Source organism: Rhodoplanes azumiensis, from assembly GCF_042682915.1.
Classification (GTDB): domain Bacteria; phylum Pseudomonadota; class Alphaproteobacteria; order Rhizobiales; family Xanthobacteraceae; genus Rhodoplanes; species Rhodoplanes azumiensis.
The window spans coordinates 55,867-110,742 of record NZ_JBHUIW010000010.1 but is presented as its reverse complement, the minus strand read 5'-3'; the positions used below and the strand labels follow the sequence as shown (position 1 = coordinate 110,742).

Genomic DNA, 54,876 nt, shown 5'->3' with positions numbered 1-54,876 from the left:
CCGACGATCTCGCCGGCCGTGAGGTTGCGCACCAGGCGCTGCGTGCCGGTGTGGCAGAACGCGCAGGTGAGCGTACAGCCGACCTGGCTGGAGACGCACAGCGTGCCGCGGTCGGTCTCCGGGATGTAGACGCACTCGACCTCGTGCGGCCGGCTCTCCGCACCGGCGGCGCCGTCGCCCGGCAGGCGCAAGAGCCACTTGCGGGTGCCGTCGGTCGACACCTGTTCGGCCACCACCTCGGGCCGCGCCAGGGTGAAATGCGTCGCCAGCCGCGTGCGCAGATCCTTCGACACGTTGGTCATCGCGTCGAAGTCGCGGGCGCCGTGAACGTAGATCCACTGCCAGAGCTGCTGGACCCGCATCTTGGCCTGCCCGGCCGGCACCCCGATGCCGACCAGCGCCTCGCGCAAGGCCGTCCGCGACATCCCGACCAGCGACGGCTTGGCCGGCGCCACATAGGTCTCCAGCGCGGTTTTCTCCAACGGTGCCAGAGAGATCGCGGCGGTGGCGGAGGACGGGGCGGGGGTCGGGTCGTGCGACAGGGTCATGGTCTCGTCGGGCGGTTCTTACGGGCGTCGCCCGGATTTTTCGGAGTTTCGTCCGGGGCGCGACGCCCCGGAACGCCCCGTTATGTAGGCGTTCGCGCGCGCGATGTCCAAACCGCAGCCTGCACGGCCCTCCTGCGGCGACGGGGCCGGGCCGTGGCACGGCCCCTCAGGTCGTCAGTGGGGCGGGCCGGCGAGCCCGTTCAGCGCCGCCATCGCGGCGTCCGGCAGATGCAGGGTCGCGGCCGCGAGGTTCTCGCGCAGATGGGCGAGCGACGCGGTGCCGGGGATCAGCAGGATGTTGGGCGCGCGGCGCAAGAGCCAGGCGAGCGCGACCTGCATGGGCGTCGCCGCGAGCTCCTTCGCGACGGTGTCGAGCGTCGACGACTGCAGCGGCGTGAAGCCGCCGAGCGGGAAGAACGGCACATAGGGGATCCCGTCGCGGGCGAGCGCGTCGATCAGGGCGTCGTCGGCGCGCTGCGCCACGTTGTACAGGTTCTGCACGCAGACGATCGGCACCATCTTTCGGGCGTCGGCGATCTGCTTGGCCGTGACGTTGCTCAGTCCGATGTGGCGGATAAGCCCTTTCTCCCGCAGCTCGGCCAGCACCGTGAGCGGCGCCTCCAGCGAGCCCTCGGCCGGACCGTGATCGAACATGGCGCGCAGATTGACCACCTCGAGCGTGTCGAGCCCGAGATTCGTCAGATTGTCGCGGACGGCCCGGGTCAGCTCGGCTGCCGAGAAGGCCGGGTTCCACGAGGCGTCGGCGCCGCGCCGCGCCCCGACCTTGGTGACGATGACGAGATCGTCCGGATAGGGATGCAGCGCCTCGCGGATCAGGATGTTGGTGACGTGCGGGCCGTAGAAGTCGGAGGTGTCGATGTGGGTCACGCCGCTCGCCACCGCCTCGCGCAGCACGGCGCGGGCCGTGTCGGGATCCTTGGCCGGGCCGAACACGCCGGGCCCGGCGAGCTGCATGGCGCCATAGCCGAGGCGGCCGACGGTGCGGTCGCCGAGCCGATAGGTGCCGGCGGGGGTGAGGTCAGCCATGGTCGATCTCCTATTTTCGGGCACGACACAGCTACGCCTCCCGGTGACGTGCGAAAACCGGGGTCAGTTCGGACAGGCCGTGCGGACTTTCGAACAGTCGGTCAGGCGATCGTCCGCCCTACCCGAAGCTCCGCGGGGCCGCCGAGACCACCTCGCCGCCGGCCGTGGTGACCTTGAGGACCGCGAGCCCGCGCTGGTTGGTGCCGTCCTGGCGGAACCGAAAAACGCCGTCGATGCCGGCGAAGCCGGACGGGTTGAGCAGCATCTCGTCGGTGATGCGGCCGCCCCCTTGCGACTTCAACAGCGCGGCGACCAGCGCCACGGCGTCGTAGGCGAGCGTCGCGGTGCGCACCGGATCCTGGCCGTAGCGGATGCGGTAACGGCCGGCGAAGCCGCGGAAGCCGGCCGAGTCGGGCGCCGCGAACCAGCCGCCGTCGAGCGCCGGATCCGCGAACACCCGCTGGTCGTCCCACAGGCCGGTGCCGAGGAGCTGCAGGCGCTTGGGGTCGACGCCGGCGCCCTGCAGGGCCTGCACGACGCGCGGCAGCGCCTCGCCCGAGTCGGCGAGAAACAGCGCGTCGGAGCGGCTGGCGACGTCCGCCACCTGGCGGGCCGGCCCCTGCGCCGCCTCGCCCGGCTTGTAGCGCTCGACCGCCGTGACCCGGCCGCCCTTGCGCGCCACCGCCTGCTTGAAGGCTGCTTCCACCACGCCACCATAGGGGTTGTCGGGCAGGAAGGCGGCCATCGATCGCTTGCCCTGCGAGACGGCGTACTCGACGATGCGGTCGACGTCGGACTCGGGCAAAAAGCTCAGCAGATAGACGCCGCGCGACGCGACATTGGCGTCGGTCGAGAAGGCGATCACCGGCACTTTTCCGCGCGCCACCTGCGCGGTCGCCCCGACCGCATGGGCGAACAGCGGCCCGAGGATCACGACCGCGCCCTCCTCCAGCGCCTGGCGGGCGGCTCCTTGCGCGCCCTGCGCCGTGCCGGCGTCGTCCTTCACGTCGAGCAGCACGTCGGGATTGTTGAACTCGGCGAGCGCCAGCTCGGCGGCGTTCTTCATCGACTGCGCGGCCGCCCCCGCATTGCCGCCGGCCGACAGCGGCAGGATCAGGGTGACACGGGCCTGGCCACCTCCCGTCGGCGCGCCCGGGCCGGCACCGGGCGGCGGCAGCGGCTCGGCCGAGACACCGGGGGTGGGCGAGGGCGCCGGCGGCGGCGCGTCGGGCGAGCGGCCGGCCCCGCCGCCGCCGAGATCGAGGCCGGCGCAGCCGGTGACGAGCGCCGTGCCGCCGAGCCCGAGCACCCGCACCACGCCGCGCCGTGTCGGAGCCTTCGAGACCGCCATCTGCCCAACTCCCCCGCGCCCGTCGCGGGCCAAACGGCCGGCGCGGGCGAGACCGCCCGGCGCGACGACGCCATGGCGGCAACAGCGCCACAGCGCAACCGCCGGGTCAATCCTCGTGCACGCAAAGGCGCTTGTCGTCCCCGGCCGGGACTTCCGGGGACGGCCGCGGAGCGATAGAACCACCGCATGAGCGCCGCGCGAGATCACGACCAGCAAGCCCGCGATCAGCAGGACGGCCTTCAGGACGGTGCGGGGCCGGATGGGCTGGAGCACCTCGATCCGGCGGACGCCGCCGCGGGCGAGCGCAGCGTCGTGCTGTTCGGCGCGCCGCGGCGGGCGCCGCCGCTCGCCGGCGGGCTGTTCGTCGTGGCGACGCCGATCGGCCATCTGGAGGACGTCTCGCTGCGCGCTTTGTTCACGCTCGCGGCCGCCGACCTGATCGCCTGCGAGGACACACGCGTGACTCGCAAGCTGCTCGCCCGCTACGGCATCGCCCGGCCGCTGACCGCCTATCACGAGCACAATGCCGCGCAGGCGCGGCCGAAGATCCTTGCCCGGCTCGCCGCCGGCGAGTCGGTGGCGCTGGTGTCGGACGCCGGCACGCCGCTGGTCTCCGATCCCGGCTTCCGGCTGGTGCGCGAGGCCCGCGAGGCGGGCTTTCCGGTCACCGCCGTGCCGGGGCCGTCCGCCGTGCTGACCGCGCTCGCCGTCGCCGGGCTGCCGACCGACCGGTTCTTCTTCGAAGGATTTTTGCCCGCGCGCGGCGGCCCGCGCCGCAGCCGGATCGCCGAGATCGCGGCCATCCCTGCGACCCTGGTGCTGTTCGAGACCGGGCCGCGGCTCGCCGAGGCGCTCGCCGATCTCGCCGCGGGGCTCGGGCCGCGCGAGGCGGCGGTGTGCCGCGAGCTGACCAAGCTGCACGAGGAGGTGCGGCGTGGCGACCTCGCCGGGCTCGCGAAATCCTATGCCGAGGGCGCCGAGACGCGCGGCGAGGTCGTGCTGGTGATCGGCGGGCCTGCCGCCGACGCGCCGGTCTCGGCCGAGGAGATCGACCGGAAGCTGGCCGCGGCGATGCGCACCGGCTCGCTCAAGGACGCCGTCGCGGCTGTCGCGGCGGCGACCGGCGAGCCGCGCCGCACCGTCTATCAACGCGCGCTGGCGCTCGGCCGGGAGACGTCCGATGAACCGTGACGACGACGATCCGCCGAAGCCGGCTGCTCCCGCCCCTGCTGCTCCCGACCCTGCTGCGCCGACGCGCAAGCCGGTCCGTGCGGTGCCCGAGAGCGTCCGCCCCGGCAGCGCGGCCGGCCGCACGTTGAAGCGCGCCGGTGAGATCGGCCCGGCGAGATCGCCGGTGCGCGCCGGGACGCCCGCGCCGCTGTCGCCGCGGGCGGCGACGATGCGGCCGGTCGCCGTGTTCAAGACCGGATCGTTCGACGAGCCGCCCGACGTCGCGAAGAAAGGCCCGGCACCGAAGCGTCAGGCGGCCCAGAAGCTCGGGCTGTCGGCGGAGAGCAAGGCGGCCGCGTTCCTGTGGGCCAAGGGCTACCGGATCATCGACCGGCGCTACAGGACGCCGGTCGGCGAGATCGACATCGTGGCGCAGTCCAAGGGCACCGTGGTGTTCGTCGAGGTGAAGGCGCGCGCCTCGCTCGACGCCGCCGCCGAGTCGGTGTCGGTGCGCCAGCGCGGCCGCATCGTCGACGCCGCGAAGCACTGGCTCGCCGCGCATCCGCAGGTCGGCGGCCTGCCGCTGCGCTTCGACGTGATCCTGATCGCGCCCGGCCACCGGCCGCAGCACCTCCAGGGCGCCTTCGACGCGAGCGAGTGACGGCGCGGTCGCCGGGCGGAGCGTCGTTCCGGATTCGGCGCTGTGCGCCGCCCCGGACCGACCGAGCGCGGCGACCGCGGTCGCGCCGGCCATCTGGCGCCGGCCATCTCGCGCTGGCCCCGCGGCGCGAACGCCCGTATCGTGACCGCTCGCCCTTCCCGACCGCAGGACGTGCGCGCGCGCAAGAATGGATTCGCTCGACACCGTCAGTCTCTCCATCCTGCTCGGCGCTGTTCTGGTCCTGGCCGGCATCCTGTCGAGCCTCGTCGCGCTGCGCTTCGGCGCGCCGCTGCTGCTCGTCTTCCTCCTGGTCGGCATGGCGGCCGGCGAATCCGGCCCCGGCGGCTTGCGCTTCGACGATGTCCGGCTCGCCTACACGGTCGGCTCGGTGGCGCTCGCGCTGATCCTGTTCGACGGCGGCCTGCGCACCCGCTTCTCGACGTTTCGCAGCGTGCTGGCGCCGTCCCTCACGCTCGCCTCGATCGGCGTGTTCCTGACCGCGGCGCTGACCGCGCCGGTCGTCGTCCAGGTGCTCGGGCTGACCTGGCTCGAGGCGCTGCTGGTCGGCGCCGTCGTCGCCTCGACGGACGCGGCCGCCGTGTTCTTCCTGCTGCACGGCCGCGGCCTTCGCCTGCGGCCGCGCGTCGCAGCGACGATCGAGATCGAGTCCGGCACCAACGATCCGCTGGCGATCTTCCTCACCGTGCTGCTGGTCGAGCTCCTGGTGATGGGCGATCGGCCATGGACGGCCGTGCTCGCGAGCCTGGTCGGCCAGGGGCTCGGCGGCGCCGCGTTCGGCCTTCTCGGCGGCCGCGTCACCGTGCTGGCGCTGAACCGGCTGGCGCTGCCGCAGGGCCTGCACGCGCCCTTCGTCACCACGGCGGCCCTCACCGTGTTCGGGCTCGCGCAATCCGTCCATGCCTCGGGCTTCCTCGCCGTCTATCTGGCCGGCCTGATCGTCGGCAACCGGCCGACCCGCGCCCACAACACCGTCATCGCCTTCCTGGACGCCGCCACCTGGCTCGCCCAGATCGCCATGTTCGTGCTGCTCGGACTGCTCGCCTGGCCGGAGCGGCTGATGTCGCACGGCCTGCAGGCGCTCGCCATCGCGGCCACGCTGATGTTCGTGGCCCGGCCCGTCGCCGTGTTCCTGTGCCTGGCGCCGTTCCGCTTCTCGTGGCGCGAGCGCGCCTTCATCTCGTGGGTCGGCCTGCGCGGCGCCGTCGGCATCTTCCTCGCGTCGATCCCGCTGCTGGTCGGATTGCCGCGGGCCGAGCTCTACTTCAACATCGGCTTCGTCGTCGTGCTGGTGTCGCTCCTGGTGCAGGGCTGGACGCTGGCGCCGGCCGCCAAGCTCCTGCGCATCGCGCTGCCGCGGGCCGAGCCGGCGCCGCGCCGCGTCGAGCTCGACCTGCCGGGCCAGCTCGAGCAGGAGCTCGTCGGCTACCACGTCGGCACCGGCAACCCCTATCTCCGCCGCAAGATCGTGCCGTCCTGGGCGAAGCCCGTGCTGGTGGTGCGCGAGAGCCGCGTGCTGTCGGCCGCCGAAGCCGGCGCGATCCGGCCGGGCGACCACATCTACCTGCTCGCCCCGCCCGAGAAGGCCCAGGCGCTCGACCGTTTCTTCGTCGAGATGCCGCCGCCGCCGGCCCCCGACCCGCGCCTGCTCGGCGACTTCTTCGTCGGCGCCGACGTGCAACTCGGGGCGCTCGCCGAGATCTACGGGCTGGAGATCGCGGCCGAGGATCGCGACGTCACGCTCGCCGACCACATCGCCGAGGCGCTGGGTCATCCGCCGCATCCCGGCGACGTGGTGCCGCTCGGCGCCATCGCCCTGGTGGTCAGCGCCGAGGCGGGCGGGCGTGTCACCCGGGTCGGCCTGCGCCTCGCCGCGCCCGATCCGGTGCCACGCGGCCGCCGGCCGCGCCTCGTCCGCTGGATCGCCCGGGCGCGCGCGCTCGCGCGCAGCGTGCTGGAACCCTGACGGGGGAGCCACGACGGCCGCGACCTTGACGCGGGACGCGCTCCGCGCCATGCCGTCGCCCCGATGCAGGGGCGGGCGCCGGAACGCCGGCTCCATCGGCGACGGTGCCGTCCGCATCGTCCGACCGTCACGGCTCCCGAGATCCGCGTTCAGTGCCCCGTCACGGAGACCCCCGATGGATTTGCCTTTCGCCACCCTTGCACTGATGGTCGTGGTCGGCGCCGCGACCGGATGGCTGGCGCGCCATGTCGCGTCGGAGCCCGGCTTCGGCCCGATCGGCGACAGCGTCGCCGGCCTGGTCGGCGCGTTCGCGGGCGTCGGCCTCGCACGGAAGCTCGGGATGGGTGCGGACGTCGCGACCGTCGCGGTCGTCGGCACGGCATTGGTCGGAGCGGCGATCGCGGTCGCCGGCGCCCGCCACCTCGCCGAGGTCTGGGCCTCGCAGGTGTCGCCGCGCGCCGATGCCGAGGGGCGGCCGCTGCCGCCCCCGGAGACGCCTGCCGCGGCGGCACACGCGCCTCGGTGCGCGCCGTCGGAGCCGGCCGACGAGGGCGAGAAGCCGCTGCCGTGGTACTACCGCAATCGCTGATGCGAGCGACGGGACCGGGGGCCTGCGGCACAGCCGGCACCGGCCTTTCCGATCGACCGGACGCGCGCCCGCCGACGCCGATCCGCGTCGTCGGGACGCACGATCGGCGGTCCCGGCCGGAGGCCCCGGCGCCCGGATCAGAAGGCGGCGCGTAGCCGACCGCTGATCACGTGGGCCACGAAGTCGTCGGCGCCCAGCTTCACGTCGTAATCGATCGAGGCTCGGAGGCGGTCGGTCGCCCCGGCGGTGAGCCCGACCCCGAGCAGCGCGAAATCGCGTCCCGGCGCGCCCACCGTAGTCGCAAAGGGCAGCGCGAACGACGCGTCGAGGAACGAGGCGCCGAGGGTCCAGGTCTCGTCCAGATACTCGTGCTGCCAGAACGCCCGCCACTCCGGCGTCACCGCGCCGAGGCCGGTGTGCAAGACAGTGCGGCCGCGCACGCCGAGCGTGCTGCGCAGCGAGTCGAGCCGGCTCTCGCCGACCGCGAGGGCGGCATCGCCGCGCTCCGTGAAGCCGCCGACCGTGACCCGCGTGTATTGCAGGCCGAGCTCGGGGCTCACCAGCATCCGGCCGAGCCGCAGATCCTTGCCGACCACCCCCTGCACGGCGAACAGATCGCCACTGCTGCCGCCCGTGTTGACGGTGCCGAGCGCCACCCGGCTGCTGTCGTTGTCGCTGCGCCCGTACAGGGCCGTTCCCTGCGCGAACCAGCCGGCCTGGCGCCAGCCGCCGTAGACGCCGCCGAGCCAGGTCGACACGGTGCCGCTGCTGCCGAACGCGTCGAGATCGGCCGTGGTGCGGCCATAGCCGACGAAGCCCCCGAGGATCGCTTCCGGCGTCACCCGGTAGTCGATGCCGGCCGTGACCCCGGCGGACCGATATCGCGTCTGCGGCGAGGTCGTCGTGGCGCCCCGACGCACCGTGGCCGCGCTGCCCTGGACGAACCCGCCCCACGGCGATTCGATCGCCCCGGGCACCGCCTTCACGGACATGCCGGCCTGGGCCACGGTCGGATCGAGCGCCGCGAAGGCATCATGGCCGCGCCGCGGCGGCTCTGCCGCGGCGAACGCCGTCGACACACCGGCGAGACGCGGGTCGAGCCCGGCTGCCGCCGATCCGGGCGCCTCCAGCCCGGCCACGGCCCGGCTGCCCTCGAGCAGCGAGGCGATCTGGTCGAGACCGCGGACCTCGAGTCCCGACCCGCCGTCGCGCCAGCGGGTCAGCCGTTGGCCGATCGTCTCGGTGGCCTGGAGCGCCGTGTCCAATCCGATCGTCGCGAGAGCCTGAAGGGCGCCGGGGGTGAGCTGCGCCAGCGCGCCGGCGACGTCGGTTGCGGTCGCGACACGGTCGATCAGGGCCTGGGTGGCGAGGCTCGCGCTGGTCGTCGTCGCGCCGTTGTCGAGCGTCCAGGCGACGCCGCTCGTCGCCGCGCTCGTCGCATAGGAGGAGAACGACCGCGACACGCCCGTGAACGCCTCGAAGCTCGTGTAGAGCGTACCGCCGATATTGACGGTCTCGCCGGCGAGCAGCGCCGCCTTCTTGGCGTCGGACAGGCCGACTTTCTGATAGTCGAGCGTGTCGGTGCCGGCGCCGCCGTTCACCAGCCCGACGATCCGCGAGCCCGGCATGACGGAGACCGTGTCGTCGCCGCCCTCCATGTTCACGGCGCGCCCGGTGTTGCCGACGATCACGCCGGAGTTCACCAGCCGGTCGGCGCCTTCGCCCATCTGGATCGCCGAGCCGTCGCCTCGGATGAACCGCGCCGACCCGGTGCCCGTGTAGACCACACCGTCGAGCGTGCCGACAGAGTTGCCGTCCACGGCACCGCTCTGCAGATAGATGGTCGCGCCGGCGTCCGGGATGACGCCGTTGCCGATGATCGTGCCGGCGTTGACGATGGTGTCGTCGTCGGCGCTCGTCCCGGTCTTGTTCTCGAGCCGGATGGCGTAGCTGGACCGGCCGACGATGGTGGCGCCGGCGGCGTTGACGATCGTGGTCGCGGCGGTGCCGCTGCGCGACAGGGTCGAGTCGTTGTTGACGACGATGCCGGCGCCGGCGCCCGAGATGGTGCCGTAATTGGTGACCGAGCCGCCGCCGATCGCGATGCCCTCGCTGTTGTTGAGGCGGCCGCCGTCGTCCCAGCCCTTGGCGCCGAGGCCCTGGATCAGGCCGTAGTTGACGATGGTGGCGACGCCGTCGACGTCGATGCCGTCGCCGTCGCCTCGCGCCGACGTGGTGTCGATCGTCCCCGTGATGGTGCCCCAGTTGTACACGGTCGCGATGTTGTCGGAGCCGACGCCGGAGCCGTCCTGGCCGACGATGGTGCCATCGGCGTAGTTGTAGACCGTGACGGTGCTGCCGGTGCCGACATTGATGCCGGCCTTGGCGCCGGAGATCAGGCCGTAATTGTAGATCGTGCCGGTATGGTTGTCCTGCAGGTCGATGCCGTCGGAGCTCGGCCGGTCGGTGGGCACCGGCTCGGACAGGGCGATGATCCGGCCGTAGTTCGTGAGCGTGAAGTTCTGGCCCGGCCGGATCGCATCGGCATTGGAGGCCGTGATCACCCCGGTTTCGCGGTTGACGATGGTGACGCGCGCGGCCGACGACGTGATGTTGTCGAGGTCGATGGCCTGGCCCGCGGCGGAGCCGGCTCCGGTCGACCTGATCACGCCGGCATTGTCGATCGACACCTGGACCGTGGTCGACGCGCCGGTGACGCCCGAGCCGTTGATCCGCACCGCGTCGTCTTGCGACTGGATGATGCCGGTGGCGCCGTTGGTCAGCGTGAACGTGTAGAGCTTCGTCAGGTCGATATTGGTGTTGATGGCACGGCTCGCCGATGCGGTGGCGTCGATCAGGCCGTCGTTGGCGATGGTGATGTTCCCGCTGCCCGGCCGGATCGCGTCGTTGCCGACGGCCCGGATCACGCCGGTCGCCGTGTTGGTGATGGTGATCGTCGCGCGGCCGCTGGCGATCGCCGCGAGGTCCAGCGCCTGACCGTCCGCGGACGACAGGATCAGGCCGGAATTGGTGATCGTGACGACGCTGCCGGTGCCCAGGTCGGCGTTGACCCGGATCGCGTCGTCGGCGGACCGGATCGTGCCGGTCGGCGCGTTCACGATCGTGATCAGGCGGAGATTGTTGTTGCTGCCGGCGATGTTGACGGCGCGGCCGCCGCTCGCCGTCGACTCGACGATGCCGGCATTCTCGATGGAGATGCCGTTCGGCGTGGTGACGGTCGACGACACCGCGGTGCCGTTGACGGACAAGGCACCGGTGTCCTGGACGATCAGCCGGTCGCCGTCGATCAGGGTCTTGCCGGTCGTGTCGGTGGTGCCGGCCGGGACGACGACGTCGGCCGCGATGCCCGGTGCAGGCGCCGCCAGAGCCGCCATCGCGACCAGCAACGACAAACGACTCACCCCGGCGAGAAGACGCGCCATGACGGCCCCCGATCACTGATTAACCTCGGATTAATCAGTAGCGTCGGGCGTATGACAGTGGCATGACACGGGCTAGGCCGCGCTAGTCGGGCACGGAATGCGCGCAGCAGTGGTCAGCGGCCGCGCGTCTCCAGGCTCAGCACGGTGGCGGCGACGTCGCGACCGGGCGTCGCGCCGGCCGCCGAGGCGGACGGCTGGGCGAGCAGGGCGCGCCGCAGCGCCGAGAGATACTCGCGCTCGGTCTGTCGGGTCGGCAGGGCGCGCGGGAACAGCGGCGTCGTCGAGGCGATCGCGATGATCATCTCGCGGCCGAACGGGGCGCTCACGGTCGCGCGCGCGCGACCGTCGGAGCCGTCGCCGAAGACGAGCGTGCGGCTCGCCTCGGCGGGGGCCGGATTGCCGTCGCGCGGCTGCACCAGATGCACCAGCGTGCCGTCGACCTGCACGTAGCTGACATAGAGATAGCGCGGCCGGCTCGGCGTGCGCACCGAAATGCGCAGCGGATCGCCGTCGCGCAACACGGTGCGGCCGCCGATGTCGACGGTCGGCCGGTCGGCGACGTCGAGCGCGTCGTCGAGCGTCTGCAGCGCCTCGCATTGCGGCCACGGCGCGACGACGACGTCACCCATCGCGAAGCCCGGGCGCGACGCGGCGGCGCGCCGGACCGTCTCCAGATCATCCGACGAGGCGACGAAGCCGGACAGCACGGTACGGCCAGCGTCGCGCCGTGCCGTCACCTTGGCGCAGGCGAGCCGCCGCAGCTCGGGAAGGTCGGCGGCGACGACCTGGCCGGCGGGCGGCACCGGCGGTGGCAGCGGCTGGACGCTCGGGCCAGGCTTCGGGCCGGGTGTCGGGACCGGCGTGACCGGCGGCGACGGGACGGGCGTGACCGGCGGCGGCGGGGGTGGACGCACCGACCGCTCGACGTCCAGGATCCCGGCCTCGCGAACTCTTTGGCGGAACGTGTCGTAGCCGATCCACGCATAGCCGCGGTCGCCCCAGCCCGTCCCCCACGAGTTGATCAGCCGGAACGCCTGGCGGCGGTCGTCGTAGCCGGTCAGCGTCATGGCGTGCCAGCCGCGCGGGCCGGTGAAGTCCGGCTCGGCGAACACGCCGTCGCCGCGATGCCTCTGGAACGCGACGCTGTCGGCGAACGAGATCAGCACCGGGTTGGAGAGCGCGAGCTGTCCCTTCACGTCGTCGATCCGAGCGAGGTCGATGCGGCGATAGCCGCGCACCTGGAACTCGCCGGGGCGTCCCGTCACGCCCGGTCCGGGCGGCGCCGTGCACTGGTCGACATACGGATAGGACGCCATCGACGGTGCCCCGCGGCGCAGGACGTCGATGTTGCGGACGAAGCTGGTGCCGGTGCAATCCTGCTGGGTGCGGGCGAGGTGATAGACATAGGCCGGGCTCGGCACGTTCGAGGCCTGGCGCACGTCGCGGCCCTCGGCGGTCGCGACGTAATAGCTGCGCGCCGCATAGGCGACGGCCCAGGCCGTGCAGGAGGGCAGCTTTCCTTGGCGCCCGGGGAGCGGCATGCTGCCGGAGAGATCGACGGACAACGGCAGGAACGCCCGGAACATCTCCGTGGTGGCGAGGCTGCGTTTGGTCGCCTCGTCGATCGGGGCGTCGCCATTGGCATAGACGGTGTCCAACGGATCGGGCGGCGGCGCCGGTTGGGCGTCCGCCCGGCCGAGGCCGAGCGCGGCCGGCGCGAGCACGGCGAGCAGGGCCACCGCGACCCCCGGCCACGGTCGGGTGCGCGGCAGCCGGACGACCGTCCTGCGGACCGGGGTCGGAAGTCTGTGCGAGGCGCGAGGCATGCGGACCGCCGGGGTGGGACGCCGGACCGGACCGTCCGGCCCGACACTCTATCCCGTCCCCGAGGTGTCGCGGAAGCCGGCGTCGGTTCACCGGCGCGGCCGCACGCCGGCATTATCGCCGTGGCGCGGCCGTTCGCGGTCGTCACTGCGGCACGCGGTGCTCCCACAGGGCGAGCAGGCGGCGGCGGAAGCTCCGCGGCGAATCGGCGAACAGTCGGCCGGCGAGCCGGGCCGCCACTGCCACGTGCTCGGCCCGCCGCGCCGCGATCAGCGGCACGAGCCGCGAGCGCCACGGCGCCAACGGCCCGTGCGGCTCGGTGAAGCCGGCCAGGATGATCAGATCCTGGTGGTGGCCGAGCCGGTCGCGCAGGCGCTGCGATTCGCCGATCCAGAACTCCCCGAAACGCGGCCACAGCGGCGCGACGATCTCCATCTGGTAGCGGTGGATCACCACCTTCTGTCGCATCTCGTGCAAGGTCTCGGGATGGCTGGTCTGCCAGTCGTCGGGGATCGCCTTGCGGGCGCGGCCGTAGTGGCCGGCGAGCTCGGTCGCCACGTCGCGGAACGTCAGGTGGCCGATCGGCCAGTACTTCACGCCTTCGGTGGCGGCGAACAGGATCTCGTCGATCTCCCGGCGGGTATCAGGGGTGAGCGAGACGCCCTCGGCCTGCGTGCGCACCGCGTCGAGCCGCGCCGTCACGGTGGCGAGGCTGCGGTCCGAGAGCACCGGCAAGGTCTCGCGCGCCGAGTCGTCCAGCTTGCCGAGATCCTCCAGCGCGTCGCGGGCCGTCTGGGCGTCGCGGGCGCCGGCGAGCAGGCGGGCGAGGTCGCGAGCCTCGGTGCGCAGCCGCTTGCCCTCGTCGCCCAGGAACGGCTCGACGAGGCGCAGATGCGCCCGCCAGCGCTTCATGCTTTTTCGGAAATCGTGGATCGCCTCGGCTTCCGGGAGGTTCGGATCGGTGATCGCGGTGCGCGCTTCGGTGAGCGCGCCGCGGGCGATTTCACGTAGCATATCCGGGACATGCAGCCCGCCGGACGACGGATCCTTCAGGTCGGTGCCGGTCGGCATCCGAGCCATGCTCGAAAGTACCAAATTCTGTCCCACCTGGGCTTCCCATTCCCCGACGAGGTTGCTACATAAGCCCCGCGCCGGCGACGACGTCGTCCGGTCCGTGGCGCGGGGTGGAGCAGCCCGGTAGCTCGTCAGGCTCATAACCTGAAGGTCGCAGGTTCAAATCCTGCCCCCGCAACCAATCTCCGGCGACATCATATCGCGCAGGTCACCGGCCCGCCACTCGTCCGAGTTGGCGGGTTTTTCATTTCGGCGCATCTCCGGAGGGGATCCGGACGGGTTCGGGCAGCTTAGCGACCCGCCGTGACAGTTTTTTGCCGGCCTCGCCGAGGCGCCGGCGCCCGGGGGCCGCCCGGGGGGCCTCCCGGGCTTCGACGGGCGGCGCGACTTCTTGTAGGTATCGGCCGCCGCAGTCGCATCAGGGTTCCGGAATGCCGCCCTCCCAGCACGTCGCCCCGAAATCCGACATCGAGATCTCGCAGGACGCCCCCAAGCGTCCCATCGTCGAGTTGGCACGAGAAAGGCTCGGCATCGCGGCCGACGAGCTCGAGCCCTACGGCCGCTACAAGGCCAAGGTGTCGCTGGATTTCGTGGACACGCTGCAGGATCGGCCCTCGGGCAAGCTCGTCCTCGTCTCGGCCATCACCCCGACGCCGGCCGGCGAGGGCAAGACGACGACCACGGTCGGGCTCACCGACGCGCTCGTCCATATCGGCAAGAAGGCGATGCTGTGCCTGCGCGAGCCGAGCCTCGGCCCGTCCTTCGGCCAGAAAGGTGGCGCCGCCGGCGGCGGCTACGCCCAGGTGGTGCCGATGGAGGACATCAACCTTCATTTCACCGGCGACTTCCACGCGATCGGGGCAGCCCACAACCTGCTCGCGGCGATGATCGACAACCACATCTACTGGGGCAACGGGCTCGGCATCGATTCGCGGCGCGTGACGTGGCGGCGCGTGCTCGACATGAACGACCGGGCGTTGCGCGACATCGTCTGCTCGCTCGGCGGCGCCGTGAACGGCTTCCCGCGCGAGGCCGGCTTCGACATCACGGTCGCCTCCGAGGTGATGGCGATCTTCTGCCTGGCCGAGAACCTCGCCGACCTGAAGGCGCGGCTCGGCGACATCGTCGTGGCGCAGACGCGCGACAAGGCGCCGATCCGGGCGCGCGACCTGAAGGCGCACGGCGCCATGACGGCGCTCCTGAAGGAAGCGCTGGCGCCGAACCTCGTGCAGACGCTGGAGGGCACGCCGGCCTTCGTGCACGGCGGTCCGTTCGCCAACATAGCGCACGGCTGCAACTCGGTGATCGCCACCAAGACGGCGCTCAAGCTCGCCGACTGGGTGGTGACCGAGGCCGGCTTCGGGGCCGATCTCGGCGCGGAGAAATTCCTCGACATCAAGTGCCGCAAGACCGGGCTCGCGCCGAACTGCGTCGTGCTGGTCGCGACCGTGCGGGCGCTGAAGATGCACGGCGGCGTGAGGAAGGAGGATCTCCGCGAAGAGAATCCGGAGGCGCTCGAGGAGGGCCTGTCCAATCTCCGCCGCCACGTCGAGAACGTGAAGAAGTTCGGGCTGGTGCCGGTGGTGTCGATCAACCGCTTCTCGACCGACACGGCCGCCGAGATCGCGCTGGTGCGCGAGGCCTGCGCCGCGCTCGGCGTCGAGGCCTATGTGGCCGACCACTGGGCCGAGGGCGGCAAGGGCGCCGTCGACGTCGCCCGCGCCGTGGTCCGCGCGGCGGAGAGCGGCAGGAGCCGCCTGACGCTCCTCTATCCCGACGACATGCCGCTGGTGGAGAAGATCCGCACGGTGGCGCGCGAGATCTACCACGCGAGCGACATCGCGCTCGACGCGCCGGTGGCCGAGCAGCTCGCCGGCTTCCAGGCGGCAGGCTACGGGCACCTGCCGGTGTGCATCGCCAAGACCCAGTACAGCTTCTCGACCAATCACGAGATCAAGGGCGCGCCGTCGGGCCACATCGTGCATGTGCGCGAGGTGCGGCTCGCCGCCGGCGCCGGTTTCGTGGTCGCCATCTGCGGGGACATCATGACGATGCCGGGCCTGCCCCGCATCCCCGCCGCCGAGGCGATCGACGTTCTCCCCGACGGGCGGATGATCGGGCTGTTCTGAGGGCCGCATCGATCGGCTGGGCCGGAGCCGAGCCTGTCACAGGATCCGACGGGTCTTTGTGGACGCAGTATTGACGTATTTTTTACGCCAAATTAGCGTCTCAGGCGCAGTAGCTGGGCATTGACCGGGCGCATCCGAGAGCATAGCTGCGGATGGCAAGGGTTCGTGCCCGCAGGAGGACGAGATGCCTCAGGACAAGGTTCGGCTGAACTTGCAGGTCTCCAGCGAGCTCAACCAGATGCTCGAAACCATTGCCGAGGACACCGGAACGCAGCGCAGCGACGTGATTCGTCAGGCGCTTGCGCTGATGAAGGTCGCCCACGACGCCAAGCGTCGCGGCAAGCACATCGGGTTGGTCTCGGACCCGGACAAGCTGGAGACGGAGATCGTCGGCTTGCTTTGATCGGCGGGCACGGGGCAGCGTGTGTCCTGAAAGGGGACGGACGTGTCGCACGAACTCGACGTCAACGACATGTTCTCGCGCGCCTCGATCACGATCGCTCCCGAGGAGGCGACCGACGAACGGGCAGTGCGGTTGCGCAAGGAGGACCGCGAGCATCGACTCGAACAGATCAAAGGCATGATCGTCTTCGTCGTGATCGTCGGCGCTCTCCTCGGCATCGGAGGCTTGTGCGCCTACGAAGCGGTGTTCGACGGGTCCGCATCGGCGGACACCAAGCGGTGGGCGCAGACGACACTGTCCGCGCTGTTCGCCGGTTCCGTCTCGTTCGTGCTCGGGCAGATGACGGCGAAGCGCAAGTGATGCCGGGTGAAGGCGGCCGCATGACGCGATCCGCTCAAATCCCCTTCATCACCTTGGCCACCTTCTCCAGATGCGCCGCCCGGGTCGCGTCGGTCGAGACGTTCATGTGATAATGCGCCGTGTAGGTGATTTTCGCGCGCCCGCCGGAAAGCACCCGCAGATAGCGGGTGATCACCTTCCGGGGCGGATCGCCCATCAGGAGCGCGGTCCAGCGCGGCCGTCCGTAGGTCGTCACCGCGGCGATGCGCTTCAGATGCGTCAGCGCTGGCTTCACATGAGCCGGATCGCCGATGTCGAAGGCGACGCCCGGCATCAGCACGCGGTCGAACCAGCCTTTCAGCATCGCCGGGAGGCCGAAGCACCACACCGGAAACACCAGCACCAGCGCCTGCGCGGCCTGGAGCCGGTCGACATAGCCCTGCACGGGCGCCTGGTTGACGGCCGTGTCGTGATAGTTGAGCCGTTCCTCGCGGCCGAGCACCGGGTCGAATCCTTCGGCGTAGAGGTCGCAGTCGTCGACCGTGTGGCCGGCCGCGCGAAGGCTGTCGACCACGCGCGCATGCACGGCGGCGTTGAAGCTCGTCTCGACCGGATGGCAGTAGATCACCAGAACGCGCATGAGGTCATTCCAAGCCCATCATTCCAAGCGAATCAGTCCAAGCACCGGGCGCGGGCGCGCCCGTCACGTCGTCTCGTTGCGGTTCGGACCGTATTGCAGAACCTGCACCTTCTCGATCGTCACCAGGCCGGACGGCATCATGGCGTCGAGCACGGGCAGGAAGGCGTCGATCTTCTCGGGCGCGTCGACGATCTCGATCACCAGCGGCAGGTCGGTCGAGAGCCGCAGGATCTTGGTCGTGTGCAGCACCGAGGAATGGCCGAAGCCGAGCGGACCGCGCAGCACCGTGGCGCCGGCGAGCTTGTGCTCGCGCGCCTCGCGCACGATCGCCTCGTAGAGCGGCTCGCGGTCGAGCTTGTCGTCCTCGCCGACGAAGATTCTCAGAAGTACGGCATCGCGCGGCACTCGCATGGCAGGCTCCCTATATCCATCCGACCTTTACCTCTCCCCAGCGGGGAGAGGTCGGATCTCGCGCAAACGCGCGAGATCCGGGTGAGGGGGATGCAGTTCTCTCCAATTGAAGCCCTAACCCCTCACCCCGACGCGCGACGGCGCGTCGACCCTCTCCCTTTGGGAGAGGGTGAGAGCCGAGCCGATCAGCCGAAGTCCGCATCATATCCAGCGCATCGTGTTGAAGGCGGTGGCGATCGCGGCGCCGGCCCAGACGGCGAGGAGGCACACCACGACCGAGCCGACCACGTTGCCGCCGGCCTGAAGCCACTCTCCGTCGCGCATCAGGTCGAGCGTCTGGATCGAGAACGACGAGAAGGTCGTGAAGCCGCCGCAGATGCCGACCATCACGAACTGGCGTACCGGCGTACCGACCAGAAAGCGCCCGTCCGGCCCGGTGATCACGGCGAAGAAGCCGATCACGAAGGAGCCGACCACGTTCACGGTCAGGGTGCCCCACGGAAACGTCTCGCCGATCAGGCGCGCCACGACGCCCGAGCACCAGAAGCGCGCCATGCCGCCGAGCGCGCTGCCGATCGCGATCCAGAGATAAGCCATCCGTCGTTCCGAGCCGAACCCGCGTCGCTGCCGGCGTAGCGCCGCCGCGCCGCGCCCGCAACCCGCCCGTCACGGCGGCGGCGTCGAGGCGGTCTTGTCCGGCCAGCGGCACAGATCGGCGATCGGGCACAGCGGGCAGCGCGGCCTCAGGGCCGTGCAGGTGTAGCGGCCGTGCAGGATCAGCCAGTGATGGGCGTGCCGCCGGTAGGGCTTCGGCACCACGGCCTCGAGCCGCGTCTCGACCTCGAGCGGCGTCTTGCCCGGCGCGAGGCCGGTGCGGTTGCCGACCCGGAAGATGTGGGTGTCGACCGCCATGGTCTCCTGCCCGTAGGCGATGTTGAGCACCACGTTGGCGGTCTTGCGGCCGACGCCGGGCAGTTTTTCCAGCGCCTCGCGGGTCGCCGGGACGATGCCGCCGTGCTCGGCGACGAGCTGCTGCGACAGCGCGATCACGTTCTTGGCCTTGGTGTTGAACAGGCCGATCGTCTTGATGAAGTCGCGCACCCTCTCCTCGCCGAGCGCGACCATCTTCTCCGGCGTGTCGGCGGCCTGGAACAGGGCGCGGGTCGCCTTGTTGACGCCGGCATCGGTCGCCTGGGCGGACAGCACCACGGCGACCAGCAGCGTGAACGGGTTGACGTGCTCGAGCTCGCCCTTGGGCTCCGGGTTTTTGGCCGCGAAGCGGCGAAAGACCTCCTCGATCTCGGCCGGGCCGAGCCTCTCCGGGGCCTTGCTCTTGCCTGTCCCGGGCGCGGCGGCGCTTGCACGCCCCTTGACCGCGGCCTTGCGGTTGCGGCTTGCTTTCGGTCCGCCGGCAGACGGCTTGCGGATCATGGTCGTGTCGCCCGTGTCGTCGAACAAGGCCGCCCGGCAAGGCGCGGCCGTCGCAGAAACCGCCGCACCGTGGGCCGTGAGCCGCACGGCGCAGAACCCCCGGTGCCCATGGCGTCCCCCTCCTCCGAGCCGATCCTGTTCTCGGCCGTCGTCACGCCGCACCGCTCGCTCGGCCGGGCCGGCGTCCGGGCCGTGATCCTGCTCGTCGCGGCGGCGAGCGGCGTGCTCGGTCTCGTCTTCCTGGCGGCCGGCGCCTGGCCGGTGTCCGGCTTTCTAGGGCTCGACGTCGCGCTCGTCTATTGGGCGCTGCGGATCAACACGCGACGGGCCGCCGCCTGCGAGCAGATCGTGGTGACGCCCTCGGCCGTGACGATCCGGCGGGTCGGCCACACCGGCCCGACCGTCGAATGGACCCTCAACCCGGTGTGGGCGCGGCTCGACCGCGAGACCGACCCGGATTTCGGCCTGTTGCGGATCGCGCTGGTGGCGCAGGGCCGACGCCTGGTGGTCGGATCCTGGCTGTCGCCGGCCGAGCGCGAAGGCTTCGCCGCCGCCCTAGCGACGGCGCTCGCCGAGGCGCGGCGCGGGCCGACCCGCACGACGTTTCCGGAAGGCGCTCCCGAGCCGCCCGGAAATCGGGTGGATCCCCCCGGGTCCGGGGCGTAGCCTCGCGATCATGAGCACCATGATCCTGACCGATCCCGTCGAGGTGCGACCGCCGGTCCGCACCCGGAGCGCCGCGCTCGACCACGCCGCCGAGGACTACGACCGCGTCCGCCGCGCGATCGCGTTTCTGTCGGAGCACTGGAAGCAGCAGCCCGACATCGAGGCCGTGGCGCACGCGGCCGGGCTGTCGACCGACGGCCTCACGGCGCTGTTCCGCCGCTGGGCCGGGCTCACCCCGAAGGCCTTCCTTCAAGCACTCACGTTGGATCACGCTCGAAAACTGCTGCGCGAGTCGGCGAGCGTGCTCGATGCGGCCTACGAGGTCGGCTATTCGGGCCCGGGGCGGCTGCACGACCTGTTCGTGACGCACGAGGCGATGTCGCCGGGCGAGTGGAAGGCGGGCGGCGCCGGCCTGGTGCTCGACTACGGCTTCCACCCGTCGCCGTTCGGCTCGGCGCTGGTGATGGCGACCGGCCGCGGCCTCGCCGGCATCGCCTTCGCGGACCAGGGCGGCGAGACGGCGGCGCTCGCCGACATGCAGGCGCGCTGGCCGAACGCGACCTATGTGCGCGACCAGGCCGGCACCGCGGCGATCGCCCGCCGGGTGTTCGACCCCGCCCTCTGGCGGGCCGACCGGCCGCTGCGCATCGTGATGATCGGCACCGACTTCGAGGTGCGGGTGTGGGAGGCGCTGCTGCGCGTCCCGCTCGGCCGGCTGACCACCTACTCGACCGTCGCCGGCACGGTGTGCTCGCCCAAGGCGGCGCGCGCGGTCGGAGCCGCGGTGGGGCGAAATCCGCTGAGCTTCGTGGTGCCGTGCCATCGTGTGGTGGGCAAGAGCGGCGATCTCACCGGCTACCACTGGGGCATCACCCGCAAGCGCGCCATGCTCGGCTGGGAGACCGGCCAGCGCGGCGGGTGAGGGGCGAGCCCCGGACACTGGCGCGCGCCGAAGGCCCGCGCTCGACCGACCGTGACTCCTGCACAATCCGGTATCCTCTCACCGGCCGTTGACGGGGGCGGTGGGGCGTCCCATTAGTCGAGTGAACCGCGCCGTGGGGCCGTTTTCGGCGCAGGCAGGAGATCACCGACATGCAGACGCGTCGTCCCGTGATGCTGGTCGTTCTGGACGGGTGGGGGTGGCGCGAGGACGCCGCCGACAATGCCGTTCGCCAGGCGAAGACGCCGACCTTCGACAAGCTCTGGGGCACCTGCCCGCACGCCTTCCTGCGCACCTCGGGCAAGGATGTCGGCCTGCCCGACGGGCAGATGGGCAATTCCGAGGTCGGGCATCTCAACATCGGCGCCGGCCGGGTGGTCATGCAGGATCTGCCGCGCATCACCGACGCGATCGCCACCGGCGAGATCGAGAAGGCGCCGGCGCTGGTCGGTCTGATCGACACGCTGCGCGCCACCGGCGGCACCTGTCACCTGATGGGCCTCGTCTCGCCCGGCGGCGTCCACTCGCACCAGGACCACGGCGCCGCGCTCGCCGGCATTCTGGCGCTCGCCGGCATCCCGACCGTCATGCACGTCTTCACCGACGGCCGCGACACGCCGCCCCGCTCGGCCGCCGAATATGTCGACAAGCTCGCCGCCGACCTGCCGCCGACCGTGCCGATCGCCACGGTGGACGGCCGCTACTACGCCATGGACCGCGACAAGCGCTGGGACCGGGTCGAGAAGGCCTGGGCCGCGATCGTCGAGGCGCAGGGCGCGCACCACGAGGATGCGGCGGCGGCGATCGCGGCGTCCTATGCGGCGAATGTCGGCGACGAGTTCATCGTGCCGGTCGTGATCGGCGACTATGCCGGCATGAAGGACGGCGACGGCATCCTGTGCTTCAACTTCCGGGCCGACCGGGTCCGCGAGATTCTCGGCGCCCTGCTCGACCCGGGCTTCGACGGCTTCCCGCGCCCGCGCGTGCCGAAGGTGGCGATCGCGGTCGGCCTGACCCAGTACAGCGAGGCGCTGGACGCCTTCATGGGGACGATCTTCCCGCCCGAGAGCCTGGCGAACGGCCTCGGCCAGGTGACGGCGGACGCCGGCCGCACGCAGCTGCGCATGGCGGAGACCGAGAAGTACCCGCACGTCACGTACTTCCTGAACGGTGGCGAGGAGAAGCAGTATCCGGGCGAGGACCGCATCATGGTCCCGTCCCCCAAGGTCGCGACCTACGACCTGCAGCCCGAGATGTCGGCGCCGGAATTGACCGACAAGGCCGTGGCGGCGATCCGGTCCGGCAAATACGACCTGATCGTGCTGAACTTCGCCAATCCCGACATGGTCGGCCACACCGGCAGCCTGCCGGCCGCCATCAAGGCGGTGGAGACGGCCGACACCGGGCTCGGGCGCATTCTCGAGGCGATCGGCGCCATGGGCGGGGCACTCCTGGTCACGGCCGACCACGGCAATTGCGAGCTGATGCGTGATCCCGTGACGGGCGGGCCGCACACGGCACACACCACGAACCCGGTGCCCGTGATGCTGTTCGGCAGCGACGCCAAGAGCCTCGCCGACGGCCGCCTCGCCGACCTCGCCCCGACGCTGCTCGCCCTCATGGGCTTGCCGCAGCCCAAGGAGATGACCGGCAAATCGCTGATGCGGTGACGTTTCGCATGGTCGTTCCGGGGCGCGGGCGGAGCCCGCGAACCCGGAATCCCGACGCGAGCTTGGCCTCCTTGGCTGGGTTCCGGGTTCGCTGCTTCGCAGCGCCCCGGAACGACCAGTCCGGGGATCAGAAATCCTTCAGCCCGAGCACGTCCATCATCGCGTAGAGGCCGGCCGGCCGGCCCTTCGCCCAGACGGCGGCCTTCACGGCACCGCGGGCGAAGATCATGCGGTCCTCGGCCTTGTGGACGAGCTCGATGCGCTCGGCCGGCCCCGCGAAGATCGCCCAGTGCTCGCCCACCACGGTGCCGCCGCGAAGGGACGCGAAGCCGATGTCGCCCGGCTTGCGGGCGCCGGTGTGGCCGTCGCGGCCGCGCTCGGAACGCGCGGCGAGGTCGATGCCGCGGCCGCGCGCCGCCGCCTCGCCGAGCAGCAGCGCCGTGCCGGACGGCGCGTCGATCTTCTTGTTGTGGTGCATCTCGAGGATCTCGATGTCGAACTCCTCGTCGAGCGTCGCCGCCACCCGCTTCGCCAGCGCCGCCAAGAGGTTGACGCCGAGGCTCATGTTGCCCGACTTGACGATGGCGATCTTCTGCGCGGCGGCGGCGATCGCCTGCTCGTCGGCGACCGAGAAGCCCGTCGTGCCGATCACGTGAAACAGGCCGGCAGCCGCGGTCTTCGCGGCCAGCGCCACCGAGGCGGCCGGGATCGTGAAGTCGATCACCCCGTCCGCCTTGTCGGCGAGCGCGCCGAGATCGGCCGTCACCGGAATGCCGTTCGGGCCGACGCCCGACATCTCGCCGGAATCGCGACCGATCAGCGGCGAGGTCGGCGCGTCGATGGCACCGGCCAGCACGACGCCTTTCGCCTCGGCGATGGCCTTCACCAGGGTCTTGCCCATGCGGCCGCCCGCACCCGCCACGATCACTCGAACATCGCTCATCGCACCCTCCTGCCTGTGCGGCCGGTATAGAGGAGCGGCGCCGGGGAGGACAGAGGGCCGTTCCGGCCCGCCGGAGGCCAGGCGATGTGTGCCGGGATATGTGACGGGACGACGGCCGAGACATCGTCGAAAGTCCCCTTGCGGACCGACGCCGGCCCGCTACATCCCTCCGGCACCACCAGCGCCGAGGGGGAGACCATGGCCGGGCCGCACGAGAATCTGGAGCACCACGAGCACGCCGAGCACGCGGCCGGGCACAACAAGCAGATCGCCCTGCTGATCGCGATCATCGCCCTGTTCCTCGCCTTCTCCGAGACGCTCGGCAAGAGCGCCCAGACCGAGGCGATCAGCCTGAACATCAAGGCGTCCGACACCTGGAACTTCTTCCAGGCCAAGACGGTGCGCCAGACCTCGCTGCGCGCTGCCGCCGAGGCCATGACCCTGCAGGTCGCGACCGCCCCAAACGAGGAGGTGCGCACCGCGCTGCAGAAGCAGATCGACGCCTGGAAGGCGACGATCGCCCGCTACGACAGCGATCCGAAGGAAAAGGACGGCCGCAAGGAGCTGCGGGCGCATGCCGAGCACCTGGAGCACGAGCGCGACACCGCGCTCGCCCGCTACCACCACTACGAGGTGGCCTCGGCGGCGTTCCAGATCGGCATCGTGCTGTGCTCGGCCGCCGTCATCACCGGCATGATGGCGCTCGCCTTCGTGGCCGGCGGCGTCGGGATTCTGGGGATCGTGTTCATGGGCATCGGCCTGTTCGCCCCGCATGCTGTGCATTTCGTGTGACGTCACCCGTGCGGGCTGTCATTCCGGGACGCGGACCGCAGGTCCGTGAACCCGGAATCCAGCGGCATGCTCCATCGGTGGGGCTGGATTCCGGGTTCGCGGCTTCGCCGCGCCCCGGAATGACGGCGAGATGATCACTCCGCCGCGGCGGGCCTCGGGGCCGCCGTGCCGCGCTGCACGCTGCGGCGCAGGCGGCGGACGTGACGCAGGAAGCGGCCGCGGCGGCTGGGCGCCAGCAGGCGCAACAGCCGGCGCAGGCGATGCTGGATGGGCCTGACGGTGCGGGCGAGCCAGGCCTTCACCTCGGCCTTGTAGGGATCGATCAGCCCGTGCGCCCAGGCGAGGCCGCGCAGCACCAGATCGTAGAGCCGGCGGAACCAGGGCAGTTGCAGGAGCTTCGGCCGGGTGAGGTCGAACACGAAGGCGGTGACGCCGACACCGGCGACCTTGGCGAAGCCGAATACGGCGACGCCCCCGATCCAGAAGCCGTGCGAAAACATCCACAGCGCGGCGAACTTCAACGGGAACAGCACGACCGCCGGCACGGCGAACACCAGCAGGGTCGGATAGGGCGGCAATCGCTCGATCACGGCCGCGATCCGCGCCTTCAGGGCCGGCCAGGCGATCCAGTCGACGACGCGGGCGACCAGCGGCCGCACGTGCTCCCACAGCCACGCCTCGACGAGGAAGACGACGGCGAGCAGGATCCACAACGGTCGGGTCAGACGGCGCATGCGGATGAGTATAGGGGGAATCGCGGCGGGTTCATGCCAGGGGCGGCACCGCTGCCGGGCGCCGGAACGGGCCGCCTGCCCGGGCGCGGCGCCCCCGCGCCGCAACCCGGACCCCAGGGCGGTCGGGCGACACGGTCCGAGGCTCTTGCCCGAGCCGCGCTTGGCCCCGGCTCCGCGGCGGATCAGGTCTCCGACCTGGTCCGCTTTGTCGGGGCACGAGGCCGAGTCCGGGACGCCGTTTCATTCCTCGGGGTGCGCCATCGCCCCGCACTTCTCACATGTGGAGCGCCCGCTTCTCCACGGCGAGCGCCGCCTCCTTGACGGCCTCCGGAAGGGTCGGGTGGGCGTGGCAGGTGCGGGCGATGTCCTCCGAGGAGGCGCCGAACTCCATCGCCACCGCCGCCTCGGCGATCATGTTGCCGGCATCGGCGCCGAGGATGTGGACGCCGAGCACCCGGTCGGTCTTGGCGTCGGCCAGGATCTTCACGAAGCCGTCGGTCTGCCGGTTCACTTTGGCGCGGCCGTTCGCCGTGAACGGGAATTTTCCCACGTTGTAGGCGATGCCGGCGGCCTTCAGATCCTCCTCCGACTTGCCGACGCTGGCGAGCTCCGGGCTCGTGTACACGACGCCCGGGATCACGTCGTAGTTCACGTGCCCCGCCTTGCCGGCGAGGATTTCCGCGACCGCGACGCCCTCGTCCTCGGCCTTGTGGGCCAACATCGGCCCGGCGATCACGTCGCCGATGGCGTAGATGCCGGGCACGTTGGTGGCGAAATGTGCGTCGGTGATCACCCGGCCGCGCGGATCGAGCGCGACGCCGACCGCCTCGAGCCCGAGCCCCTGCGTGTAGGGCACGCGGCCGATGGCGATCAGCGCGACGTCGCAGTCGATCGTCGCGGCGTCGCCGCCGGCGGCCGGCTCGACCGTCGCCTTCAGGCGCGCGCCCGACGTGTCGATGCCCGTCACCTTGGTGGACAGGCGGAACGCGAAACCCTGCTTCTGGAGGATGCGCTGGAACTGCTTGGCCACCTCGAGGTCGATGCCGGGGACGATGCGGTCCAGAAACTCGACGACCTCGACCTCGGCGCCGAGGCGGCGCCACACCGAGCCGAGCTCGAGCCCGATCACGCCGGCGCCGACGACCAGGAGCTTCTTCGGCACCTTGTCGAGCGACAGCGCGCCGGTCGACGAGACGATGCGCTGCTCGTCGATGGTCACGCCCTTCAGCGGCGCGACCTCGGAGCCGGTGGCGATGACGATCGCCTTGGTGTCGAGCGTCGTTACGCCGGCCTCGCCCGTCACCTCGACCTTGCCCGGCGCAGCGATGCGGCCGGTCCCGACATGGACGTCGATCTTGTTCTTCTTCATCAGGAACTCGACGCCTTTGACGTTGCCGTCGACGCCTTCGTCCTTGAACGCCATCATGGCGGCGAGATCGAGCTTCGGCTTGCCGACCTTGATGCCCATCGCCTCGAAGCCGTGGCCGGCCTCGTCGAACAGCTCGGAGGCGTGCAGCAACGCCTTGGACGGGATGCAGCCGATGTTGAGGCAGGTGCCGCCGAGCGTCTTGCGCTTCTCGACCACGGCGGTCTTGAGACCGAGCTGGGCGGCCCGGATGGCGCAGACATAGCCGCCGGGGCCGGTGCCGATGACGACGAGATCGTAAACTGACATCGCGAAGGTTCCGTTCGGGGAGTGATCAGGACGACTTCAGAGGACGAGGGCCGCGAGCATCAGGCCGAGCCCGACCAGGGCGGCGAGCCACACCAGCGAGCGCACCTTCGGCACGCCGGCGAGATAGAGCGGCACGTAGACGACGCGGGCCCAGAACCACAGATGCGCGCCGGCGAGCGCGAGCCCGCCGGTGCGGCCCGTGACGGCGAGCGCCAAGGCGAGCGCGACGAAAGCCGGGAAGGTTTCGAGATAGTTCTTCAGCGCGCGCTCGGCGCGTCCGGCGAGCACGCCGGCCGGCTTGCGGCCGTCATCGCGCGCGCTGGCGTTCCAGTCGGTGCCCAGCTCCTTGGTCATGGTGCCGGACTGGATGAAAATCTGCACGACGAGCAGCACGACGGCGGCGGCGAGGAGATGGAGCTCGGTCGGGACGGGGGTGAGCGACACTCAGTGACTCCGTTGCAGGGCGACGCGCACGCCGAGCCCGATCAGCACGAGCCCGGTCATGCGGTTGAACCAGTGGCCGGCCCGCGTGAAGGCCGCGCGAGCCGTGCCGGTGGTGAGGAACACGGCGACGATCGTGAACCAGGCGGCGAGCGTCACGGCCATGGCGAGGCCGTAGCCGAGCTGGACGAGAAGCGGCGTCTGCGGCGACACGATGGTGGAGAACAGCGACACGAAGAACAGCGTCGCCTTGGGATTGAGCAGATTGGTGAGAGCCCCGATCGCCAGCGAGCGGCGCGCCGGCCGGGCCGCGGGATCGTGCGTGCCGGGATCGGCCAGCGTCGGGGCCGGCGCGCGAAAGCTCTTGATGCCGAGCCAGACCAGATAGGCGGCACCGACCCATTTGACGATCGTGAAGGCGACGACCGAATGGGCGACGATCAGGCCGATGCCGAGCACCGTGTAGCCGACATGGACCAGGATCGCCGAGCCGACCCCGATGGCGGCGAGCACGCCGGCGCGGCGGCCGTGCACGACGCTCTCGCGCATCACGCAGGCGAAGTCGGCCCCCGGCGTCACGGCCGCGACCAGGAACACCGCCATCAGGGAGAGGAACTCGGCCGTGTGGGACATTTCTTGCTCGTCGACGCCATCAACCGGGCGCCGGGTTGGGCGACGCCCCGGCGGGGCCGCACCATGACGTGTCCGGGCCGAACGCGACGGCCGCCTGTTCGGCTCCGTCGGCTCAAGCCGACGGGCGGCTCTTGATCGCGTCCAACAGGATCTGCGTGTTGGTGGCGATGGTTTGGAACACCTGGTCGAAGCGGGCGTCGATGGCACGAAAGCCGTTGTCCATCTTGGTCTCGAGCCGTTCGACTCGCTCCTCCAGACGGTCCATTTTGCCCTCCAGCCGATCCAGCCGAAGGTCGTGATAGTCGACCTTGGCGTCCAGCGAATCGGCTTTCGCGGCGAGCAGATCGATCTTCGTATCGACCCGCGCCAGCCGGTCCTGCATCTGGACCTGCTCGCTCTCGAGCCGAAGCTGGTCGGAGCGCACCTGGCGGAGGTCCGACTGCATCTGCCTCATCTGCTCGCCGAGGAACCGCACGTCGACATTGTCGGTCATGACCGAGACCCCGAAGCCCGTGGCACCACGACAACCCTATACCACGGAGAGGTGCGCCCTGCGACCTGAGCGCGCAGCGCGCGGTCTCGTCCTCACAGATCGAGCACGAGCCGCGCCGGGTCTTCCAGGCTCTCCTTGACGCGCACCAGGAACGTCACCGCCTCCTTGCCGTCGATGACGCGGTGATCGTAAGAGAGCGCCAGATACATCATCGGGCGGATCTCGATCTTGCCGCCGACCACCACGGGCCGCTCCTGGGTCTTGTGCATCCCGAGGATGCCGGACTGCGGCGCGTTGAGGATCGGGGTCGACATCAGCGAGCCGTAGACGCCGCCGTTGGAGATCGTGAAGGTGCCGCCCTGCATCTCCTCGATCTTGAGCTGGCCGTCGCGGGCGCGGCGGCCGAAATCGGCGATCGTCTTCTCGATCTCGGCCAGCGTCTTCGACTGGCAGTCGCGGACCACCGGCACGACCAGGCCGCGCTCGGTGCCGACCGCGACGCCGATGTGGTAATAATTCTTGTAGACCATGTCGGCGCCGTCGATCTCGGCGTTGACCGACGGCACCTCGCGCAGCGCCTGCACGCAGGCGCGGGTGAAGAAGCCCATGAAGCCGAGCTTCACGCGGTGCTTCTTCTCGAACAGATCCTTGTACTGGTTGCGCAGCGTGATCACGGCCGTCATGTCGACCTCGTTGAAGGTCGTCAGCATGGCGGCGGTGTTCTGCGCGTCCTTCAGGCGGCGCGCGATGGTCTGGCGCAGCTTGGTCATGCGCACGCGCTCCTCGCGCGCCGCGTCGTCGGGCGGTGAGGGCGCGCGCACCTGCACGGGCGCGACCGGCGGCGGCGCGAAAGCCTGCACGGGCGCCGGCCCCGGAGCCGCAGGAGCGGGTGCCACGGCGCCGCGCTCGATGGCGGCCAGCATGTCGCCCTTGGTCACCCGCCCGTCCTTGCCGGTGCCCGCGACGCCGGAGGCCGCAACGCCGCTCTCCGCCTCCAGCCGGCGGACCGACGGGGCGAGCGGCGCGTCCTGCTTCGCCGTGGCCGAAGCGGCGGCCGGAGCCGTGGCCGCGTGAGCGGGCGGCGGCGCGGCCGGCTTCGGCTTCTCGGCCTTGGCGGCAGGGGCTGCCGCACCGGCGGCGCCTTCGGCGATCTGGCCGAGCAGCGCGCCGACCGCGACGGTCTCGCCGTCCGCGACGGCGATCTCCGAGAGCACGCCGGCGGCGGGCGCCGGCACCTCGATGGTGACCTTGTCGGTCTCGAGCTCGACCAGCGGCTCGTCCACCGACACCGGCTCGCCCGCCTTCTTGAACCAGCGGCCGATCGTGGCTTCGGTCACGGACTCGCCCAGGGTGGGCACGCGGATGTCAACCATCGTTCTTCGTATCCAAGGATCGGGCGGCGGACGCGGACGGTGCGGCGGCGCGCGGATCGGGTTCGGGCGGGGGGCGGAGATGGCCGGGCACGGCGTCCGGCCAGGAAACGTGTTCGGGCGGGCGCGAGCCGGTCAGCCCAGCGCGTCGTCGAGGAACGCCTTGAGCTGGGCGAGGTGCTTGGACAACAAGCCCGTCGCGGTCGCGGCGGAGGGCGGGCGCCCGACATAGCGGGGCCGGCGGTACTCGCCGGCGACCTGGTTCATCACCCATTCCAGATACGGCTCGACGAAGGTCCAGGCGCCCATGTTGCGCGGCTCCTCCTGGCACCACACCACCTCGGCGTTCTTGAACCGCTGCAGGCGGGCGAGGAGCGCCTTGGTGGGGAACGGATAGAGCTGCTCGACGCGCAGCAGATAGATGTCGTCGATGCCGCGCTTCTCGCGCTCCTCGTAGAGGTCGTAATAGACCTTGCCGGTGCACAGCACGATGCGGCGGATCTTGCGGTCGGCGGCGAGCCGGATGTGCTCGCCCTGGCGGCTCTCCGCATCGTCCGGCAGCAGGCGGTGGAACGACGTGCCGGCCGTCATCTCGTCGAGCCGCGAGACCGCGCGCTTGTGGCGCAACAGGCTCTTCGGCGTCATCAGGATCAGGGGCTTGCGGAAGTCGCGCTTGAGCTGCCGGCGCAGGATGTGGAAGTAGTTCGCCGGCGTCGTGCAGTAGGCGACCTGCATGTTGTCCTCGGCGCACATCTGCAGATAGCGCTCGAGCCTGGCCGAAGAGTGCTCCGGCCCCTGCCCCTCGTAGCCGTGCGGCAAGAGGCAGACGAGGCCCGACATGCGCAGCCACTTGCGCTCGCCCGACGACAGGAACTGGTCGAACACCACCTGGGCGCCGTTGGCGAAATCGCCGAACTGCGCCTCCCACAGCACGAGCGCGTTCGGCTCGGCGAGCGAGTAGCCGTACTCGAAGCCGAGCACCGCCTCCTCGGACAGCATCGAGTTGATCACCTCGAAGCGTGCCTGACCGGGCTTCACGTAGTTGAAGGGCGTGTGGCGGTTCTCGGTCTCCTGGTCGATCAGCACGGCGTGACGCTGCGAGAAGGTGCCGCGCTCGGAGTCCTGGCCCGACAGACGGACCGGATGGCCGTCGGCCAGCAGCGTGCAGAAGGCGAGCGCCTCGCCGGTCGCCCAGTCGATTCCCTCTCCGGTGTCGATCGCCTTGCGGCGGGCGTCGAGGAAGCGCTGGATCGTGCGATGGACGTTGAAGCCGGTCGGCACCGAGGTGATCTTCTCGCCGATCTCCTTCAGCGTCTCTTCCGCGACGCCGGTGTTGCCGCGCCGCGGGTCGTCGCTCGGGGCGGCGACCTTCATGCCGGCCCAGCGGCCGTCCAGCCAGTCCGCCTTGTTCGACTTGTAGCCGTGGCTGGCGTCGAACTCGGCGTCGAGCCGCGCCCGCCAGTCGGCCTTCATCTTCTCGACCTCGCCGTCGGTGACGATGCCCTCGGCGAACAGCTTCTTCGCGTAGATCTCCAGCGTCGACGGATGCGAGCGGATCTTTTTGTACATCAGCGGCTGGGTGAACGACGGTTCGTCGCCCTCGTTGTGCCCGAACCGCCGGTAGCAGAACATGTCGATGACGACCGGCTTCTGGAACTTCTGGCGGAACTCGGTCGCCACCTTGGCGGCGAACACCACGGCCTCCGGATCGTCGCCGTTGGCGTGGAAGATCGGCGCCTCGATCATCTTGGCCGTGTCGGACGGATAGGGCGACGAGCGCGAGTAGCGCGGATAGGTCGTGAAGCCGATCTGATTGTTGACGATGAAGTGGATGGAGCCGCCGGTGCGGTGGCCGCGCAGGCCCGACAGGCCGAAGCACTCGGCCACCACGCCCTGGCCGGCGAACGAGGCGTCGCCGGAGATGAGGAGCGGCAGCACGACGGTGCGGTCCTCGGTGGTGCAGCCGTGCTGGTCCTGCTTGGCGCGGGTCTTGCCGAGCACCACCGGGTTGACGATCTCGAGATGCGACGGGTTGGCGGTCAGTGACAGATGCACGCTGTTGCCGTCGAACTCGCGATCCGACGAGGCGCCGAGGTGATACTTGACGTCGCCGGAGCCCTCGACCTCGTCGGGCGTGAACGAGCCGCCCTTGAACTCGTGGAAGATGGCACGATGCGGCTTCGCCATCACCTGGGCCAGCACGTTGAGGCGGCCGCGATGCGCCATGCCCATGGCGATCTCGCGCACACCGAGCGCGCCGCCGCGCTTGATGATCTGCTCGAGCGCCGGAATCATCGATTCGCCGCCGTCGAGCCCGAACCGCTTGGTGCCGGTGAACTTGACGTCGCAGAACTTCTCGAAGCCCTCGGCCTCGACCAGCTTGTTGAGGATGGCGCGCTTGCCCTCGCGGGTGAAGTGGATCTCCTTGTCGGGGCCCTCGATGCGCTCCTGCAGCCAGGCCTTCTGGGCCGGGTCGGTGATGTGCATGAACTCGACGCCGAGCGTCTGGCAGTAGGTGCGCTTCAGGATCGCGATGATCTGGCGCAGCGTGCCGAACTCCATGCCGAGCACGAAGTCGAGATAGATGCGGCGGTCGAAGTCGGCCTCGGTGAAGCCGTAGGAGCGCGGGTCGAGCTCCTCGTGGTCCTTGATCGCCTCGAGGCCGAGCGGATCGAGATCGGCGTGCAGATGGCCGCGCATGCGGTAGGCACGGATCAGCATCAGGGCGTGCAGGCTGTCGCGCGTCGCCTGCTGGACGTCGGCGCTCGTGAGCTCGACGCCGTAGTGCTGCGCCTTCTGGGCGATGCGATCGGTGAGGCGGATCGCCGCCTCCTGGGCCTCGGGCTCGACGATGCGGATCGGGCCTTCCTCGACCACCGGCCAGTGCGGCTCCTTCCAGGAGGCGCCGCGCGCCGAGCGCGCCACGTCGGACGCCGTGTCCTTGAGGCCGGAGAAGAACACCCGCCACTCGGTGTCGACCGCCTTCGGGTCGGCTTCGTAGCGCGCGTAAAGGTCTTCGATATAGGCGGCGTTGCCGCCGTAGAGGAACGAAGTGAGGGCGAATTGAGCGTTCGCGTCTTGGCGGGACATGAACGGATCCTGATCGCGGGGCGAGGCCCCTGGGGGAGCGGGAGCGAGCCGGGCCGGCCCGGGAAAACCGCCGCGGCCGGACGCCCCTATTTAGGCGCCTTCCCGCGCCGCCACAACGATTTCATGCGGGAGAATCGGGATAGAAACGAATATTGATTCACAAAACTGGACGGCGGTTCGGGATCCCCCCCGGGGACCGAACCATGGCGCATCGCGAGAGCCGGGCGGGGGCACCGGGACAGGGCGCGGCGCGATGATCCCCCGAGGCTCGAACAGCCCGGCCCCCTCCGGGTGATGAAAACGGTTTCACCGCACTGGCGAAGCGGCTCGTTCATCCTGCTCGGACGTGCATCCTCGGGCAGGCATCGGCGCGCATGTCCGCGACCGCTCGCCCACGATGGGATCAGCCGCGGATGCCCTTGGCGATCGAGACGGCGAGGTTCGGATTGGCCGGGTTGGGGATCACCTCGCGGGTCGCCGGGACGACGACGAGGTCCATGTCCTCCATCGGGATGGCGCCGAGCAGCACCTCGGTGCCCAGCACCATGGCTCCGGCGACGCCGCGGCGGTTGGCGACCGAGACGAGGATCGGCCCGACAGAAGGCACCCGCCGGCGCGAGCCGTCGGCGAGCGTCACCTCGCGGCGGTCGATCTCGTCCAGCGCGAGCTGGAGCGCCACATGCTCGGGAATGCAGAGATGGAGCGCGCCGGTGTCGGCCAGCGCCGGCGCCTCGACGGCTGCGAGGTCCGGTCGCCGGGCGTTCTCGAGGCGAACCGTCGTGCTCCCCAATCCCATGACCGACCTCGCAAAATGCAAGCGGCGCCGGCCCAGGGGACCGGCGCCGCGGGCATCGGACCACGAGCCTACGACTTCTTCAGAATCTCGGCGAGCGTGGTGCCGAGCCGCGCCGGCGACGGCGACACCGTGATGCCCGCCGCCTCCATGGCGGCGATCTTGCTCTTGGCGTCGCCCTTGCCGCCCGCGATGATGGCGCCGGCATGGCCCATGCGGCGCCCGGGCGGCGCCGTCACGCCGGCGATGAAGCCGACCATCGGCTTCTTGCGGCCGCGCTTCGCCTCGTCGATGATGAACTGCGCCGCGTCCTCCTCGGCCGAGCCGCCGATCTCGCCGATCATGATGATCGACTCGGTCTTCGGGTCGGCCAGGAACTTCTCCAGCATGTCGATGAACTCGGTGCCCTTCACCGGATCGCCGCCGATGCCGACCGCGGTGGTCTGGCCGAGCCCGACCTGCGTGGTCTGGAACACCGCCTCGTAGGTGAGGGTGCCGGAGCGCGACAGCACACCGACCGAGCCGGGCTTGAAGATGTTGCCCGGCATGATGCCGATCTTGCACTCGCCCGCCGTCAGCACGCCGGGGCAGTTGGGGCCGATCAGGCGCGACTTGGAGCCGTCGAGCGCCCGCTTGACCTTCACCATGTCGAGCACCGGGATGCCCTCGGTGATGCAGACGATCAGCGGGATCTCGGCCTGGATGGCCTCGCAGATCGCGTCGGCCGCGCCGGGCGGCGGCACGTAGATGACCGTGGCGTCGGCCCCGGTCTTCTCGCGCGCCTCGGCGACGGTGTCGAACACCGGAAGGCCGAGGTGGGTCGAGCCGCCCTTCCCGGGCGAGGTGCCGCCGACCATCCTGGTTCCGTAGGCGATCGCCTGCTCGGAGTGGAAGGTGCCGTTCTTGCCGGTGAAGCCCTGGCAGATGACCTTGGTGTCACGGTCGATCAGGATGGACATGGTTTTACCTTCGACGGTCAGGATTGGCTGAACGGGTTTTCGACGCGGACGGACCCGTAGGTCTGACCGTTATTGAGGTCTTCGGTGTAGAGCACGGGCGCCTCCAGCCGCTCGGCCGCGGCGATGATGGCGGCGTCCCAGTACTTGATCTGATAACGTTGGGCATGCGCCATCGCGGCCCGGACGATGGCCTGGTCGATCACGACGCACGGCCGCTCCATGAACACGGCGACCATGGCGGCGGCCTCGGTGCAGCTTAGAGGGCGCTTGGATTTCAGCACGGCATTCACGAAAAACTCTCCGAGCACCTGGGTCGACAGCCCGAAGTTCCAGCTCGCCAGCAGCGCACGGCTGATGCGGAACTTCTCCGGCGCATCACTTTTTCCCAGCGCCGCGTACAGGAGGATGTTCGTGTCGAGGAAGCACGCGATCTTCGTAGACATCCTCCCGGTTCCATGTCCAATTCGGCCCGAGCCGCCCGGGCGAGTTGTCGATCAGTTCGAGCAGGCGCTCGCGCGCGGCATCGGGCTTCGCCTCGTCCCGTGCGAGCTCTTCCAGATGATCGCGCACCAACCGGTTGACGGTGGTGTTGCGCTTGGCCGCGTAAACACGGACCCGCGCCAGCACGGTTTCGTCGACCGCCAGGGTGATGTTCTTCACGGTTCACCTCCTGCCCACACATATTATGTGTGACTGTGCGCGCCCGCAAGTTTTGGTTAGGCCCTTACTCAGCCAGTGGTCGCCTTGGACGGAGGGCGTGACCGGTTATTCCAGACCAGCCACACCCCACGACTGCCGAATCCGATCGCCCATGCGATCAACTGGACGACAGCAAACGGCTCACCCAAGCCGCTGAATGGGGAGGAGCCGGTGTCCCTGCTGGCCGTCACGGACTGCCACCCAACGAAACCGAGCCAGAGCAGCCCGACGATCGCCAGAGTGAGCAGGTTCCGCAACAGCCAGGGAAACAGCAACGGCAGGATCACGTGCATCGCGAGCAGGGCGATCACCGCCGTCGCCACCGTCACCCGCCCCGCACGGCCTTGACGATCTTCTGGGCGGCGTCGTCGAGATCGTCGGCCGACACGACGTTGAGGCCCGAGTCGGCGATGATCTTCTTGCCGAGCTCGACGTTCGTCCCTTCGAGCCGCACCACCAGCGGCACCGCGAGCCCGACCTCCTTGACGGCGGCGCACACGCCCTCGGCCAGCACGTCGCACTTCATGATGCCGCCGAAGATGTTGATCAGGATGCCCTTCACCTTCGGGTCGGCGGTGATGATCTTGAACGCCTCGGTGACGCGTTCCTTGGAGGCGCCGCCGCCGACGTCCAGGAAGTTGGCCGGCTCCTCGCCGTACAGCTTGATGATGTCCATGGTCGCCATGGCGAGACCGGCGCCGTTGACCATGCAGCCGATGTTGCCGTCGAGCGCGACGTAGGAAAGCTCGTGCTTGGAGGCCTCGATCTCCTTCTCGTCCTCCTCGGTCAGGTCGCGCAGCGCCACGATGTCGGGATGGCGATAGAGCGCGTTGCCCTCGAACGAGATCTTGGCGTCGAGGCAGATCAGCTTGCCGTCCTTGGTGACGACCAGCGGATTGATCTCCAGCATGGACATGTCCTTGGCGACGAAGGCGCCGTAGAGCTTGGTCACCAGCCCCTCGGCCTGCTTGGCGAGGTCGCCCTTGAGGCCCAGCGCCTGGGCGATGCGGCGGCCGTGATGCGGCATGATGCCGGTCGCCGGATCGACCGAGAACGACACGATCTTCTCGGGCGTCTCGGCGGCGACGTGCTCGATGTCCATGCCGCCTTCGGTCGACACCACGAAGGAGATGCGGCCGGTGCCGCGATCGACCAGCGCGGAGAGATAGAACTCCTTGTCGATCGCCGAGCCTTCCTCGATGTAGAGCCGGTGCACCTCTTTGCCGCGCGGCCCCGTCTGGTGGGTGACCAGGATCGAGCCGAGCAGGCGCTTGGCCTCCTTCTCGACGTCCTCGATCGTCTTCACCACCTTGACGCCGCCCGCCTTGCCGCGACCACCGGCGTGGATCTGCGCCTTCACCACGGTGACGGCGGAGGCGAGCTCCTTGGCCGCCTTGACGGCCTCGTCGACCGAGAAGGCCGCGACGCCGCGCGGCGTCGGCACCCCGAACTCGCGCAGCACCGCCTTCGCCTGGTATTCGTGAATGTTCATGCCACACCCCCGCTCGCGTCCGGCGGCGCCGGACGGCGTTGCCACGCTTCAGTGTCTCGGTTCGGGGCGCCGGGCCGAAGCCGCGCGCGCCCCGAGGTCGCTGTCGTATCGATCCCGGTCGACCGGTTTGCCGTCATTCCGGGGCGCGGCAACGCCGCGAACCCGGAATCCAGCGGCAAGCTCCGAACTCTCGGCTGGATTCCGGGTTCGGCGCGACGCGCCGCCGCGGAATGACCGCCGGATGGATCGACCGCACGCCGTAGCAGACCGTCGGGTCCGGGCCGCGTCAGGCCGCGAGGTCGGGCGCGATCTTCTTGCAGGCGTCGATCAGGCCCTTCACGGCGTCGGCCGACTTGTCGAAGGCGGCGCGGTCGGCGCCGGCCAGCTCGATCTCGACGACGCGCTCGACGCCCTTGGCGCCGATCACCACCGGCACGCCCACATAGGTGTCCTTCAGGCCGTACTCGCCGGCGAGATGGACGGCGCAGGGCAGCACCCGCTTCTTGTCGCGCAGATAGCTCTCCGCCATGGCGATCGCCGAGGCGGCCGGCGCGTAGAAGGCCGAGCCGGTCTTCAGGAGGTTGACGATCTCGGCGCCGCCGTTGCGGGTGCGATCGATGATCGCGTCGAGCCTCGCCTGGGTGGTCCAGCCCATCTTGACGAGATCGGGCAGCGGGATGCCGGCGACCGTCGAATACTTGGCGAGCGGCACCATGGTGTCGCCGTGGCCGCCGAGCACGAACGCCGTCACGTCCTCGACCGAGACGTTGAACTCGTCGGCCAGGAAGTAGCGGAAGCGCGCCGAATCGAGCACGCCGGCCATGCCGACCACCATGTGCTTGGGCAGGCCGGAATACTTCTGCAGCGCCCACACCATCGCGTCGAGCGGATTGGTGATGCAGATCACGAAGGCGTTCGGCGCGTACTTGCGGATGCCGGAGCCGACCTGCTCCATCACCTTCAGATTGATGCCGAGCAGGTCGTCGCGGCTCATGCCGGGCTTGCGCGGCACGCCCGCCGTGACGATGCAGACCGAGGCGCCCTCGATCGCCTCGTAGGAGTTGGTGCCGGCGTAGCGGGCGTCGAAACCGTCGACGGGCGAGGACTCGGCGATGTCCAGGGCCTTGCCCTGGGGAATCCCTTCGGCGATGTCGAACATCACGACGTCGCCGAGCTCCTTCAGCCCGACGAGATGGGCCAGCGTGCCACCGATCTGACCTGCGCCGATCAATGCGATTTTGTGCCGTGCCATTGTGGGGAAGTCCTCGAACTTTTGCTGTCCGGTGGGGGTTTCGGGTGTTATCGCGTTCCCGCTGTGCGTTCAAGTCGCGCCCCGCCGTCGCGACCGTATTCGCACCCCGGGCCTAATCCGCGCGGCCAGCGGCGCGCGAAAAGCGTGGTCGACAGTTCCTCCCGGGCGCATCCGCCCGGCGGCTCGAGCCTCTCCGCCGCGGCGGAGCGACGTGTCATGGCGCCTCGGCCGGTCACGTCTCGACCAGGCCGGCGGTGTCGCCCGACATGGCGCCGCGCTGGCCGTGCGGCTGATCGAGATAGCTCTCCGAGCCCATCTCGATCAGGCGCGACACGGTGCGCTTGAACTCGTTCGCCTCGTAGCCGACGGTGGCGTGATAGAGCCCCTCCGGCTCGGCGTCGGCGGACGCGACCAGCTTGACGCCGTGGTCGTAGAGCGTGTCGATCAGGGCGATGAAGCGCTTGGCCTCGTTGCGCTTGGCGAAGTCCATCACCGGCACGTGGTCGATGACGAGCGTGTGAAACTCGTGGGCGATGCGCAGGTAGTCGGAGGCGCCGAGCGGCTGCTCGCACAGATCGTGGAAGCTGAACCGGGCGGCGCCCATCCCGGCGCGCGGCACCTTCACGACGCGGCCCTTCACGGTCATGGTGTGATGGGTGGTCTCGTGACCGCCGGTCAGCCGATGCCAGGCATCGTCGAGCGCGGCGTCGGCCGTGGCGTCCGCCGGCGTGTGCCACACCGGCACGCCGGCGAGCTTCTCGCGGCGATAGTCGGTGCGGGCGTCGAGCCGCACCACCTCCATGTGCTCCTTCAGGAGCCCGATGAAGGGGACGAACAGGGCGCGGTTGAGCCCGTCCTTGTAGAGCTCGTCCGGCACCACGTTGGAGGTCGCGACCACCACGACGCCGCGCTCGAACAGGCGGGTGAACAGCCGGCCGAGGATCATGGCGTCGGCGATGTCGGTGACGTGGAACTCGTCGAAACACAGGAGCCACGCCTCGGCGGCGAGATCGGCCGCCGTCAGGGCGATCGGGTCGCCGCCCGCGATCTCGCCGGCCTTGAGGCGGCGCCGGTAGACGTGCACGCGCTCGTGCACGTCGGCCATGAACTCGTGGAAATGGGCGCGGCGGCGTTTCTCGACCGGGCTCGTCGCGTAGAACAGGTCCATCAGCATGGTCTTGCCGCGGCCGACCTCGCCGTGGAGGTAGAGGCCGCGCACGAAGGGCGGCCGCTTCGCCTCGCGCCCGCCGAACAGCCAGCCGAGCGCCGACGACTTCTTCGCGATCCGCTCGGTGGCCAGCCGCTCCTGCAGGGCGCCGAGCGCCGCGACGACGCGACCCTGGGCGCGGTCGCGCTCGATTTCTCCGGCCGCGACGAGGGCGGCGTATCGCTCGGTGATGGACAATCAGCGTTCCGGGTGGCGGGATCGGTCTCGGTTTAGCCGGCGCGGCGGCCGATCCACAAGCACGATGTTCGAGATTCACTCCGTCTCCGCCCGGAGCCCGGGGGCGGCGCGTCCGACGGAACCCGAGATGCGACTTTTGTCTATACGCATTCGCGCAGAGCGAGAATCCCCTCAACCCCTGCGACAGATCAAGTTTCCCGAATACCAGCGCTGCATAGTCGCCTCTGGCGTCGGGGGACGCCGCACTTATGTTGCAGTGCAACAAGAGTTGCCGGACGGAGCGTCCGGTCCGGACCAGTCCGGGAAGTGCACGGGGGAAGCGCCCGGGGATCGAAGACGCGCAAGCGCAGGAGACCCCCGGAATGCAGGAAGTGTTCATCGAAGGCGGATTGATCCGCAAGCTGTGGCCGATCGAGGCGCGCGCCTATCGGGACCATCTGTTGCGGCTCGATGCCGAGAGCCGCCGCAACCGGTTCGGCGGCGCCGTGTCGGACGAGATGATCCGCGGTTACGCGGCGCGGATCGAGGCCGACACGATCATCCACGGCTTCTTCGTCGACGGGGTTCTGCGCGGCGCCGCCGATCTGCGGCTGATCCCGCCGGCCATCAACCACGAGGCCGAGGCGGCGTTCAGCGTCGAGCGGCCGTGGCAGAGCCACGGCGTCGGCTCGGCGCTCCTGGAGCGCTGCCTGCTGGTCGCCCGCAACCGCGGCATCAAGCTGATGCATGTCGCCTGCATGTCCGAGAACCACCGGATGCAGCAGCTCGCGCGAAAGTTCGAGGCCGAGTTCTCGTTCGACTTCGGCACCGTGGTCGGCAAGGTGCAGAACCCCCGGCCGACCCCCCTCTCGGTCATGCGCGAGATCGTCACCGACGGCCACAGCTTGGCGGCCGCCTATTTCGACTTCCACGTCCGCCTGCTGCGCCCGCCGGCCGGCGAGACAACGCCGGCTCTTCACTCCTCCGCCGGACCGACGAGCGTCTCGGCCCGCAACGGATAGGCGGCCTCGACCACATAGGGTCCGCCGCCCGTCGAGGCGCGCGACGACATCAGGACGAACCGCTCGACCCGGAACGCGGCCGAGCGAAAGCCGGCCCGGGCCGCCAGATAGTCGGCGACCTGGCGCGGCGTGGTCTGGCGCAGCCGCGCCAGGGTGACGTGCGGCGAGAATTTCCGCCCCTCGGCCGGAATCCCGATTCGCTGCATCAGCCGCTCGTGCTCGGCCTGCAGCTCGACCAGCGGCGGGACGGCCGGCGCCGCCGCGAAGACGGCGCGCGGCTTGCGGCCCCCGAAGGCGTCGAGCCCGTCGAGCGCGAGGTCGAAGGCGGCGCGACGCACGCCGCCCAGCACCTGGACGACGTCGTTCGCCAGCGCGTCGTCGATGTCGCCGATGAAGCGCAGCGTCAGGTGATAGTTTTCGGGGTCGATCCAGCGCGCCCCGGGAAGCCCGCCGCGGAGCATCGTGAGCCGCTCGCCGACATCGGCGGGAATCTCCAGGGCCGTGAACAGTCTGGGCATCGCAGGCTCGCTCGGTCCGGGTCGGGTCTCTCACTTGCCGTCGCGCCGCGCCGCGGCCTGCCCGACCAGCGCCTCGACCTGGGGCAGGATACGCGCGACGATCACGCCGACGCCTTTGGCCTCCGGATGCATCCCGTCGCGCTGGTTGAGGCCGCGCTCGGCCGCCACCCCGTCGAGGAAGAACGGATAGAACAGCACGTCGTGCTTCGCGGCCAGCTCGGGGAAGATGCGGTCGAAGGCCTGCTGGTACTCCGGCCCCATGTTGGGCGGCGCCAACATGCCGGCGAGCAGCACCGGCAGGCCACGGGCCTTCAGGCGGGTCAAAATCTCGTCCAGCGCCTGACGGGTTACGGCCGGGTCGAGGCCGCGCAGCGCGTCGTTGGCGCCGAGCTCGACGATCACGCCGTCGACGTCGTCGCCCACCGCCCAGTCGAGCCGGGCGAGCCCGTCCGTCGCCGTGTCGCCCGACACGCCGGCATTGACGATGGTGACGGGCCGAGGCGTGCGACCGTTCGCCGCGAGCGCCTTCTCCAGCCGCACCGGGAACGCGTCGGCGGGCGGCAGGCCGTAGCCGGCGGTGAGCGAATCCCCGAGCGCGACGATCTTCAGCGGGGCTGCCGTGGTCCGGGACGTCGTGGTCTGAGCCATGGCGCCCGTCGTAGCCGCGAAGCCGAGCAGCGTCACGCCCGCCAGCGTGGCGAGGACCGCCGCGCTCCGGCCCGGCCGCTGGACCCGGCGTCCCGGCGTCCCATATGAGGGGGGCTGCCGTCGCGCCCGGACCCAGGCCCACCGAGACCAAGCCCACCGGGACCGCGCCGGCGCTCGGGCGCGGCCGACCGGCACTCCCGCCTTCTCCCGCCACGGACGGCGCAGCACAGACCCGACGATGGACGACACCAGCACCAAGACCCCACCCTTCGACACCGCAAGCTCCGAGACCATTCGCTCCCTCGCACCCGCCATCTCGCTCACCGGCGTCGACCTGTCGCTCGGCCGGGATGCGGCGCGGGTCCACATCCTGAAAGACATCGCCCTGGATATAGGGCGTGGCGAGGCGATCGGCCTCACCGGCCCGTCGGGGTCGGGCAAATCGACGCTGCTGATGGTGATGGCCGGGCTCGAGCGGCCGGATTCCGGCGCCGTCGTCGTCGACGGCACCGATCTCGGCGGGCTCGACGAGGACGCGCTCGCCCGCTTCCGGGGCCGCAAGATCGGCATCGTGTTCCAGTCCTTCCACCTGATCCCGACCATGACGGCGATCGAGAACGTCGCCGTGCCGCTGGAGCTCGCGGGACATCGCGACGCCTTCACGATCGCCCGCGCCGAGCTCGCCGCGGTCGGCCTGGCCGAGCGGCTCGGCCACTATCCCTCGCAGCTCTCCGGCGGCGAGCAGCAGCGCGTTGCGCTCGCCCGTGCGCTGGCGCCGGCCCCGTCGATCCTGGTCGCCGACGAGCCGACCGGCAATCTCGACGAGGCGACGGGGCGCGGCATCGTCGACCTGATGTTCGCCGGCCAGGCCGAGCGCGGCATGACGCTGGTGCTGGTCACCCACGATCCCGGCCTCGCGGCGCGCTGCGACCGTGTCGTGCGCATGCGCTCCGGCCGCATCGATTCCGACACGGCGGCCACCGCGGCCGGCCGATCCAGCGCGCCGGCGGTGGCGCCGCGATGACGGCCGCCGACGCGACCGTCGGCGCCGCGCCGCGCCGCTCCGGAACGACCGCCCGCTGGCGCACGCTGCTGCGGATCGCGACCCGCGACCTGCGCGGCGGCCTCTCCGGCTTCTCGGTCTTCATCGCCTGCATGGCGCTCGGCGTGATGACCATCGCGGGCGTCGGCTCGATCTCGCGCAGCCTGTCGGAGGGCATCGCCCAGCAGGGCCGTGCGATTCTCGGCGGCGACATCTCGTTCAACCTCGTGCAGCGCGAGGCGAGCCCGGACGAGCGGGCCTTCATCGCCGCCACCGGCGACCTCTCGGTCGCCGCCGCCATGCGGGCCTTGGCGCGCACGCCGGACGGCAAGTCGACGCTCGTCGAGCTGAAGGCCGTCGATGCCGCCTACCCGCTCTACGGACAGGTCGAGACCGATCCGCCGGCGCCGCTGTCGACCCTCCTGGCCCGCGACGGCGACGCCTACGGGGCCGTGGTCGATCCGCTTCTCCTCGCCCGGCTCGGGCTCGAGCGGGGCGCCCGGGTGACGGTCGGCGCCGCGACGTTGTTGCTGAACGGCAGCATGGTGCGCGAGCCCGACCGGCTCGCCGGCGGGGTCGGCTTCGGGCCGCGCGTGCTGGTGAGCGAGGAGGCGCTGCGCGCCTCCGGCCTGCTCCAGCCCGGCAGCCTGGTGCGCTGGCTCTATCGCGTGCGGCTTCCCGGCGATCCGATCGTCGGGTCCGAGGCCGTCGAGGCGGCGGCGAACCGGCGCTTCCCCTCGGCCGGCTGGGAGGTGCGGGCGAGCGGCAACGCCTCGCCGGCGCTGGAGCGCAACATCGACCGCTTCACCCAGTTCCTCACGCTGGTCGGTCTCACGGCGCTCCTGGTCGGCGGCGTCGGGGTCGCCAACTCGACCCGCCATTATCTCGACCGCAAGCGCGACACCATCGCCACGCTGAAGTCGCTCGGCGCCACCGGCGGCCAAGTGGTCGGGCTCTATTTCGTGCAGATCCTGCTGCTCGCCGCGATCGGCGGCGGCATCGGGCTTTTGCTCGGCGCTGCGCTGCCCTTCGCGATCGCCGGGGCGCTCGGCGCCGTGCTGCCGCTGCCGCTCGCCCCGACGCTCCATCTCGACGTGCTGGCCCTGTCGCTGCTCTACGGGCTCCTCACCGCCGTCGCCTTCGCGGCTTGGCCGCTCGGCCGCGCCCACGACGTGCCGGTCTCGGCGCTGTTCCGCGACGCCGTGACGCCCGATCAGCGCCGCCCGCGCCGGCGCTACATGGCGGCGACCGCACTCGCCGCGCTGGCGCTCGCGGCGCTCGCCATCGGCGCCTCCTACGACCGGCGCATCGCGCTCGCCTTCGTCGGATCGGCGGGCGCCGTGCTGCTGCTCCTGCGGCTCGTCGCCAGCGCCGTGATGGCGGCGGCGCGGCGCGCGCCGCGGGCGCATTCGGCGGTGCTGCGCCTCGCAGTCGCCAACATCCACCGGCCGGCCGCCTTGACGCCGACCGTCGTCATCTCGCTCGGGCTCGGCATGGCGCTGCTCGTCACCATCTTGCAGGTCGACGGCAACCTGCGGAACCAGCTCACCGCGACGCTGCCGGAACGGGCGCCGTCCTTCTTCTTCCTCGACATCCCGACCCGCGACGGCGACCGCTTCGACGCGCTGGTGAAGGCCCGCGGCGAGGTCGCGACGCTGGAGCGGGTGCCGATGCTGCGTGGCCGGATCGTCGCGGCGAACGGGGTGAAGGCCGAGGATCTGAAGATCCGCCCCGACGCCGCCTGGGCGCTGACCGGCGACCGCGGCATCACCTATGCGGGCACCGTGCCGCCGGGCTCGCGCGTCGTCGAGGGAACCTGGTGGGGCGAGGACTATCGCGGCCCGCCGCTGCTCTCGCTGGAGAAGCGCATCGCCGAGGGCATCGGCCTGAAGCTCGGCGACACGCTCACCGTGAACGTGCTCGGCCGCGACATCACGGCGCGCATCGGCAACATCCGCACCGTCGACTGGCAGTCGCTCGGCATCAACTTCGTGCTGGTGTTCTCGCCCGGCGCCTTCGCCGGGGCGCCGCACACCGACATCGCCACCGTGACGTTCCGCGACGGCGGCACGCCGGCCGAGGAGGCCGCGCTCCTGACCGCGGTGGCGCAGGGCTTCCCGGCCGTCACGCCGGTGCCGGTCAAGGACGCGCTCGGCGAGGTCGCGCGCGTCGTCGGCAATCTCGCGCGGGCCGTGCAGGGGGCGAGCGGCATCACGCTGCTCTCGGCCGTGCTGGTGCTGGCCGGTGCGCTCGCCGCCGGGCATCGCCACCGCGTCTACGACGCCGTGGTGCTCAAGACGCTCGGTGCCACCCGCCGGCAGCTCGTCGGCGCCTATCTGGTCGAATACCTGCTGATCGGCGCCGCCGCGGTGCTGTTCGGCATGCTGGCCGGCTCGATCGCCGGGTGGCGGATCGTCGCGGGCCTGATGAACCTGCCGTTCGTCTGGCAGGCCGGCCCGGCGATCCTGGCGGCGCTCGGCGCGCTCGCCGTGACGGTCGCGTGCGGGCTCGTCGGCACCGTCGCGGCGCTGGGGCGCAAGCCCGCCGGCGTGTTGAGGACTCTTTAACGATGGTTCTGCGAGGTGATCGGGCGAGGCCCGCGGGCGGACCGGTTTGCGACAACACGCCGCTGAACAAATGTCGGTCGTGCCAAGCGAATTCGCGGTTTGCGACAATCCGTCGCCGACGCGCCCGACCGGCTGCTCGCATATAATGGGCACATATCGAGCCGCCTCATCTCGGCGGGCTCGACCCGCGGGGCGACACGCCGCGGATTGGCGAACAACACGAGAAGGGGGTTCGACGATGTCGGACTACGAGCGTCACACGATCGGGGCGGCCTATGGGACGGTGCCGCGTGCCGAGGCGGCGGCCATCGATGCCGGCCTGCGCGCCTACATGCTGCGCGTCTACAACTACATGGTCCTGGGCCTCGCGATCACCGGCCTTGCCGCGCTCGGCATCTACATGATCTCGGTCACGGGCGACCCGGCTTCGGCGGCCCGCGCGGTGATGCGCGGCGGCGTCGAAGGCCCGGCCCGCATCGGCAGCATGTACCTGACCCCGATCGGCTACGCGGTCTTCGTCTCGCCGCTGAAGTGGCTCGTCATGCTGGCGCCGCTCGGCCTCGTCTTCGCGCTCTCGTTCGGCGTCGAGCGCATGCGCCCGGCGACCGCGCAGCTGCTGTTCTGGGTCTACGCCGCGCTGGTCGGCCTGTCGCTCGGCTCGATCTTCATGGTGTTCACCCACACCTCGGTGGTGCGGGTGTTCTTCATCACGGCGGCCTCGTTCGGTGCGCTGAGCCTGTGGGGCTACACGACCCAGAAGGACTTGTCCGGCATGGGCTCGTTCCTGATCATGGGCCTGGTCGGCATCATCATCGCGAGCCTGGTCAACATCTTCCTCGGCTCGACCATGATGCAGTTCATCATCTCGGTGATCGGCGTGCTGGTGTTCGCCGGCCTCACCGCCTACGACACCCAGCGCCTGAAGAACGAGTATCTCTACGGCGCGATGTCGGGCGACGTGATGGAGCGCTCGGCCATCATGGGCGCGCTGTCGCTCTACCTGAACTTCATCAACCTCTTCACCATGCTGCTGCAGCTCTTCGGGCAGCGCGAGGAGTGACGTCGCGGCGGCACGCGCGCGTCGTTCGACCGACCGGGGCCGCATGCGGCCCCGGTTCGCTTTTGGAGCCTGTCGCCACACGGCAGGCCGCCTCGCAGCCTCGCCGGCGGGGTCACCGAAGGGCGCCGAAGCGTCCTCGGGCGTCGAAAACCGTTTACGACGACACCTGATGGCGAAAATGTCATGCGGCCTGACGCCCCGGCGGGCTTCACCGCGCCGCGCCGGCGTCCTACATTCCAGCCAGGTTTGATGGGTGCGGGCTCCCCCCGAGCCCGCCATCGGGTGGACAGAAAGGATCTTCCCCCATGTCGGACTTCGATCGCCATACCATCGCGTCCCGCGGCTATGCGGGCGACCGCGCCGTCGCGGTCGATGCGGGCCTGCGCGCCCACATGATCACCGTCTACAACTACATGGCGGGTGGCGTCGCGCTCACCGGCATCACGGCGTGGCTCACCTACCAGCTCGCCGTGGTCACCGACGCGGCCGGCAACATCACCGGCCTCACCGCGTTCGGTCAGACGCTGTTCGGCAGTCCGCTGATGTGGGTGCTGGTGCTCGCCCCGCTCGGGCTGGTGTTCTTCCTGAGCTTCCGCATCAACAGCCTGCAGGCCGGCACGGCCCGCACGCTGTTCTTCGTCTATGCCGGCCTGCTCGGCGTGTCGCTCGCCTCGATCTTCATGGTCTACACGGCGGCGTCGATCACGAGGGTGTTCTTCATCTCGGCCGCCGCCTTCGGCGCGCTGAGCCTGTGGGGCTACACGACCCAGAAGGATCTCTCGGGCATGGGCTCGTTCCTGATCATGGGCCTGTTCGGCCTGATCATCGCGAGCCTCGTGAACATCTTCCTGAAGTCGAGCGGGCTCGACTGGGCGCTGTCGGTCGCCGGCGTCCTGATCTTCGCCGGGCTCACCGCCTGGGACACCCAGAAGATCAAGGAGATGTACGACGTGAACGACGACGGCACCCTGGCCGGCCGCAAGGCCGTGATGGGCGCGCTGTCGCTCTATCTCGACTTCATCAACCTGTTCCTGATGCTGCTCCGCCTGGTCGGCGACCGCCGCTGACGCGGCCCGCAGCCCCGGGACGCAAGCCCCGACACGAAACGCCCCGGCCTCGCCCGGGGCGTTTTCGTTCGGCCGACCAGCGCGCGCGGGCCCCGCGTTCAGCTCACCACTCGCAGGCTCACCCGGTCGAGCTCGCGCAGCACGCGGTCGAGCTCGTGGCCGACCTTGACGATCAGCCCGGTCGCCGAGACGACCCGCCAGGCGCCCTGGCGGCGCGACAGCTTCGGCGTCTTCTCGATGCGATAAAGCGGCACCTCGGCGGTGCGGCGGAACACCGAGAAGACGGCCCGGTCCTTGTGGAAGTCGATGGCGTAGTCGCGCCATTCGCCGGACGCGACCTTGCGGCCGTAGAGGCCGAGGATGCGGCTGAGCTCGCGCTTGTTGAAGGTGACGCGGGAGGGGGTGGACGGGAACGCGGCGAGCACCGCTCCCTCGCCCGCGCGGGACTCGCTCGGGTCGCTGTCGCCAAGCTCGAGGCTCATCCGGCTCCTCCTGGTGAGGGGTGTCGTCGAAGGGTCGTGATCCCGTCATGATCACCTCGGCGCCGGCCGAGGGCAAGGGCGTCCGGGCCGCACCGGCCGGCGGCCGCGACGCCGGGCTCACGCGCCCTCACGGGCCGATCACGCATTCGTCAATCGCTTCATAAGTTTGCCGAAATTCGGCCTCGCCCCGGCCGGGCCGGGATGCGATCACGGCACCATCGGCCTAGGGTCCGGTCCGAGAAGAGAACCGGTTCCTCAGCCCCCCAGCCCCCCGGGCTCGTAAGGGCCGGACCCTGGCGTCGATGAACCGGTCGGCTTCGCCACCGGTTCGGGTTCATCCCGCGCGTACACCCGCGCGCACGCATGGCTGCCGGCCTGTGACACGGCCTCGACCATGCGAAAGGGCCGGTTTTTCCGGCCCTTTTTTCTTTACGCGACCGCGGTCGGGCCGTCCGTCGGGCGGCCGCGTCGGCAGTGCGACGGCCCGGTCCGCTGAAGCTGCTCGTGTCAGTGCAGCCGCTCGAAGGCGGCGCCGTAGATCGCGCCGGGCGCCTTGGCGCTGCCGCCCTGGATCAGCACCGCGACGGCGTCGATCGTCTCGCCGATCCGATCGGCGCGCAGCTCCGCGACCGGCACCGACCAGGTGCGCTGCGCCCCGGTCCAGTCGCCGAGCTTCATCCAGCGGCGAACGACGTTGCTGTAGACGATGGTGCGGCCCTGATTCTCGCCGCGACCGACCGCGACCTCGACGGCCGAGGTGACGCCGAGGAGCCAGACCTCGCCGGTCGTCGCCGGAACCGGCGCGCCGGCGACCGCCGCCACGGCGGGGCGAACCGGCTCGGTGCTCACCGACACCTTGCCGTCGGCGACCGACAACCGCACCGGGACCGACATCGCCAGGCCCCGGGCGCGGCCGCGCACCACCGCGGCCTCGATCGCCGACCGGTCGCTGCCGAGCGCATGCGCCGTGCCGTTGATCACCACCTGCGGCGTGTAGACGGAGCGGTCGCCGCGCGCGTGCGAGTAGGCGGCCTGACGGGCCGTGTGGCGCGGATCGGCGAGCGTGTCCCTCCAGCCCAGATAATCCCAATACGTGACCGGCAGACTGACCGCCACCAGGGTCGGATCGGTCTTGAGCTCGGCGAGCACCCGATCGGCGGCCGGACAGGACGAACAGCCCTGGCTGGTGAACAGCTCGACGACGGCGCGGACCTGGCTGCCGAGGGCCGCCGGCAGCGCCGGGCTGGACTGGGCGGACGAAAGCTGCGGGGCGCCGGCCGGTCCCGGTCCCGGTGCCGGCGCCGGCACGGCGAGCGAGCGGGTCGGCGGCGCCACGGCGGCGGGTGCCGCGGCTTGCGGAGGACTGGAAGACTGCGCCCGGGCCGGAACAGCGGTCGCAATTGCGAGGCCGGATCCGATCAGGCCGATCACGAGACCGCCGGTCCATCGCGCGCGTCTCGTTCTCATGCTCGACCTCGTCATCGACTGGGACGCTGCCGCAGGAACGGGCGGCGCGCCGGGCGGTCCGTTGCGACGGACCCGATATTGTTGTCCTCGAAAGGCCTTCGGGCGTCCTGAGGGGTGGGCGACGACGCATCGGCGCCTCGCGACCTGGATAGTACGGCGGCGGCGGCGAGAGCCACTCACTTCGCAGTGAGGCCGTGTCCGCCCGTCACCACGCCGGGTTGCAGCGAGACCGTGCGTGAATCGGTCGAGGTGTCGGTCGCGGGCGGGCGGCCGCCGCGCGAGCGCGACGGCCGGGTCGTCACGAGCAGGCCGTGACGAAATCGTGGCTCAGGCGGCGAGCTGGCGCAGCACGTAGTGCAGGATGCCGCCGTTGCGGAAATATTCGAGCTCGTCGAGCGTGTCGATCCGGCAGATCAGCGGCACCTTCTTCACCTTGCCGTCGGCCATGGTGATCTCCGCCGTCAGCGTCTGGCGCGGCTTCAGGTCGGCGCCGAGCCCGCGCAGCGTGACCCGCTCGTCGCCCTTGAGCCCGAGCGACTGCCACGAGGTGCCCTCCTCGAAGACGAGGGGCACCACGCCCATGCCGATCAGGTTGGAGCGGTGGATGCGCTCGAACGATTGCGCGATCACGGCCCGGATGCCGAGCAGCACCGTGCCCTTGGCGGCCCAGTCACGCGACGAGCCGGTGCCGTACTCCTTGCCGGCGAACACCACGAGCGGGACGTTCTCGCTCTTGTAGCGCATCGCCGCGTCGTAGATCGGCATCTTCTCCTTCGACGGGTAGTGGATCGTCACGCCGCCTTCGACGCCCGGCACCATCTGGTTCTTGATGCGGATGTTGGCGAAGGTGCCGCGCATCATCACCTCGTGATTGCCGCGCCGCGTGCCGTACTGGTTGAAGTCGACCGGCTTCACCTTGTGGTCGATCAGATACTGGCCGGCCGGCGACGTCACCTTGATCGAGCCCGCCGGCGAGATGTGGTCGGTGGTGATCGAGTCGAGGAACAGGCCGATGACGCGCGCCTCGACGATGTCGCTGGTCGCGCCCGGGGTCTTGCCCATGCCGGTGAAGTAGGGCGGGTTCTGCACGTAGGTCGAGGCATTGTCCCACGCATAGGTGAGGCCGCCCTTGACCGAGATCTTGGCCCAGTTGGCGTCGCCCTTGAACACGTCGGCGTACTTCTTGGCGAAGAGCTGCTTGGTCACCGCCTTCTTGACGACCGCCGCGATCTCCTTGCTGGTCGGCCAGATGTCCTTGAGGAACACCTTCTTGCCGGCCTTGTCGACGCCGAGCGGGGTCTTGACGGGATCGAAGTTCATGTTGCCGGCGATGGCGTAGGCGACGACCAGCGGCGGCGAGGCGAGATAGTTCGCCCGCACGTCCGGATTGACCCGGCCCTCGAAGTTGCGGTTGCCCGACAGCACGGCCGCGGCGACCAGGTCGTTCTCGTTGATCGCCTTCGAGATCTCGGCCGGCAGCGGGCCCGAATTGCCGATGCAGGTGGTGCAGCCGAAGCCGACCAGGTTGAAGCCGAGCTTGTCGAGATCCTTCTGCAGGCCGGACTTGGCGAGATACTCGCCGACCACCTGCGAGCCGGGGGCGAGCGAGGTCTTCACCCACGGCTTCACCTTCAGGCCCTTGGCGACCGCCTTCTTGGCGACCAGGCCGGCGCCGAGCATGACGCTCGGATTCGACGTGTTGGTGCAGGACGTGATCGCCGCGATCACCACGTCGCCGTGGCCGAGGTCGTGATCACGTCCCTCGACCTCGACCCGCTTGCCGATCTCGCCGGGCTTGCCGAACTCGTCGGCGAGCGCCGCCTCGAAGCCGGCCTTCACCTTCTTGAGCGGCACCCGATCCTGCGGCCGCTTCGGGCCGGCGAGCGACGGCTCGACCTTGGCGAGGTCGAGCTTGAGCACCTCGGTGAACACCGGGTCCGGCGTGTTGCGGGTGCGGTACATGCCCTGCGCCTTGGCATAGGCCTTCACCAGCGCCACCCGGGCGGCGCTGCGGCCGGTGCCGGTGAGGAACGCCAGCGTGTCCTCGTCGACCGGGAAGAAGCCGCAGGTCGCGCCGTATTCGGGCGCCATGTTGCCGATGGTCGCGCGGTCGGCGATCGTCAGGCCGGCGAGGCCGGGGCCGAAGAACTCGACGAACTTGCCGACCACACCCTTCTTGCGCAGCATCTGGGTGACGGTGAGGACGAGGTCGGTCGCCGTCACGCCCTCCTTGAGCTTGCCGTCGAGCCGGAAGCCGACCACCTCGGGCAGCAGCATCGAATAGGGCTGGCCGAGCATCGCGGCCTCGGCCTCGATGCCGCCGACGCCCCAGCCGAGCACCGAGAGGCCGTTGACCATGGTGGTGTGCGAATCGGTGCCGACCAGCGTGTCCGGATAGGCGATCTCGGCCTCGACGGTCTTGCCGCCGACCACCGCCTTGCCCTTGGCGCTCCACACGGTCTGCGACAGGTATTCGAGATTGACCTGGTGGCAGATGCCCGTCCCCGGGGGAACCACACGAAAGTTCTCGAACGAGCGTTGCGCCCATTTGAGGAACTTGTAGCGCTCCTGGTTCTGCTTGTACTCCTCGTCGACGTTCTTCTTGAACGCGTCGTTCGAGCCGAAATAGTTGATGATGACCGAGTGGTCGATGACCAGATCGACCGGCACCAGCGGGTTGATCTTCTTGGGATCGCCGCCGAGAGTCTTCATCGCGTCGCGCATCGCCGCGAGGTCGACCACGGCCGGAACGCCGGTGAAGTCCTGCATCAGCACGCGGGCCGGACGGAACGCGATCTCACGGGTCGAGGTGCGCTTCTTGAGCCAGGCGGCGACGGCCAGGATGTCGTCCTTGGTGACCGAGCGCCCGTCCTCGTGGCGCAGCAGGTTCTCGAGCAGCACTTTCATCGAGAAGGGCAGGCGGGAGATTCCCTTGAGCCCGTTCTTCTCTGCGACCGGCAGGCTGTAATACACGTAGCTCTTGTCGCCGACCTTGAGGGTTCGGGTGCACTTGAAGCTGTCGATTGCGGTCATGAGGGTGGTTCCGTTCCGGCCGGGGGCCGGATGCCTGTCGACGAGAGCACCCCGTGGCGATAGTGATCGCCTGTGCTGCGGCACCGGGCTGTCGTCTGGTGGGTGATGGGCACGGTCGCTGCTTATAAGAGCTTTCTTGGAATTCTGCTACATCGTCGCGATTCTAAACAAGCCAACGGGGGACGGAGGCCGGCCGGGCCGGCTCCGGGGCGGTCGAGACCGGGATGGACCTGATCGGAAGCGATCTCGCCTGCGTGCGGGGACAGCGCGAGATCTTCGCCGGGCTCGGCTTCCGGGCCGCCGGCGGCGAAGCCCTGCTGCTCGTCGGCCCCAACGGGGCGGGCAAGAGCTCGCTGCTGCGGCTGATCGCCGGGCTGGTCCGGCGCACCGCCGGCACGCTGACGCTCGACGGCGGCGATCCCGAGCTGACCGTGCCCGAGCAGGCCCATTATCTCGGTCACCAGGACGCCCTGAAGACGTCGCTCAGCGTCACCGAGAACCTCGCCTTCTGGATCGACTTCCTGGGCGGCGAGCGCAGCCGCATCGACGCCGCGCTCGACGCCGTGGCGCTCGCCGAGATCGCCGATCTGCCGGCCGGCTTCCTGTCGGCCGGCCAGCGCCGGCGCCTGTCGATCGCCCGGCTGGTGGCCGTCGACCGACCGGTGTGGCTGCTCGACGAGCCGACCGCGGCGCTCGACGTCGCCTCGCAGGCCCGCCTCGCCGGCCTGATGAAGGCGCATTTGTCCGCCGGCGGCATCGTCGTCGCCGCCACCCACGGCCCCCTCGGCCTCGACGACACGCGCGAGCTGCGGCTGGGAGGTGCGGCGTGAGGGCGGTGTCGGTATCTCGCTTGCTCCGTGGTCGGGGCTCACCCCCCTCCCTGTCCCTCCCCCGACACAAGTCGGGCCTGCCCGACTTGTGCAGCATCATGCGCAACCCGGGCGAGCCCGGGTTGCGTGGGGGAGGGAACGCCGGAGGCGCCAGCGCGGTCTCCATGGCGCGGATGAATCACTCGAACGGGTGTGTTTCGGAGTCGCAGCAAGCCTCTGCCGGCTCCCTCCCCCCTTGTGGGGGAGGGTTGGGGAGGGGGGTGGCCGCGCGCTCGAACGCCACGATCAGACCTGTCGGGCGCATGCCAGGAGCCCCGACATGACCGCGCTTCGCGCCCTCCTCGTCCGCGACCTCAAGATCGCGCTGCGGGTCGGCGGCGGCGCGATGATGGGGGTGTTGTTCTTCCTCACCGTGGTCACCCTGATGCCGTTCGCCATCGGGCCGGATCTCGCGCTGCTGCGCCGGATCGGACCGGCGATCCTGTGGATCGGCGCCCTGCTCGCCTCGCTCCTGGCCCTCGACCGGCTGCTCGCCGCCGACCACGACGACGGGTCGCTCGACCTCCTCCTCATGGGCCGGGTGCCGATCGAGCTCGCGGTCGCCGTGAAGGGGATCGCGCACTGGCTCGCCACCGGCGTGCCGCTGGTGATCGCCGCGCCCATTCTCGGCCTGTTCCTCAACCTGGAGCCGGCCGGGCTCGGCGCCGTGGTGCTGACCCTGCTGGCCGGCACGCCGGCCCTGACCTTCACCGGGCTGATCGGGGCGGCACTGGCGACCGCCTTGCGCCGCGGCGGGCTGCTGCTGCCCGTGCTCGTGCTGCCGCTGACCGTGCCGGTGCTGATCTTCGGGGTCGCCGCCTCCAACGCCGCGATCGTCGGCCCGGTGCCGTTCGGCACCCCGTTCACGATCCTGTGCGCCCTCACCCTGGTCAGCCTGGTGGTCGGCCCGGTCGCCGCCGGCGCGACGCTGCGCCACGGCATGGAGTAGTCCGGGCGGACGGGTTCGCCGCTTCCGTAGAAGTGCCGCATTGCGCGGCCATGGCGTGCGGACTAAGAGACAGCGGACCAAGAGATCGACATGGCCTGGATCGACCTCGCCAATCCGACCCGCTTCCTGCGCCTCGTCGACCGGGTTCTGCCCGTCGTCGCCGGGCTGTCCGTCGTCGCCTTCGCGGTCGCCTTCTGGGGCATCGCCGGCGCGCCCGACGACTACCAGCAGGGCGCCACCGTCAAGATCATGTTCATCCACGTGCCGGCCGCGTGGCTCGGCATGTTCTGCTGGGGCATGATGTCGATGTCGGCGCTCGGCACCCTGGTGTTCCGCCATCCGCTGGCCGACGTCGCCGCCAAGACCGCGGTGCCGCTCGGCGCCGCCTTCACGTTCGTCTGCCTGGTCACCGGCGCCCTGTGGGGGCGCCCGATGTGGGGCACCTACTGGGTGTGGGACGCGCGCCTCACCTCGGTGCTGGTGATGTTCGTGATGTATCTCGGCCTGATGGCGCTGTGGAACACGGTCGAGGATCCGAGCCGGGCCGGCCGCGCCGCCGCGATCCTCACCTTGGTCGGCGCCCTGAACCTGCCGATCATCAAATTCTCGGTCGACTGGTGGAACACGCTGCACCAGCCGGCCTCGGTGGTGCGGGTCGACGGCCCGACCATCCACCCGTCCATCCTGATGCCGCTGCTCGCCATGACGCTGGCCTTCACGCTCCTGTTCGTCGCGCTGCATCTCGCCGCGATGCGCAACGAGGTGTTGCGGCGGCGGGTGCGGACGCTGCGCCTCCTGCAGGCGCAGAGCGCGCGCGGAGCGTGACCGCCATGGACAGTGCCACGTTCCTCGGGCCGCATGCCGTGTTCATCGTCACCTCCTACGCGGTGACGACGATCGTCGTGGTCGCGCTGGTGCTGTGGGTGTGGCTCGACGGCCGCCGTCAGGCCCGCCTGCTCGCCGACCTCGAGGCGCGCGGCGTGCGCCGCCGCTCGGCCGAGGCTCCGACCACGGCGCCGGCGACCTCCACCCCCGTGAAGGAGCCGGCCGCATGACCACGGTGCCGTCTGAGACGGGCGGCG

At 70.4% G+C, this 54,876-nt stretch carries 52 protein-coding genes and 1 tRNA gene (2 of these 53 cut by a window edge); 22 read left to right on the top strand and 31 right to left on the bottom strand.

Annotated elements, in window-relative coordinates; genetic code table 11:
• From rlmN to ACFSOX_RS10820, 3 genes are all read right to left on the bottom strand, one after another.
• Positions 1-548: the 5' end (the start) of a dual-specificity RNA methyltransferase RlmN gene (rlmN, locus tag ACFSOX_RS10830; protein WP_378477821.1), read on the bottom strand. 721 nt of this gene lie to the left of the window's left edge; only the first 548 of its 1,269 coding nucleotides appear in the window; it begins with the start codon at positions 546-548; its stop codon lies off the left edge, out of view.
• Positions 549-722: 174 nt separating this feature from the next.
• Entirely contained in the window at positions 723-1,595 is an 873-nt protein-coding gene (locus tag ACFSOX_RS10825) for an aldo/keto reductase family oxidoreductase (protein ID WP_378477820.1), read from the bottom strand.
• Positions 1,596-1,713: 118 nt separating this feature from the next.
• The gene (locus ACFSOX_RS10820; protein WP_378477819.1) at positions 1,714-2,946 is read right to left on the bottom strand and encodes a penicillin-binding protein activator; all 1,233 of its coding nucleotides are present in this window, start codon (positions 2,944-2,946) and stop codon (positions 1,714-1,716) included.
• A gap of 186 nt (positions 2,947-3,132) precedes the next feature.
• On the opposite strand from ACFSOX_RS10820, the gene rsmI reads away from it, so the two are divergent.
• The 4 genes from rsmI (at position 3,133) to ACFSOX_RS10800 (ending at position 7,350) form a co-directional block, all read left to right on the top strand.
• Positions 3,133-4,137, top strand: coding sequence for a 16S rRNA (cytidine(1402)-2'-O)-methyltransferase (gene rsmI, locus ACFSOX_RS10815; RefSeq protein ID WP_378477818.1), 1,005 nt, complete (start codon positions 3,133-3,135; stop codon positions 4,135-4,137).
• Positions 4,138-4,345: 208 nt separating this feature from the next.
• Positions 4,346-4,777 (top strand): YraN family protein, encoded by a 432-nt coding sequence (locus ACFSOX_RS10810; RefSeq protein ID WP_378477859.1) that lies wholly within the window; start codon positions 4,346-4,348, stop codon positions 4,775-4,777.
• A 187-nt stretch (positions 4,778-4,964) separates the two neighbouring features.
• Positions 4,965-6,761 (top strand): potassium/proton antiporter, encoded by a 1,797-nt coding sequence (locus ACFSOX_RS10805; protein ID WP_378477817.1) that lies wholly within the window; start codon positions 4,965-4,967, stop codon positions 6,759-6,761.
• 175 nt (positions 6,762-6,936) lie between these two features.
• Positions 6,937-7,350, top strand: coding sequence for a GlsB/YeaQ/YmgE family stress response membrane protein (locus tag ACFSOX_RS10800; protein WP_378477816.1), 414 nt, complete (start codon positions 6,937-6,939; stop codon positions 7,348-7,350).
• Between the two features lie 137 nt (positions 7,351-7,487).
• Here ACFSOX_RS10800 and ACFSOX_RS10795 read toward each other — a convergent pair whose 3' ends face one another.
• The 3 genes from ACFSOX_RS10795 to ACFSOX_RS10785 form a co-directional block, all read right to left on the bottom strand.
• Positions 7,488-10,793, bottom strand: coding sequence for an autotransporter family protein (locus tag ACFSOX_RS10795; RefSeq protein ID WP_378477815.1), 3,306 nt, complete (start codon positions 10,791-10,793; stop codon positions 7,488-7,490).
• Between the two features lie 113 nt (positions 10,794-10,906).
• Entirely contained in the window at positions 10,907-12,532 is a 1,626-nt protein-coding gene (locus ACFSOX_RS10790) for a C1 family peptidase (protein ID WP_378477814.1), read from the bottom strand.
• A 229-nt stretch (positions 12,533-12,761) separates the two neighbouring features.
• A complete protein-coding gene (locus tag ACFSOX_RS10785; RefSeq protein WP_378477813.1) occupies positions 12,762-13,697 on the bottom strand; it encodes a CHAD domain-containing protein in 936 nt (311 codons plus the stop codon).
• 98 nt (positions 13,698-13,795) lie between these two features.
• On the opposite strand from ACFSOX_RS10785, the gene ACFSOX_RS10780 reads away from it, so the two are divergent.
• From ACFSOX_RS10780 to ACFSOX_RS10765, 4 genes are all read left to right on the top strand, one after another.
• Positions 13,796-13,872 (top strand) — tRNA-Met (locus tag ACFSOX_RS10780).
• Positions 13,873-14,122: 250 nt separating this feature from the next.
• Positions 14,123-15,820 carry a formate--tetrahydrofolate ligase gene (locus ACFSOX_RS10775; RefSeq protein WP_378477812.1) on the top strand — a complete coding sequence of 566 codons (1,698 nt, stop codon included), beginning with the start codon at positions 14,123-14,125 and terminating at the stop codon, positions 15,818-15,820.
• A 184-nt stretch (positions 15,821-16,004) separates the two neighbouring features.
• On the top strand, positions 16,005-16,223 hold the full coding sequence (locus tag ACFSOX_RS10770) for a hypothetical protein (protein WP_378477811.1): 219 nt from the start codon (positions 16,005-16,007) through the stop codon (positions 16,221-16,223).
• A gap of 69 nt (positions 16,224-16,292) precedes the next feature.
• The gene (locus ACFSOX_RS10765) at positions 16,293-16,583 is read left to right on the top strand and encodes a hypothetical protein (protein WP_378477810.1); all 291 of its coding nucleotides are present in this window, start codon (positions 16,293-16,295) and stop codon (positions 16,581-16,583) included.
• A gap of 34 nt (positions 16,584-16,617) precedes the next feature.
• Here ACFSOX_RS10765 and ACFSOX_RS10760 read toward each other — a convergent pair whose 3' ends face one another.
• The 4 genes from ACFSOX_RS10760 to nth form a co-directional block, all read right to left on the bottom strand.
• Positions 16,618-17,202, bottom strand: a complete 585-nt coding sequence (locus ACFSOX_RS10760) for an NAD(P)H-dependent oxidoreductase (protein WP_378477809.1) — start codon at positions 17,200-17,202, stop codon at positions 16,618-16,620.
• A 63-nt stretch (positions 17,203-17,265) separates the two neighbouring features.
• On the bottom strand, positions 17,266-17,613 hold the full coding sequence (locus ACFSOX_RS10755) for a DUF190 domain-containing protein (RefSeq protein WP_378477808.1): 348 nt from the start codon (positions 17,611-17,613) through the stop codon (positions 17,266-17,268).
• A 201-nt stretch (positions 17,614-17,814) separates the two neighbouring features.
• On the bottom strand, positions 17,815-18,210 hold the full coding sequence (gene crcB / locus ACFSOX_RS10750) for a fluoride efflux transporter CrcB (protein WP_378477807.1): 396 nt from the start codon (positions 18,208-18,210) through the stop codon (positions 17,815-17,817).
• A 69-nt stretch (positions 18,211-18,279) separates the two neighbouring features.
• Positions 18,280-19,044 (bottom strand): endonuclease III, encoded by a 765-nt coding sequence (gene nth, locus ACFSOX_RS10745; RefSeq protein ID WP_378477858.1) that lies wholly within the window; start codon positions 19,042-19,044, stop codon positions 18,280-18,282.
• A 108-nt stretch (positions 19,045-19,152) separates the two neighbouring features.
• Here nth and ACFSOX_RS10740 point away from each other — a divergent pair, with 108 nt between their 5' ends.
• The 3 genes from ACFSOX_RS10740 to gpmI all read left to right on the top strand — a co-directional run bounded on the left by ACFSOX_RS10740 (position 19,153) and on the right by gpmI (position 22,320).
• Complete coding sequence (locus tag ACFSOX_RS10740; RefSeq protein WP_378477806.1) at positions 19,153-19,710, top strand: DUF2244 domain-containing protein; 558 nt, start codon at positions 19,153-19,155, stop codon at positions 19,708-19,710.
• Between the two features lie 10 nt (positions 19,711-19,720).
• Positions 19,721-20,632, top strand: coding sequence for a methylated-DNA--[protein]-cysteine S-methyltransferase (locus ACFSOX_RS10735; RefSeq protein ID WP_378477805.1), 912 nt, complete (start codon positions 19,721-19,723; stop codon positions 20,630-20,632).
• Between the two features lie 170 nt (positions 20,633-20,802).
• Positions 20,803-22,320, top strand: coding sequence for a 2,3-bisphosphoglycerate-independent phosphoglycerate mutase (gene gpmI / locus ACFSOX_RS10730; RefSeq protein ID WP_378477804.1), 1,518 nt, complete (start codon positions 20,803-20,805; stop codon positions 22,318-22,320).
• A gap of 127 nt (positions 22,321-22,447) precedes the next feature.
• On the opposite strand, the gene dapB is transcribed toward gpmI, so the two are convergent.
• A complete protein-coding gene (gene dapB, locus ACFSOX_RS10725; protein WP_378477803.1) occupies positions 22,448-23,263 on the bottom strand; it encodes a 4-hydroxy-tetrahydrodipicolinate reductase in 816 nt (271 codons plus the stop codon).
• A gap of 198 nt (positions 23,264-23,461) precedes the next feature.
• Between dapB and ACFSOX_RS10720 the strand changes: the two genes are divergently transcribed.
• A complete protein-coding gene (locus ACFSOX_RS10720) occupies positions 23,462-24,055 on the top strand; it encodes a DUF4337 domain-containing protein (RefSeq protein WP_378477857.1) in 594 nt (197 codons plus the stop codon).
• Between the two features lie 134 nt (positions 24,056-24,189).
• Here ACFSOX_RS10720 and ACFSOX_RS10715 read toward each other — a convergent pair whose 3' ends face one another.
• From ACFSOX_RS10715 to zapE, 15 genes are all read right to left on the bottom strand, one after another.
• Positions 24,190-24,789, bottom strand: coding sequence for a hypothetical protein (locus ACFSOX_RS10715; protein WP_378477802.1), 600 nt, complete (start codon positions 24,787-24,789; stop codon positions 24,190-24,192).
• 274 nt (positions 24,790-25,063) lie between these two features.
• Positions 25,064-26,464 (bottom strand): dihydrolipoyl dehydrogenase, encoded by a 1,401-nt coding sequence (lpdA, locus tag ACFSOX_RS10710; RefSeq protein WP_378477801.1) that lies wholly within the window; start codon positions 26,462-26,464, stop codon positions 25,064-25,066.
• Between the two features lie 36 nt (positions 26,465-26,500).
• Positions 26,501-26,908 carry an MAPEG family protein gene (locus ACFSOX_RS10705; RefSeq protein ID WP_378477800.1) on the bottom strand — a complete coding sequence of 136 codons (408 nt, stop codon included), beginning with the start codon at positions 26,906-26,908 and terminating at the stop codon, positions 26,501-26,503.
• Positions 26,909-27,538: a LysE family translocator gene (locus ACFSOX_RS10700; protein ID WP_378477799.1), complete on the bottom strand. Its 630-nt coding sequence runs from the start codon at positions 27,536-27,538 to the stop codon at positions 26,909-26,911.
• A 112-nt stretch (positions 27,539-27,650) separates the two neighbouring features.
• Positions 27,651-28,031: a coiled-coil domain-containing protein gene (locus ACFSOX_RS10695; RefSeq protein ID WP_378477798.1), complete on the bottom strand. Its 381-nt coding sequence runs from the start codon at positions 28,029-28,031 to the stop codon at positions 27,651-27,653.
• A 92-nt stretch (positions 28,032-28,123) separates the two neighbouring features.
• Positions 28,124-29,404 (bottom strand): 2-oxoglutarate dehydrogenase complex dihydrolipoyllysine-residue succinyltransferase, encoded by a 1,281-nt coding sequence (odhB, locus tag ACFSOX_RS10690; RefSeq protein WP_378477797.1) that lies wholly within the window; start codon positions 29,402-29,404, stop codon positions 28,124-28,126.
• Between the two features lie 132 nt (positions 29,405-29,536).
• Positions 29,537-32,491, bottom strand: a complete 2,955-nt coding sequence (locus tag ACFSOX_RS10685; protein ID WP_378477796.1) for a 2-oxoglutarate dehydrogenase E1 component — start codon at positions 32,489-32,491, stop codon at positions 29,537-29,539.
• A gap of 403 nt (positions 32,492-32,894) precedes the next feature.
• A complete protein-coding gene (locus ACFSOX_RS10680) occupies positions 32,895-33,287 on the bottom strand; it encodes a pepsin/retropepsin-like aspartic protease family protein (RefSeq protein WP_378477795.1) in 393 nt (130 codons plus the stop codon).
• A 68-nt stretch (positions 33,288-33,355) separates the two neighbouring features.
• Positions 33,356-34,243: a succinate--CoA ligase subunit alpha gene (gene sucD, locus ACFSOX_RS10675; RefSeq protein ID WP_378477794.1), complete on the bottom strand. Its 888-nt coding sequence runs from the start codon at positions 34,241-34,243 to the stop codon at positions 33,356-33,358.
• Between the two features lie 17 nt (positions 34,244-34,260).
• Positions 34,261-34,686, bottom strand: a complete 426-nt coding sequence (locus ACFSOX_RS10670; RefSeq protein ID WP_378477793.1) for a PIN domain-containing protein — start codon at positions 34,684-34,686, stop codon at positions 34,261-34,263.
• Entirely contained in the window at positions 34,619-34,903 is a 285-nt protein-coding gene (locus tag ACFSOX_RS10665) for a hypothetical protein (RefSeq protein WP_378477792.1), read from the bottom strand. The genes ACFSOX_RS10670 and ACFSOX_RS10665 overlap by 68 nt, the downstream gene beginning before the upstream one ends.
• Before the next feature lie 68 nt (positions 34,904-34,971).
• Positions 34,972-35,253, bottom strand: coding sequence for a hypothetical protein (locus ACFSOX_RS10660; protein ID WP_378477791.1), 282 nt, complete (start codon positions 35,251-35,253; stop codon positions 34,972-34,974).
• Positions 35,254-35,267: 14 nt separating this feature from the next.
• Positions 35,268-36,434: an ADP-forming succinate--CoA ligase subunit beta gene (gene sucC / locus ACFSOX_RS10655; protein ID WP_378477790.1), complete on the bottom strand. Its 1,167-nt coding sequence runs from the start codon at positions 36,432-36,434 to the stop codon at positions 35,268-35,270.
• Between the two features lie 286 nt (positions 36,435-36,720).
• Positions 36,721-37,686 carry a malate dehydrogenase gene (gene mdh, locus ACFSOX_RS10650; protein WP_378477789.1) on the bottom strand — a complete coding sequence of 322 codons (966 nt, stop codon included), beginning with the start codon at positions 37,684-37,686 and terminating at the stop codon, positions 36,721-36,723.
• 232 nt (positions 37,687-37,918) lie between these two features.
• Positions 37,919-39,091 carry a cell division protein ZapE gene (gene zapE / locus ACFSOX_RS10645; RefSeq protein WP_378477788.1) on the bottom strand — a complete coding sequence of 391 codons (1,173 nt, stop codon included), beginning with the start codon at positions 39,089-39,091 and terminating at the stop codon, positions 37,919-37,921.
• Positions 39,092-39,453: 362 nt separating this feature from the next.
• Here zapE and ACFSOX_RS10640 point away from each other — a divergent pair, with 362 nt between their 5' ends.
• Entirely contained in the window at positions 39,454-40,092 is a 639-nt protein-coding gene (locus ACFSOX_RS10640; RefSeq protein WP_378477787.1) for a GNAT family N-acetyltransferase, read from the top strand.
• Here the strand turns inward: ACFSOX_RS10640 and thpR are convergent.
• Both thpR and ACFSOX_RS10630 read right to left on the bottom strand, forming a co-directional pair.
• Positions 40,047-40,610: an RNA 2',3'-cyclic phosphodiesterase gene (gene thpR / locus ACFSOX_RS10635; protein WP_378477786.1), complete on the bottom strand. Its 564-nt coding sequence runs from the start codon at positions 40,608-40,610 to the stop codon at positions 40,047-40,049. The genes ACFSOX_RS10640 and thpR overlap by 46 nt on opposite strands.
• 30 nt (positions 40,611-40,640) lie before the next feature.
• Positions 40,641-41,258 carry an arylesterase gene (locus ACFSOX_RS10630; RefSeq protein ID WP_378477785.1) on the bottom strand — a complete coding sequence of 206 codons (618 nt, stop codon included), beginning with the start codon at positions 41,256-41,258 and terminating at the stop codon, positions 40,641-40,643.
• Between the two features lie 238 nt (positions 41,259-41,496).
• Here ACFSOX_RS10630 and ACFSOX_RS10625 point away from each other — a divergent pair, with 238 nt between their 5' ends.
• The 4 genes from ACFSOX_RS10625 (at position 41,497) to ACFSOX_RS10610 (ending at position 46,994) form a co-directional block, all read left to right on the top strand.
• Complete coding sequence (locus ACFSOX_RS10625; RefSeq protein WP_378477784.1) at positions 41,497-42,282, top strand: ABC transporter ATP-binding protein; 786 nt, start codon at positions 41,497-41,499, stop codon at positions 42,280-42,282.
• On the top strand, positions 42,279-44,867 hold the full coding sequence (locus ACFSOX_RS10620) for an ABC transporter permease (protein WP_378477783.1): 2,589 nt from the start codon (positions 42,279-42,281) through the stop codon (positions 44,865-44,867). The genes ACFSOX_RS10625 and ACFSOX_RS10620 overlap by 4 nt, the downstream gene beginning before the upstream one ends.
• 238 nt (positions 44,868-45,105) lie before the next feature.
• On the top strand, positions 45,106-45,927 hold the full coding sequence (locus ACFSOX_RS10615) for a Bax inhibitor-1/YccA family protein (RefSeq protein ID WP_378477782.1): 822 nt from the start codon (positions 45,106-45,108) through the stop codon (positions 45,925-45,927).
• A gap of 305 nt (positions 45,928-46,232) precedes the next feature.
• Complete coding sequence (locus ACFSOX_RS10610) at positions 46,233-46,994, top strand: Bax inhibitor-1/YccA family protein (RefSeq protein ID WP_378477781.1); 762 nt, start codon at positions 46,233-46,235, stop codon at positions 46,992-46,994.
• Positions 46,995-47,092: 98 nt separating this feature from the next.
• Here the strand turns inward: ACFSOX_RS10610 and ACFSOX_RS10605 are convergent, their stop codons facing one another.
• The 3 genes from ACFSOX_RS10605 to acnA all read right to left on the bottom strand — a co-directional run bounded on the left by ACFSOX_RS10605 (position 47,093) and on the right by acnA (position 51,976).
• Positions 47,093-47,476, bottom strand: coding sequence for a DUF2794 domain-containing protein (locus ACFSOX_RS10605; RefSeq protein WP_378477780.1), 384 nt, complete (start codon positions 47,474-47,476; stop codon positions 47,093-47,095).
• A 507-nt stretch (positions 47,477-47,983) separates the two neighbouring features.
• The gene (locus ACFSOX_RS10600) at positions 47,984-48,943 is read right to left on the bottom strand and encodes a DUF1223 domain-containing protein (RefSeq protein ID WP_378477779.1); all 960 of its coding nucleotides are present in this window, start codon (positions 48,941-48,943) and stop codon (positions 47,984-47,986) included.
• A 327-nt stretch (positions 48,944-49,270) separates the two neighbouring features.
• Positions 49,271-51,976, bottom strand: a complete 2,706-nt coding sequence (gene acnA / locus ACFSOX_RS10595) for an aconitate hydratase AcnA (protein WP_378477778.1) — start codon at positions 51,974-51,976, stop codon at positions 49,271-49,273.
• 224 nt (positions 51,977-52,200) lie between these two features.
• On the opposite strand from acnA, the gene ccmA reads away from it, so the two are divergent.
• From ccmA to ACFSOX_RS10570, 5 genes are all read left to right on the top strand, one after another.
• A complete protein-coding gene (gene ccmA / locus ACFSOX_RS10590) occupies positions 52,201-52,806 on the top strand; it encodes a heme ABC exporter ATP-binding protein CcmA (RefSeq protein ID WP_378477777.1) in 606 nt (201 codons plus the stop codon).
• A gap of 319 nt (positions 52,807-53,125) precedes the next feature.
• Positions 53,126-53,794 carry a heme exporter protein CcmB gene (gene ccmB, locus ACFSOX_RS10585; RefSeq protein ID WP_378477776.1) on the top strand — a complete coding sequence of 223 codons (669 nt, stop codon included), beginning with the start codon at positions 53,126-53,128 and terminating at the stop codon, positions 53,792-53,794.
• A gap of 90 nt (positions 53,795-53,884) precedes the next feature.
• Complete coding sequence (locus ACFSOX_RS10580) at positions 53,885-54,619, top strand: heme ABC transporter permease (RefSeq protein WP_378477775.1); 735 nt, start codon at positions 53,885-53,887, stop codon at positions 54,617-54,619.
• 5 nt (positions 54,620-54,624) lie between these two features.
• Entirely contained in the window at positions 54,625-54,849 is a 225-nt protein-coding gene (gene ccmD, locus ACFSOX_RS10575; RefSeq protein ID WP_378477774.1) for a heme exporter protein CcmD, read from the top strand.
• Positions 54,846-54,876, top strand: partial view of a DsbE family thiol:disulfide interchange protein gene (locus tag ACFSOX_RS10570; RefSeq protein ID WP_378477773.1) — the beginning only. Its footprint extends 563 nt past the window's final position; the window shows 31 of its 594 coding nt (coding positions 1-31); the start codon lies at positions 54,846-54,848; the stop codon falls past the right edge of the window. Before ccmD ends, ACFSOX_RS10570 begins: the two co-directional genes overlap by 4 nt.

What these genes read in the sequence shown, in the direction of transcription:
- ACFSOX_RS10825 (WP_378477820.1), bottom strand. Translation starts at nt 1,595, where the DNA reads ATGGCTGACCTCACCCCCGCCGGCACCTATCGGCTCGGCGACCGCACC.
- ACFSOX_RS10820 (WP_378477819.1), bottom strand. Translation starts at nt 2,946, where the DNA reads ATGGCGGTCTCGAAGGCTCCGACACGGCGCGGCGTGGTGCGGGTGCTC.
- rsmI (WP_378477818.1), top strand. Translation starts at nt 3,133, where the DNA reads ATGAGCGCCGCGCGAGATCACGACCAGCAAGCCCGCGATCAGCAGGAC.
- ACFSOX_RS10810 (WP_378477859.1), top strand. Translation starts at nt 4,346, where the DNA reads ATGCGGCCGGTCGCCGTGTTCAAGACCGGATCGTTCGACGAGCCGCCC.
- ACFSOX_RS10805 (WP_378477817.1), top strand. Translation starts at nt 4,965, where the DNA reads ATGGATTCGCTCGACACCGTCAGTCTCTCCATCCTGCTCGGCGCTGTT.
- ACFSOX_RS10800 (WP_378477816.1), top strand. Translation starts at nt 6,937, where the DNA reads ATGGATTTGCCTTTCGCCACCCTTGCACTGATGGTCGTGGTCGGCGCC.
- ACFSOX_RS10795 (WP_378477815.1), bottom strand. Translation starts at nt 10,793, where the DNA reads ATGGCGCGTCTTCTCGCCGGGGTGAGTCGTTTGTCGTTGCTGGTCGCG.
- ACFSOX_RS10785 (WP_378477813.1), bottom strand. Translation starts at nt 13,697, where the DNA reads ATGGCTCGGATGCCGACCGGCACCGACCTGAAGGATCCGTCGTCCGGC.
- ACFSOX_RS10775 (WP_378477812.1), top strand. Translation starts at nt 14,123, where the DNA reads ATGCCGCCCTCCCAGCACGTCGCCCCGAAATCCGACATCGAGATCTCG.
- ACFSOX_RS10770 (WP_378477811.1), top strand. Translation starts at nt 16,005, where the DNA reads ATGCCTCAGGACAAGGTTCGGCTGAACTTGCAGGTCTCCAGCGAGCTC.
- ACFSOX_RS10765 (WP_378477810.1), top strand. Translation starts at nt 16,293, where the DNA reads ATGTTCTCGCGCGCCTCGATCACGATCGCTCCCGAGGAGGCGACCGAC.
- ACFSOX_RS10760 (WP_378477809.1), bottom strand. Translation starts at nt 17,202, where the DNA reads ATGCGCGTTCTGGTGATCTACTGCCATCCGGTCGAGACGAGCTTCAAC.
- ACFSOX_RS10755 (WP_378477808.1), bottom strand. Translation starts at nt 17,613, where the DNA reads ATGCGAGTGCCGCGCGATGCCGTACTTCTGAGAATCTTCGTCGGCGAG.
- crcB (WP_378477807.1), bottom strand. Translation starts at nt 18,210, where the DNA reads ATGGCTTATCTCTGGATCGCGATCGGCAGCGCGCTCGGCGGCATGGCG.
- nth (WP_378477858.1), bottom strand. Translation starts at nt 19,044, where the DNA reads ATGATCCGCAAGCCGTCTGCCGGCGGACCGAAAGCAAGCCGCAACCGC.
- ACFSOX_RS10740 (WP_378477806.1), top strand. Translation starts at nt 19,153, where the DNA reads ATGGCGTCCCCCTCCTCCGAGCCGATCCTGTTCTCGGCCGTCGTCACG.
- ACFSOX_RS10735 (WP_378477805.1), top strand. Translation starts at nt 19,721, where the DNA reads ATGAGCACCATGATCCTGACCGATCCCGTCGAGGTGCGACCGCCGGTC.
- gpmI (WP_378477804.1), top strand. Translation starts at nt 20,803, where the DNA reads ATGCAGACGCGTCGTCCCGTGATGCTGGTCGTTCTGGACGGGTGGGGG.
- dapB (WP_378477803.1), bottom strand. Translation starts at nt 23,263, where the DNA reads ATGAGCGATGTTCGAGTGATCGTGGCGGGTGCGGGCGGCCGCATGGGC.
- ACFSOX_RS10720 (WP_378477857.1), top strand. Translation starts at nt 23,462, where the DNA reads ATGGCCGGGCCGCACGAGAATCTGGAGCACCACGAGCACGCCGAGCAC.
- ACFSOX_RS10715 (WP_378477802.1), bottom strand. Translation starts at nt 24,789, where the DNA reads ATGCGCCGTCTGACCCGACCGTTGTGGATCCTGCTCGCCGTCGTCTTC.
- lpdA (WP_378477801.1), bottom strand. Translation starts at nt 26,464, where the DNA reads ATGTCAGTTTACGATCTCGTCGTCATCGGCACCGGCCCCGGCGGCTAT.
- ACFSOX_RS10700 (WP_378477799.1), bottom strand. Translation starts at nt 27,538, where the DNA reads ATGTCCCACACGGCCGAGTTCCTCTCCCTGATGGCGGTGTTCCTGGTC.
- ACFSOX_RS10695 (WP_378477798.1), bottom strand. Translation starts at nt 28,031, where the DNA reads ATGACCGACAATGTCGACGTGCGGTTCCTCGGCGAGCAGATGAGGCAG.
- odhB (WP_378477797.1), bottom strand. Translation starts at nt 29,404, where the DNA reads ATGGTTGACATCCGCGTGCCCACCCTGGGCGAGTCCGTGACCGAAGCC.
- ACFSOX_RS10685 (WP_378477796.1), bottom strand. Translation starts at nt 32,491, where the DNA reads ATGTCCCGCCAAGACGCGAACGCTCAATTCGCCCTCACTTCGTTCCTC.
- ACFSOX_RS10680 (WP_378477795.1), bottom strand. Translation starts at nt 33,287, where the DNA reads ATGGGATTGGGGAGCACGACGGTTCGCCTCGAGAACGCCCGGCGACCG.
- sucD (WP_378477794.1), bottom strand. Translation starts at nt 34,243, where the DNA reads ATGTCCATCCTGATCGACCGTGACACCAAGGTCATCTGCCAGGGCTTC.
- ACFSOX_RS10670 (WP_378477793.1), bottom strand. Translation starts at nt 34,686, where the DNA reads ATGTCTACGAAGATCGCGTGCTTCCTCGACACGAACATCCTCCTGTAC.
- sucC (WP_378477790.1), bottom strand. Translation starts at nt 36,434, where the DNA reads ATGAACATTCACGAATACCAGGCGAAGGCGGTGCTGCGCGAGTTCGGG.
- mdh (WP_378477789.1), bottom strand. Translation starts at nt 37,686, where the DNA reads ATGGCACGGCACAAAATCGCATTGATCGGCGCAGGTCAGATCGGTGGC.
- ACFSOX_RS10640 (WP_378477787.1), top strand. Translation starts at nt 39,454, where the DNA reads ATGCAGGAAGTGTTCATCGAAGGCGGATTGATCCGCAAGCTGTGGCCG.
- thpR (WP_378477786.1), bottom strand. Translation starts at nt 40,610, where the DNA reads ATGCCCAGACTGTTCACGGCCCTGGAGATTCCCGCCGATGTCGGCGAG.
- ACFSOX_RS10630 (WP_378477785.1), bottom strand. Translation starts at nt 41,258, where the DNA reads ATGGCTCAGACCACGACGTCCCGGACCACGGCAGCCCCGCTGAAGATC.
- ACFSOX_RS10625 (WP_378477784.1), top strand. Translation starts at nt 41,497, where the DNA reads ATGGACGACACCAGCACCAAGACCCCACCCTTCGACACCGCAAGCTCC.
- ACFSOX_RS10620 (WP_378477783.1), top strand. Translation starts at nt 42,279, where the DNA reads ATGACGGCCGCCGACGCGACCGTCGGCGCCGCGCCGCGCCGCTCCGGA.
- ACFSOX_RS10615 (WP_378477782.1), top strand. Translation starts at nt 45,106, where the DNA reads ATGTCGGACTACGAGCGTCACACGATCGGGGCGGCCTATGGGACGGTG.
- ACFSOX_RS10610 (WP_378477781.1), top strand. Translation starts at nt 46,233, where the DNA reads ATGTCGGACTTCGATCGCCATACCATCGCGTCCCGCGGCTATGCGGGC.
- ACFSOX_RS10605 (WP_378477780.1), bottom strand. Translation starts at nt 47,476, where the DNA reads ATGAGCCTCGAGCTTGGCGACAGCGACCCGAGCGAGTCCCGCGCGGGC.
- ACFSOX_RS10600 (WP_378477779.1), bottom strand. Translation starts at nt 48,943, where the DNA reads ATGAGAACGAGACGCGCGCGATGGACCGGCGGTCTCGTGATCGGCCTG.
- acnA (WP_378477778.1), bottom strand. Translation starts at nt 51,976, where the DNA reads ATGACCGCAATCGACAGCTTCAAGTGCACCCGAACCCTCAAGGTCGGC.
- ccmA (WP_378477777.1), top strand. Translation starts at nt 52,201, where the DNA reads ATGGACCTGATCGGAAGCGATCTCGCCTGCGTGCGGGGACAGCGCGAG.
- ccmB (WP_378477776.1), top strand. Translation starts at nt 53,126, where the DNA reads ATGACCGCGCTTCGCGCCCTCCTCGTCCGCGACCTCAAGATCGCGCTG.
- ACFSOX_RS10580 (WP_378477775.1), top strand. Translation starts at nt 53,885, where the DNA reads ATGGCCTGGATCGACCTCGCCAATCCGACCCGCTTCCTGCGCCTCGTC.
- ccmD (WP_378477774.1), top strand. Translation starts at nt 54,625, where the DNA reads ATGGACAGTGCCACGTTCCTCGGGCCGCATGCCGTGTTCATCGTCACC.